Source organism: Veillonella sp. KGMB01456 (genome assembly GCF_023051165.1).
In the GTDB taxonomy this organism is placed as follows: Bacteria; Bacillota; Negativicutes; order Veillonellales; family Veillonellaceae; genus Veillonella_A.
In genome coordinates, this window is the sequence record NZ_JALKIG010000006.1 from 1 (window position 1) to 57,671 (window position 57,671).

A 57,671-nucleotide genomic window follows, 5' to 3' on the forward strand; every position below is an offset into this window, starting at 1 on the left:
AGAGTATGTCCAGAAAAGGAAATTGCTATGACAATTCGCCTATGGAAAACTTCTTTTCAATTTTGAAGCAAGAAATGTATTATGGAAAAACATTTCATAGCTACAAGGAATTAGAAACAGCACTTACTCAATATATACTCTATTACAATGAAAAACGAATAAAAGAGAAGTTGAATTGGCTAAGTCCGGTAAAGTATCGCTTAAAGAATACAGTAGCATAAAAAATTCCGAGAAACCTATTCAGGCTTCTCGGAAATAAAAGTCTAACTTTTTGGGGTCACTACAGCTGGGAGGCTCTTTTTGTTCGAGTTAACTTAATATCCTCCACACAAAATAGGATAAATTCATCCTATTTTTGTGTTATAATATAGCTATAAGATAAAAACCAACTATTTCAGAACGAGGTGAATTACAATGATTACGGATACAAATAATTTAATTTCTATTACAGAGGCCAATCAAAACTTCTCTAAAGTAACTAAACATGTTGATGAAAACGGACCTGTAATAATTTTAAAAAATAATAAACCAAAATATGCAATCATTCCAATTCAAATGTTACTTAAGGAATCATCAGCCGACTACAATGTTAATCCTCATCGTGATATACTCGAAGCTTCTAAAAAACTATTACAAAAAAATAAGGAAGCTTATAAGGTATTAGCTAATGAAGAAAATTAATTTAGATGAAATTTTATTAATCCATGAACAAATGATTGATACATTTGGAGGCACAAATGGGATTAGAGATAAAAGATTACTTGAATCTGCAATTCAAAGCCCATATCACACTTACAGTGGAATCGATATCTTTAATTCTATAGAAGAAAAGGCTGCTCGTTTAGGTTTTGGAATTATTTAAAATCATCCTTTTATAGATGGTAATAAACGAACTGGAATACACTGTATGCTATTGTTACTATTAATCAATGATATCAACTTAGATTATAGTCAAAAGGAGTTATGGGAAATAGCTTTAAAAATAGCAAATAATGGAACATATGATGATTTGTTAAAATGGATTAAAAATCATAAAATTATATAATTATAATTTTCTTCTACTATTAAATATCGTGCTAATCGGATTATCCACAAATTTATTGGCTTCATTGATATAACGACGTACCATATTAACACTGTGGTGACGTGTTTGCCTCATAATATTACGTTCTTCAACGCCAAAGGACGCTGCCGTTGTTGCAAAACCGTGGCGTAAACTATGAGCACCATACATAGACGGGTCTAATCCGATAAGCTCGACATATTTTTTTACAATCTCCGCAATACTTTTATCACTCAAAGCCGTCTTGCGAATGTCCATTTTCTTCGTAAAACCTCTGAAAATTGGACCGGTTTTAATACCAGTATACCGGAGCCATGCCTTAACGGCCCTTACAGCGCAAAATTCGGCGTTTTCGATATAAGGGATAGCTACAACAGCACCTTGACCTTCTTGGTCGGCCTTAGAGGAGCGCACAAAGATTTCGAGCCCTTGTGGTGAAAACGTTAAGTCTTCAACCATTAAAGCGCTGATTTCACTGCGACGAAAAGCACCCATAAAACCGATTAAGAGGATTGCTTTATCACGAAGCAGCTGAATTTCCGGTAAATTAAGCGATTCCATTTCCTTAAAGATATCTTCCAAATCTTCTAAAAGGATAGGGGTTTTACCTTGCTGATACGTTCCTTTAAGTCGACGAATACCACGCAAGGCGGAACTCACCAAAGAAGACTTACAAGGATTGTCGGCTAAACCGGCAGCATTAAAATTTTCAGAAATAGCACTGATACGTCTGGATATAGTATTAGCCTTAGCATGATCGGCTAAGTCGTTAATATAGTTAACGACAGTTTCCGGAGAAGCCGGAAAATAATCGACATGACGGGATTCACACCAATAGACGAAATCGTCCCAGTCGGATTCATAAGCATCAACAGTATTATCTGATTTAGAAGACAAAATGCTTAATTTAGCTTTATCAGAGAGTTTGCTGCTGGCCATGAGTATTTCATTGTCACGCAGATAAAAATGTTTGTTAGACGGCATATAGAAGACTCCTTTAAGTGCCTAAAACTGGCTAAAACACTGATTAGGGCTGAATTAGGCCTATTTTTATATAAAAAATTACTTCCGATAATATATCGTTATCGGAAGTAATTATATCATATCACTCTATTTAGTTCAATAGCCGTCTATTTTCAGAAATCTGTATATAAAACTATTATATCTAGATAACTGTAAAAACAGGTATATCTTTACCATTTACATTAAGGGATATAATTTTAGTTTTAATTCCAAAATATTCTTCCATAGATTCTTCTGTAATAATTTCAGGCGTTTTGCCAAAAGAATACTTTAAATGACCAAGCAATAATGTTTTGTCAGAAATTCGCAAAGCATGATCAGGATAATGTGTGTTAATTAAACAAGTTAATTTGTATTTAATGACTAAATCATTGATTAACTTTAATATCTTCGACTGATTTTTAAAGTCTAAATATGATTCCGGTTCATCCAATACGAGTATCTTAGGCTCACCGGCTAAAGCTCTAGCTATAAACACTAATTGTAATTGACCACCACTAAGCTGTGTCGATAATGCATCTTTCAAATGGTAAATACCCACTTGATCCATCGCATTTTTAACAATCGCCTTATCAATGTTTCGCGGTGTTCCAAAAATACCAATATGTTTAGCACGGCCCATCATGACTACTTCTTCAACTGTATAAGGAAAAGATAAACTTTTAGCCTGTGGTACATATGTTATCAATTTACTTTCTTCTGAGTCACCGGTTACTTCATTGTTTAGAATAAAACTACTACCACTTGTCCATTTCATGATACCTGTTATACATTTTAACAATGTAGTTTTACCGATACCATTTTGCCCTAGTATTGTCAGTATTTCTCCTTTTTGTAATGAAAAGCTAATATCCTTTAAGACAAGTTGACTATTTAAGTAACTAAAGCAGCCCTGTTTTACTTCAAGTATTGGAATTTCTCTGTTCTTTATTTCTATATCATTTTCTATAGAAAGCTCTTTTCTATTATCTTGGTTCGTCATTTTATAAGCCCCCTTTCAAATGTTTAAAAAGGAAGGCAAAAAAAGGTGCACCTACTAAAGCCGTTAAAATACCAATAGGAATTTCTGCAGCACTTACCGTACGAGCTAAAAAATCTACCAAGATCATAAACGTAGCTCCTATTAAACAACTTAAAGACAGTAGCTTCGAATGGTTAACACCTATAATCATACGACATATATGAGGAATTACGAGCCCCACCCAACCGATTACACCGGTTGCCGTAACACAGGCCGCAGTTATAAAAGTCGCTAATACAATTACTACCTTTCTGGTTTTTTTAGGATTTACACCTAATGCCAATATTTCATCTTCACTAAGTGATAAAATATTAATGCGCCACCGCATAAGTAATAAGATTACGCAACCAATAATAATGGGCATCCCTATAATCAATAAGTTCTGATAAGAAGCACTGCTAAAACTTCCCATGAGCCAATATGTAATGGCCGGTAATTTATCATATGGATCTGCTACATATTTAATAAGAGATATTAAAGCGCTCCCTACTGCCGATATAATCATACCTGCCAACACTAAGGTTAATGTTGTCGATTCGCCTCTTAATTTAGACAAATTATAAGTTAGCCAAACGCTCAAAATACCACAACTTAGTGCTATAATCGATGTCATATACTCATTATAAGACATTAAAATCCCCAAACAGGCGCCTAATGCAGCACCTGTACTAACACCAAGTACATCAGGACTTACTAGCGGATTTCTAAAAATACCCTGGAATACGGCACCGGATAACGCAAGCCCCATGCCTACCAGACAATTTAGCAAAACACGAGGCAAACGCAAATTCCAAATAACAGAATAATCTACATTATTAGGCAATTCACCGGTTAAACCGGCCCATAAAATATATATAACTTTATGAGGTTCTAGTACATAACGACCACCAAATAATGATAATGTAAATACCATAAAAAAGACAATAAAACAAATTACTGTAATATACAAATTACGGTTCACTATATTCATTAGACAACCTCTTACAGTGTCGGAATCACCGGATTTACATTACTTTTCAAAATATCGTTAACTTCTTCTTCGGATAAATCATACTTCAAATAATTATGATAGAAAGATTTTAATTCTTGTGACATGGAGTAATCATTAAAAACCTCCGGTTGTAAAACCTTACCTAACCAGCGCATCATAAGAGGTGTTTCTACTGCAGGAGCATCCCAGCGGTAAATCCCCATCGGAGCTTTATATACTTGTTTAGTTTGTAATGCTTTCACCTGACTCCAATCTTGGCCGGTTATCTTGTTATTATATAAATCTTCCGGCATAAGTTTAGAGAAGTTACTAATAACAATAACATCAGGATTCCAAGCCAAAATTTGTTCCATCGTAGTTGGTTTCCATTGACCTGAAATATCTTTGGCAACATTAATACCACCGGCACTTTCTATCATAAGTGTATTGACAGAGTCTTTGGCCGCTACATTTAACTTTTCATCTCTTAAATATAAAACCTTTTTTTTAGGTTGTGCTTTTAATGCTTCTTGTTTACCTTTAAAGTAATCAGCACTTTGAATATGGTAATTTACTAATGCCTCTGCTTCTTTAGGCTTATTAATAATATTACCAACCAATATCATCCCTTTTTGAATGTCTTCCAAAGTACCGTATTTAATTTGTACCGATGGAATCCCTAATTCTTTTAACTTCTTGGCTACTTCCGGCTGATAATCCCAAATAACTACAACATCTGGTTTTAATTTGGCTAACTCTTCATAATTTACATTAAAATTATTATCTACAAAAGTAGCGTTAGCATTTTCCATATTAGGTGCCATCGTTTTTAAGATACTGTCTTCATATGCTTTTTTTGCCGATGGATGCATAGCCGCAATTTTATCACCGGAACCGTCAACTGCATAAACTATAGTCGCCCAAGGAATAGGCACAATTGCAATCTTATTCACATCTTTTGGCATTATAACTTCATTACCTACTAAATCGGTAACTACCTTTGTCGTCTGCACTTTTTCTTCTTTTGATTCCGAATTGCCACACCCCACGACAAATAGAGTAATAAAAGCTATACATAAGCCAATAATTACCAATTGAATTTTATTTCTTAGAACTATCCCCACACCAACAACCTCCTTAAAAACCTACAATAAATAAAAATAAATACCTTAGTTTTTATTGTACCGTTTTGTTTGATACTTTAATAATAACTATTGTTCATATGTTGAATTATAAACAACAAAAAGCAACAATATAAAGAAGTAATATCTTTATATTGTTGCTTTCGTTTAATTTACTAGTCTTACTAAATTCTATTAATTAACTAAAAAACAAATAGTATATTATTTTCTTGTAGAACAACGATCCAACAAGTATGCAATACTTACAAATGGAATACCGCCGCTTTCGCCGAGACCGATTTCACAAGTAGAACTGGAACTTACGCCTAAAGTTACACCTAAGTTTTTAACTTCTTCGGCTAAATCTTTAGTAGATGATTTATTAAGTTCCGGTGTGAAGAAACCTTTTTGACCGGCAAAACCGCAACATGCGAAAGATTTAATATTAAATACTTTGTCGGTACATGCACGCGCTAAGTTTTCAATATAATCGCCTTTATTCAAGGTCTTAATCTTACACTGTTTATGAACGATAACAGATTCATTACATTTTGTTACATTCAAGTTTGGTAAAATTGTGTACAAGAATTCGGAAATATCAAGAATCTTCAAACCTTTAATATGTTTGAATGCATGATTGAAGCAAGCGGAATGGTCGATAACAATCGGATAAACCCCACCTTCACTGGCTTTAGTAAGCGCTTCAGTCAAATCAGCCAAAGCTTGTTTATCGATTTCTTCATAATTTTCAAAACTTAAGCCACAGCATAAGTTTTCAATATGCGGCGGATAAATTACATTGTACCCTGCCTTATCGCACAAGCTTTCAAATACTTGTTGTAAGCTGCGAGTATCATCATAACCTTGGTTTTGACGGAATGCACGATTAGCACAAGTACTGAAGTATACTACATTTTTCTGATAAGCCGGATTGCGTTTATTTGTCAATTTGTACGTATTAGCTTTCGGCATTGTTTCCGGTACATATGGTGTTAAACCGGTAATCTGATGTGCATCTTCGGAAATTTTTGCCAATAAAGACTTAGTAGCTACTTTACCGGCTACACCACCCAAAGTAGCCCCTACTTTAGCGGCTTTTAAGGTATTGCTAAAGTTGTTATAAATAGCATGGGCAATGCCACGGCCCTTCGGATTGATTTTACGCATGGAAATAGCAATTTGCGCTGTATCGATGCCTAAAGGACAAAGCATGGAACACATGGAACAAGCAGCACAGGTATCAACACCATAGTAATCATAGCCTTTTTTAAGTTCTTCAGCCATAGCTGTATTACCTTCTTTAAGTAAGCGCTGTTCTTCACGAAGTAAGGAAATACGTTGACGAGGTGTTAAGGTTAAGTTACGGCTTGGACAATTACGTTCACAGAAACCGCATTCCATACACATGTTATATAATGGATCGATATCGCTCATAGCTTTTAAATTCTTTTTGTAGACATCAGGATTATCAGTAATCATAACATCCGGATTTAATAAGCGTTGAGGGTCAAAAATTTCTTTAATACGACGGTTAACGGCATAGGCTTTTTTACCCCATTCCAATTCAACAAATGGAGCAACCATGCGGCCTGTACCATGTTCGGCTTTGATGGAACCTTCTACACCGGCTACGCGTTCCGCCATTTCTTTTACAAGGCCGGCAAAATTATCCATTTCACGCTGTTCATTGAAGTTTGGTGTAATGATAAAGTGAACATTACCGCTCAAGGCATGACCGAAGATAATGCCGCTGTCTTCGAAATCATACTTTTTGAACAATTCCGTAATCATTTCGATACCATCGGTGAAGTCTTCAATTTTGAAGCAAACGTCTTCGGTGATAACCGTAGTGCCCGGACGGCGAAGACCGGCAGCAATCGGTAATAAACCTTTACGAATTACCCACCATGCATCATATTCCTTAGCATCTTTGGAATATAAGCTTGGAATAACTGTCGGAATGTCTTTCAACTGATCTTTAATGTATTCTAAGTTAGCATCCAAAGTAGCTTCATCATTGCTTTCCGATTGGAATAAAATACAGCTGGTCCCTTCCGGTACATTATGTACGAAGGATGGAACTTCCGGTAACTGCTGTACGCTCTTAAGACTTAAGTAGTCCATCATTTCAGCGGCTACTACTTTATCGCGCGACATATTGGCTAAGGCTACTACGGCACGAGATGCATCGTTGAGTTTAGCAAAGAACAAGAGGCCGCAACCTTTGTATTTAGCGTCATCTACACAATTATAAACAACTTCGCTTACAAAACCGAGGGTCCCTTCACTGCCGATGAAAATATGGTTTAAAATATCTACAATGTCTTCAAAATCAACTAGGGAGTTAATACCATAACCGGTTGTATTCTTAATTTTGTATTTACGACGAATTAAGTCTACTAATTCACTGTCAGCCATGATTTCACTGCGCAAATTAAGTACATCATCAATCAATTTGCTGTGCGTTGCCATGAACTCTTTAACACTTTGCGGATTACCGGTATCTAGAATTGTGCCGTCTGCCAATACAGCACGCATAGAGCGAACCGTTTTATAAGAGTTTTCAACTGTGCCGCAACACATACCGCTGGAGTTATTGTTAAAAATACCACCTACCAATGCTGTTGTAATGGTAGCGGGATCCGGACCGATTTTCTTGCCGTACGGTTTTAACGCTTCGTTCGCATCAGCCCCGATTACACCGCAAGCCAAACGAATGGCATTGCCGTTTTCAAGAACTTGTACAAATTTAAAACCATCATTGGCAACAATTAATACATCTTCAGAAGATGCCTGACCGGATAAGGAACTGCCTGCAGCACGGAATGTAACCGGCGTACCGCAACGATTGGCCAATAATACTAATTGCACTACTTCTGCTTCCGTATTAGCTTTTACAACTACTTTCGGCAAATAGCTGTAGCAAGATGCGTCAATACCATAGGCATAACGCAATAGAAAATCAGTGAATACCCTGTCCGGTGAAATTTTCTTTGCTTCTAATACAAAAGTGTCATAATCTCTCTTCAACTGTAAGCTCATATTAGGACCTCCCACATCGTATTGTGCCACTCAGCACTACTGTACGACTTCATATAGATTTAGGATAGCATACCGAACTTATCATGTAAATCAACCATATAGGTATAACCAATACTCATATGTGAATAGACCTTGTAAAAACCTACAAATTACAGAAAAGTCAAAATTCGCAATGTAACTCAGATTCCACGAAATGAATAATTTTTTAATTTTACAGGTTAATAATTCATAAAACTCATTTTAAAGTTAATTAATAGTAATTCTCATAATATGACGTGTTTTATCCCTCTTTTTATTATTTTGTACACAATGTACTTGATTTATCGTTTACCATTTTACAATTAGCCCTGTTTCAAGGTATAATAAAACGATATAAGAATACATAAAAGTCATAAAATAATTGTACTTACGCTCATACTAAATAGGATATTACGATCCCGGGCGTTAAGTTCCACATCTGTATAACAAGAGATTAAATAATAAAAGAAAAGGAAATTAAATTTATCTAATATACGACGATACTCAATAAGGAAGGTGTAAGTATGTCTAACGCAATAGGAACTCATTTATTAATAGATTTATATACTTGTTTGGAAGACGTAGTCAATTCCCCGCTAATCATTCAGGAAAGCGTGACCAATGCTTTGGAAGCAGCACAACAGCCGATTGATGAAATCAGCTGCCAAGTTCTTGATGACGAAGTGGTGTTATTTGCTGTCTCACCGCATTGCCACATTGCCGTTCATGCCTATCCGGACATGGGCTATGTAGCCGTAGATATTTATACCTTTGACTTGCCGCTCCAAGCAACCTTAATCATGCGCGTTTTAAAACAATCTTTTGGTGCCGAACGCGTTAAAGCAACCAGCATCAACCGAGGCGACTTCGGCTCTATTCGCGATATGAAACCGCGTAAGAAAACATCCCTATCTGCTATGGCTCGCGTTACCCGCACTCGTATGAGCCTAAAACAAACCGGTTCTAAGTTAAAAAACACCGGTAAAAAGGTATTTAACGTTATTGCCAAAAAACGCGATCCCCAACCTCGTGACTAACTGCTAACCGGCTTACTAAGATAAAACCTAATAAGCTATGAAAGCCGATAAAATTAAGATATCAGCAACAAAAAAGCTATTCTCTATATTATAAATATCACATTATAATAGGAGAATAGCTTTTATTCGTTATGTAATTATATATTACAGTAAGGTATCTACCGCAATATTTAAGATAACATCAGACGGTGTATCACATAGATAGTCGGCACCGGAGTTTTCCAACTCTTCGCGCGAACCATAGCCATAAGTCACCGCTACCGCACGACAGCCTAATTTTTTAGCGGCTTCCATGTCATACTTACGGTCACCTACCATATACCAACCGGTAATATCTTTTTTGGTACGATTGGAAGAAATTTCTTGCATGGCTGCTAACGCTTCTTTCAAAACATCATCTTTATGAGTGATACCACGGGCTGCATCAGCGCCTTTGATAATTTCAAAGTATTTGGTAAGGCCGAAGTGTTCGATTACTTCATTGGCCAAATGCTGTGGTTTAGCCGTTGCTACCGCCACATAGGTATTCGTTTGACGCAACGTAACCAACATGCGTTCTACATCTTCGTATACACGATTTTCAAACTTACCGATAGTTTCATAACGTTCTTTAAAATAGCCGTACGTTTCCGCTGCTTCCGCATCGTTCATGCCGCAATGCTCGCGCAAAGAATCAACGATAGGCGGTCCGATAAAGAGTGTTAAGATATCATCACCGGGTACCGGTACCCCTTTCTTTTCCAATGCATAGACAACGGATTTTTTAATGCCTTCCGCAGAGTCTGTAAGCGTGCCATCTAAATCGAATAAAACGCAAATCATAGGTTCTTCCTTTCTTTATTAACTCCTTCATTCTTATTAACATAGAATTTGCAATCTATGATACAATAAGGTTACAGATAGATTTAACTAATGAGTTTTGAATCAGATTTTATGTATAAGTATATGTACAGAAAGCTATACTGAGTAGTATAGGAGGTAAAGTTATGGATTTTGAAGAACAAAAAGTTCCCGACAGTATTTTGGACAAGTATACCAAAGTTTGTACCTGTCGCAGTATTTCCCGCAAAACGATAAAAGAAGCTATCAACGACGGTTGTGATACCATTCCTAAAATCAGAGAACGTACGGGGGCCGGTACCGGTTCCTGCGGTGGCAAACACTGTGGTGTCCGCATCGTTAAGCTGTTGCAGGATATGGGCAAATTACCAAAACCGGGCGCAAAAAAAGATGAGTAATTCATTATCGAAAACCCAGACACATAATTCAATATGAGTCCTTTTCGGGGACTGTTAAAAAGGAGTTAACGCATAGCGACAAGGTTGTTATAGGTTAACTCCTTTTCTGTATCTCAGCAATCACACATTGCTTAATTTGCTTCTTTTTTTAATGCTTCTTTAAGCGTATGCCATGCCAATACGGCACATTTTACACGAGCCGGCATATTGGAAATATTTTGAAGTGCCATGGCATCTTCCAACTCTTCCAATTCAGCTTCATCCGTTACTTCCTTTTTAATCATGCCAAGGAAAAGATCGACTAAGCGAAATGCTTCTTCAACGCTCTTCCCTTTGATGATATCAATCATCATGGAAGCGGATGCTTGGCTGATGGCACAACCGGAACCGGTATAAGCTGCATCTTTTACGATACCATCTTCTACATCGACCTGCAACGTCAAGTCATCACCACAACTTGGATTATGACCATGTTCAGATACGGTAAACGTATCCAATAAGCGCTTATTACGTCTATCCTGATTATGTTCTAAAATTAACTCAGTATATAACTGATCCATCTCCATACTAAGGAACTCCTTCTATGTTTACTGTAACCTGTGTTTAATCTTCAAAGCCCATGGTAGGTCTTACTTTTTTAACAGCGTCCAAGAAGATATCAAGATCTTCTTTACGAGTGTAGACGTACATGCTCATACGGTTCGAGGCCGGTACTTTGTAGTACGCGCCAAGCGGTTGTGCACAATGATGGCCGGAACGAATGCAAACGCCGTAGCTGTCCAAAATTGTAGCCACATCATGAGGATGTACATCATCAATAGTGAAAGCAATAACGCCATGCTTTTCTTTAGGATCTTCGGAACCCAATACACGAACATGCGGAATGGCCACAAGTTTAGGCAATACATAGGCTACCAACTCTTTTTCATAGGCATTGATATTGTCCATACCAAACTGTTCCAAGTATTCGATGGCTGCCTTCAATGTTACGGCACCATGTGCATTCGGCGTACCGGCTTCAAATTTATACGGCACTTCATTGTAGGTAGTGCTCTGTTCTTGCACATACTCAATCATGTCACCACCCAATAAGAACGGTGGCATTGCTTCTAATAAATGACGTTTACCGTACATGACACCGATACCTTGGGACGCACACATTTTATGGCCGGAAAAAACGAAGAAATCGCAATCCAAGGCCTGTACATCAATCTTTTTATGAGGTGCCGATTGAGCCCCGTCAAGAATAACTACGGCGCCTACATCATGAGCACGTTTAGTCAATTCGGCTACCGGAAACTCCATACCGAGTACGTTGCTTACATGAGCAAAGGCTACAATCTTAGTATGGCTGTCAATTTTATCCATTTCACCATCTTTAAGATGACCACTTTCATCAAGATACATATATTCCAAAGTAGCGCCCGTAGTTTCGGCTACACGCTGCCAGGTTACCAAGTTGGCATGGTGTTCGGCAACGGTAATTACGATTTTGTCGCCTTTCTTTACATTATGCATACCATAGCTGAAAGCAATTAAATTGAGACTTTCCGTAGTATTACGTGTCAATACGATTTCTTCACGGTATTTGGCATTGATAAATTGCTGCACCGTGTCACGAGCCGTTTCATACGCTTCTGATGCTTCCACAGCCAAGATGTGAGCTCCGCGATGCGGATTACCGTTATGATTCTTTAAATGAGTTTCCAATGCATTAATTACATATTCCGGAACCTGAGTCGTAGCGCCACTGTCTAAATACACCAAGCGATGACCCTTATGTTCCCTTTGCAATATAGGAAAATCTTTATAAGCTTCTGCAATCGACTTCATAATACACCCTCTTATTCTTCAATTAAATTTTGGCCCGTACGGCTTGCAATACAATCTCTTCTAATTCTTCATCATTAAGTCGATCAATAACAGGTCGCAACATGGATTCTACAATAATATGTTTAGCTTCATCTTCGCTGAAACCACGACTCATCAAGTAGAATAATTTAGTTTTATCGAGCTGACCGGCGCTGGCCGCATGGTTACCTACTACATTGTCTTCTTTACAGAGCAATAACGGTAAGGATACGGATTTAACAGTCGGATCAAGTAATACACAAGTATCTTCTTCCGCACCTTCGGAAGCAATACTGCCGCGAATGAAATCCAAGGTACCGCGGAATGATTTTTTTGCATTATCGCCCAACGCACCGAGCACATGAATATCGCTGACGGATTTAGGTGCTACATGGGACATAAGCATGGAAATATCGAATTTCTGGTTATTGTCGCCCAAGTAAGCTAAATCATGAACAATGTGAGCTTCTTCACCTACAAGATCTTGCGTATAGTGCAAGAAGCTTTCGCCGCTGCCCAATTCTACGTTCAAGTATTCTACTTTGCTGTTCGCCGCTAATTGACTGTAACGATGTTCAATCTGCTGTACCCCTTCACTGAGAAGCTGTACTTTTTTGAAAACTACGTTAGCATTTTCAGCTGCTTTTACTTCGGTTAAAAGGTTTAAACCACCGGTTTCGGCTTCCCCTTTAACTACATATAATACTTCTAAAGAAGCATCTTTAGCCACGTCGATAGCCAAACGAGTTCTGTCGCCTACGCTTTTACCTTCGGCATCAATCGTAATAATTACTTTTTCTTTACCGCCGGCCGGCACTGTAATAGCCATGCCTTTAGTAAAATCATCGGTAACCGCTTTTAAAGAAGTGGCTTCCGCTCCTTCAAAATCAGCTTTTAACAAGGCTTTAGCAGTAAGCTCGGTTACAACCCCTTCATTGGCGCTGACCGTAACTGCTGCAGCTGTATCGCCACCGGCAACCGTACCTTCAGTATGATTTACTTGTAACCACCGGAAAGTAGGTCTTGGGAGCTCATTAAATAATACGTTACTCATCTGTACCTCCTAACCGATAGAGCCTTCAAGCTCTAAGGAAATCAAATTATTCATTTCTACGGCATATTCCAACGGTAATTCTTTGGAAATCGGTTCAACGAAACCACGTACCAACATGGCGCGTGCTTCTTCTTCACTGATACCGCGAGTCATCAAGTAGAAAATAGCTTCGTCGGAAATACGACCGATTTTAGCTTCATGACCCAAGTCCACATTGTCGTTTTCGATAGAAATGGAAGGAATTGTATCAGACTGAGAAATTTCATCCAACATCAAAGATTCACAAGAAACGGTTGCTTTCGCGTGTTCTGCTTTTTTACCGATGTTCAATACACCGCGGTAAATAGCAGCGCCGCCGCTCTTGGAGATAGATTTGGAGTTAATATTGGAGGTAGTATGAGGTGCTACATGCACAACTTTAGCACCGGTATCCAAGTACTGACCTTCACCGGCAAAAGTTACACCGGTAAATTCACAATGAGCGCCTTCACCGGCCAAAATACTCATTGGATATAAGCAGGATACCTTGGAACCGAAGGATCCGGATACCCATTCAATGGTGCCGTTTTTGCCAACGGTACAACGTTTTGTATTCAAGTTGTACATGTTTTTAGACCAGTTTTCAATGGTGGAATAACGAAGTGTCGCATTATCTTTAACAAATAATTCAACACAACCGGCATGTAAGTTGGCTACATTGTATTTAGGTGCGGAGCAACCTTCAATAAAGTGTGCTTTAGCCCCTTCTTCAATGATAATCAAAGTGTGTTCGAACTGACCGGCGCCCGGTGCGTTCAAACGGAAATAGGACTGAAGCGGAATATCTACTTGTACACCCTTCGGTACATATACGAAGGAACCGCCGGACCATACAGCGCCGTGCAAGGCGGCAAATTTATGGTCGGTTGGTGGCACCAAGGTCATAAAGTATTGTTTAACAATGTCTTCGTATTCATGAAGCGCTGTTTCAATATCAGTATAAATTACGCCTTGTTTTACAAGATCTTCCTGAATGCTGTGATATACAACTTCGGAGTCATACTGAGCACCTACACCGGCGAGGGACGTTTTTTCCGCTTCCGGAATCCCCAAACGGTCAAATGTGCTCTTAATATCTTCCGGAACTTCGTTCCAGTCACCTTTCATGTCAACTTTCGGTTTAACATAGGTAACAATATTAGCCATATCAAGACCGCTAATATCCGGAATCCAGTTTGGAATATCCAATTCATTATAAATGCGCAAAGATTTCAAACGGAAATCAAGCATCCATTCAGGTTCGTTTTTATTTTCCCATATTTCGCGGATAATATCTTCCGTTAAGCCGGCATCAGATTTATAAGAATATTCGAATTCATTCTTTATATCGTAGACGCCACGGTCCATATCCTCCACATATGTTTTCTTTCTAGTTTCCATGAGTGCCTCCTAAACTAACGCTTTGTAAGCATCATAGCCTTTGCTTTCGATTTCAGCCACTAACGATGCGTCGCCTGTTTTTACAATACGGCCATCAATTAATACGTGTACGAAATCAGGTTTTAATTTCTGTAAAATGGAGTTGTGGTGAGTAATGATAAGTACAGCATTATCTTTCGTATGGAAACGATCTACACCGTCGGATACGATACGAACGGCGTCAACGTCAAGACCGGAGTCAGTTTCATCGAGCATAGCCAATTTAGGGTTCAATACGGACATTTGTAAAATTTCGTTCTTCTTGCGTTCGCCGCCACTGAAACCTTCGTTTACATAACGCTGTGCATAGGATGCGTCAAAAGATAATTCATCCATTTTAGTTTTCAATTCTTTTTTGAAAGCCAAAGCACGTACGTTTTCACCGGTTACAGTTGCTTTTGCGGTACGAATGAAATTTTCTACCGTAATCCCCGGAATGGCAATCGGGTTCTGGAAGGACATAAAAATACCGGCTTTAGCACGATCGTTAACGGCTTCGTCGGTAATGTCTTCACCGTCAAAGGTAATAGTCCCTTCGGTTACTTCATATACAGGGTTACCCATGATAGCATTGGCCAATGTGGATTTACCGGCACCGTTAGTACCCATTACTACATGAATTTCACCTTTATTAATTGTTAAGTCGATACCTTTTAGGATTTCTTTGCCCTCTATGGACACGTGTAGATTTTCTACGCGAAGTAATTCTGACACTGTACAGTCACTCCTTTTATAAATTAATTATATAGTTAAGTCATAAATAGCTTAATTGCTAAATGTTATAAAAAAAGCGGTATCCCACCAAAGTGAAACACCGCCTTATCAGCAAAATTATTCTACCACTTCGGTAAACAGCAATTCTTACAACATCTATTCCTAATAAACATTATACAATCTAACTGTTTACTGCGCAAGTTAATTTCTACTAAAATACTATGAATTTGTTTATAATTATTGAATATTTTAAATATTATGAAAAAATATGACTCTTATTAGATTTTTTAACATTTGAAAAATCAGACTCACACTGTTTCAATACTAATTAATTATATCACAGTTTACAGTAAAAAGATAGAAATTTTACTATAAATCACTGAAATCCAATGTTGCAAATAAATCATCTAAGGTTTCGGCTCGACGGATTTGGGTTACGCTGCCGTCTTCATTAAGGAGTAATTCCGCGGAACGCAATTTACCGTTGTAGTTAAAGCCCATGGAATGACCGTGTGCACCGGCATCATGAATAACAATGCGGTCACCCATATCAATCTTCGGCAATTTACGGTCAATGGCAAATTTGTCATTATTTTCACAAAGCGAACCGGTTACATCATATACATGATCAAGTGGCGCATTCTCCTTACCCACTACCGTAATATGGTGATAAGAACCATATAAAGCAGGACGCATCAAATTGGCCATACAAGCATCGAGACCGATGTAGTGCTTGTAAATATCTTTGCGATGAATCGCGGTGGCTACCAAGTAACCGTAAGGGCCGGTTACCATACGACCACATTCAAAGGCCAATGAAATCGGGCTGTGGCCGTTATCGATAATCATAGTTTCATAGGCTTCTTTGATACCGGCACTTAAGGCATCATAATCCACCGGCGTTTCTTCCGGACGATAGGCCACGCCGATACCGCCACCAAAATCGATGAAGTCAACTTCGATGCCCGTTTCTTTTTTCACACGAAGGGCTAAATCAAACATCAATTCAGCCGTGCCGATGAGTCCTGTAATATCAAGCTCATTGGACACAACCATGGTATGCAAGCCGAAACGGTTAACACCGCGAGTTTTACAGTAATTAATAGCTTCAATAATCTGATCGCCGGTCATACCGTATTTCGCTTCTTCCGGCAAGCCGATAATCGTATTACCGCCGTGTTTTAACGGCCCCGGGTTATAACGGAAGGCCAAACGGCTCGGCAATTCGCCGTGTTTTTCCAAATAGGCCACATGAGTAATGTCATCAAGATTGATAATGGCGCCCATTTCCATGGCTTTGGCATATTCTTCATATGGTGTGTCGTTGGATGAAAAAATGATATCGTCCCCCGTGATACCGACTTTTTCACACAAAATAAGTTCAGCCAAAGAGGAACAGTCTGCACCTACCCCTTCTTTTTGCAATAAGCGCATGATATAAGGATTCGGTGTTGCTTTTACGGCAAAGTATTCTTTAAAATCTTTCGCCCAGCTGAAAGCTTTAATAAAACGGCGAATATTGTCTACAATCCCTTTTGCATCGTAGATATGAAACGGCGTGGGATACTCCGCTATAATCTCTTCTAAACGCGCTTCCGACACGGGCAATGTTTTTTCATTCATCTATCTCTCTCCTCAATATTAATACATTTTGAATAACTTCTATGTAAGATTATACTTAATTTTATAGGTTGTAGTCAATTCTATAGAAAAAAGGGTGTAAAAAAATGGCAACTAAGCCAAAACTCAGTTGCCATCCTTTAATATTATATTAACATCAGCTATAGCTTATGATTTATTACATCATGCCGCCCATGCCGCCCATTGGAGGCATAGCAGGTGCTACCGGAGCATTTTCTTCTACTTTATCAGCTACGATGCTTTCAGTAGTCAATACCAAGGAAGCGATGGAAGCTGCATTCTGAAGAGCGGAACGAGTTACTTTAGCTGGGTCAACGATACCGGCTTTAACCATATCAACATATTCTTCAGTCAAAGCGTTGAAACCAACACCGGCGTCAGTATTTTTAACGCGTTCAACAACTACGGAACCTTCTAAACCTGCGTTGTAAGCAATCTGACGAAGAGGTTCTTCAACAGCACGTTTTACAAGGTTAATACCGGTCTGAACATCGCCTTCTTCTTTCAACGTTTCAAGAGCAGGTAAGATATCGATAAGGGTAGTACCGCCACCGGCTACGATGCCTTCTTCAACAGCTGCACGAGTAGCGTTCAAAGCATCTTCGATGCGGAGTTTTTTGTCTTTCAATTCAACTTCGGTAGCAGCACCAACTTCGATAACAGCTACGCCGCCGGACAATTTAGCCAAACGTTCTTGAAGTTTTTCTTTATCGAATTCGGAAGTAGTTTCTTCCACTTGGTTTTTAATCTGAGCAACACGCTGTTTAATAGCTTCGTTGTCGCCGGCACCGTCGATAATAACAGTTTCGTCTTTGCTTACGCGTACTTGACGAGCTGTACCGAGGTCTTCCAATTCAACGCTGTCTAATTTGCGGCCCATATCTTCAGTAATTACGGTACCACCGGTTAAGATAGCGATATCTTCGAGCATTGCTTTACGACGGTCACCAAAACCAGGCGCTTTAACAGCAACGGCTTTGAAAGTACCACGCAATTTATTAACTACCAAAGTAGCCAATGCTTCACCATCAAGATCTTCAGCGATGATGAGTAATTCTTTACCTTGTTTTACCACTTTTTCAAGGGTTGGCAACATATCGGCAATAGCGCTGATTTTGCGGTCAGTGATCAAAATGTAAGGGTCGTTCATAACGGCTTCCATTTTGTCAGGGTCGGTTACCATGTAAGGAGAAATGTAACCGCGGTCAAATTGCATACCTTCTACTACGGAAAGGTCTGTCTGTAAGCCTTTGGACTCTTCAACAGTGATAACGCCGTCGTTACCAACTTTTTCCATAGCTTCAGCAATAAGACCACCGATTTCAGTGTCACCGGCAGATACGGAAGCTACTTGAGCAATATCTTCTTTACCGTTAACCTTAATAGATTTCTTTTTGATTTCTTCTACTAAAGTTTTAACAGCTAATTCAATGCCTTTTTTCAAAATCATTGGGTTAGCACCGGCTGCTACGTTACGCATACCTTCTTGAATCATAGCCTGAGCCAATACAGTAGCTGTTGTAGTACCGTCACCGGCTACGTCGTTAGTTTTGGTTGCTACTTCTTTAACGAGCTGAGCACCCATGTTTTCGAATGGATCGGATAATTCGATATCACGAGCAATGGTTACACCATCGTTAGTGATTGTAGGAGCACCGAATTTTTTATCTAATACTACGTTACGGCCTTTAGGTCCCAACGTAACTTTTACTGCATTTGCCAATGCGTCAACACCACGGCCTAAAGCGCGGCGAGCATCTTCATTAAAAAGAATTTCTTTTGCCATGTCTATTACCTCCTGATACTGCCTTGCGGCAGATCTCATTGAATATATAAATTAGAGAATCGTTGTTATTATAGATATATTATTTTTCTAAAATAGCTAAAATATCGCGTTCGCTAATTACGAGATGGTCAACACCATCAATTTTTACTTCTGTACCTGCATATTTGGAGAACATTACTTTATCACCAACTGCTACTTCAGGAGCAACACGCTGTCCGTTGTCATATACTTTGCCGGCACCTACAGCAATTACTTCACCTTCGGAAGGTTTTTCTTTAGCTGTATCCGGTAAAAAGATACCACTTTTTGTTTTTTCTTCTTTTTCAAGGACACGAATTATAACACGGTCGCCTAAAGGTTTCATCATTGTTAATCTCTCCTTTGTACTAATAGATTTAAATTAGTAGTTTTGATTATTTATTTTATTAGCACTCACTAACATCGAGTGCTAACTACAAGTATTATTATAGCCGAATTGAAAATAATTGCAAGTATTATTTTTGATTTTTTGACTTTTTACTAAAATTTTATCTTTTGTCGCATATATTATTTGACTTTTTAATAGAAAAAACGCCGTGCTATACACGACGTTTCTTGGCAGCTGCAATAATCTTTTCACAAGTTGCACTGATTGTTATTCGTTTATCCATGCTATAAGCTCGTAAACGCTCATAAGCGGCTTCCTCCGTTATTTTGTATAAATCTTGTAAGATGCCGGTGGCGCGAGCTATTAATTTACGTTCTTCTAAGCTTTGTTCAAGTCCCTCAATATCCGACTTTAACTGCATGTCTTCCTGAAAACGGTGAAATGCCATTTCTAAAGTAGGTCCCAGTTGATCTTCCCGAACCGGTTTGATTAAATAGCCATAAACACCGGATTCCCCCGCTTTTTTTACAAGATCCTGTTGGCTGTAGGCCGTTAAAAGAACTACGGGACCCCAATTATGATGGCGAATTTGCCGGGCTGCTTCAATGCCATCCAGTTCCGGCATTTTCACATCCATTAAAATTACATCGGGTTGCAATGTTTTAGCCTTTGCTAAGGCCTCCACACCGTTTTTACCTTCCCCCACTACTTCGTAACCGGCCGCTTCCAACTGGTCACGTAAATCCATGCGAATTAAAGATTCATCATCTACAATTAAAACCTTCATACGCGTTGCCTCTCTCTTAATCTCAAACTCTTTTTTCTATATAGGTAACTATTGTAAGCATCGATATCTGTTATAAACAGCTGATGCTATTGTAAGCGTAATGACTCATTCCGGAAATGTTATGGTCACAATCGTTCCTTGATGCGGTGCACTCTTTCGAGCCGCATCAGCTTGCATCTCATCCCGGTGCGCTCGATCTTCAATGGTCATGGTACCACCCAATTCGTTGGTCACTAAATTTTGAATAATTTGTAAGCCTAATCGTCTAGAAGCCTTTACATCAAAATCATCCGGCAAACCACAGCCATTATCCGTCACAGTAAGTGTAATAAGGCCCTTAGTCAGGTATCCCGCCACAACCATAGATCCGGAACTAATGGTTTCTTCTGTTTTTAAACAACCGAAACCGTGTTCAAAGCTATTGGATATTAACTCATTTAGAATTAAGGATACATAACCGGCACGCTGTGATGATAGTAATATGCTGTCACCTATATATTCGCATTGTACATTGTCTTCACTGCGAAAAAATGATCGTTTCAACAAGCGAATTAATTCCTCCGCAATCGTACGAAGTTCAATATAATCCTCTTCATAATGAGATATAACTTCATGGACAAGGGCCATACTTTCAATACGGCTGACGCCTTCTTGAAGTGCTTTTTTAACTTGGTCCGAGTCGGAACGACGAGCTTCCATGCGCAGTAAACCGGCTACGGTTTGCAGATTATTTTTGACGCGATGGTGAATCTCTTTAATAACGGAGTTTTTAACCATTAACTCCTGTTCCTTGCGACGCAAGGCTGTTTTATCTTTTAAAAACAAAAAGCTCCGTTTTGCTCGGGTGCCGGCATTAATCGGTAAGATAGTCTGCTCCACGATAATATCGCCGTAAATTTCTTCGGCCACAGCACCTCGATGATCACGGATTGCCTGTTTAACCCAACTCATCTTCAAGGAACCGCCATAAATTGATGTACCTACCAACCGCCTGTCGAAGCCCAATAAGTCTACCAAATGTGACGCCGCTTCATTGGCATAAAGAATGATGCCTGCTTCGTCAAAAATAATAATGCCGTCCTGATAGGACAATGGCGTATACAGTTCAGCTTGATTTTGCTGTGGCACAATCATTGCCATGTAGGTCGTCTCTGCCAATACATCGGAAGCCGCCATAAGCGGCTCTTCCGTATGAGGCTCTAAGCCGTTATGAAGCATAGCAATACCACCGATGCATTTACCGCCGTTATCCACAATGGGAAAGGCCAATAAGCGTGCCAATTGCCCGTGTTTTCGTTCCATAAAGCCTTTAACCGAACGGCCCGTATGCAATAAATCTTGCCAAAGACCGACTTCATAAGGTTTCAATAAACGGATATCCGGCATAATCTCAGCCTGTGGCCAATCTTTGATATGGCCAAAAACAAGAATCTGCTCGTCCTTAGCCATAGTAAATACACAAACGTCCTGTTGCGGTAGTGAGGCGGCAAATGGCAGTAAGCGAACTACATTACGCATTAAACGCTGCTGCGGTTCGGATAAATCCGTATGCAGTTTTAATGTATCCCGCACTTCACTGTCCTGTAATTTCATAACCATAAGTACCGCTCCTTAATTTAATTATATCGGCATAGATTTCAAAGGTGGTGTTTGGCCCAATGGAATCGATGGTTTTGCATTCAAATGTAAGTCGGCAAATTTGCCGGCTAACGACATATAGTAAGCGCGACAGCCAATCATAGCCGCATTGTCGGTAGCCAAAATGGAGCTTGGTCGATAGAAGGTTAACCCTTCTTTTTCACAAGCCGCGGCTAAAGCATCTTGTAAATGACGGTTAGCAGAAACACCACCGGCCAATGTTACTTTAGTTTGCCCCGTAGCATGAGCCGCTTCGATTGTCTTTTCAACCAATACATCAATGATAGCTTGCTGAAAAGAAGCGGCCACATCTGCTTCATTAATGGCTTCGCCTTTCTGTTTAGCACTGTTAAGGTAATTTAGAACAGCCGATTTCAAACCACTGAAACTGAATTCAAAATTACCTTTTTCCTGCAAGGCTTTGGGAAACTCAATAGCTGTCGGATTCCCATCGGCCCCTTCCCGTTCAATCTGAGGGCCTCCCGGATAGGGATAACCCATGACACGAGCAATTTTATCGAATGCTTCACCCGCTGCATCATCACGAGTTTGACCGAGTACTTCAAATGTTTCATAGTCTTTAACTACCACAAGCATGGTATGACCACCGGATACAACAAGACTTAAAAATGGCGGTTCTAAATCGGGATGAGCCAAGAAATTAGCAAAAATATGGCCTTCCATATGGTGCACACCGATTAAAGGAATATCTGTAGCAAAGGACAAGCCTTTAGCCGCGGCCACACCAACTAATAAAGATCCTACCAAACCGGGGCCATAGGTAACACCGATATGATTAATATCTGTTAATGTTACGCCCGCATCAGCCAAAGCCTGATCAACTACGGGAATTACCTGCTCTATATGATGGCGGGATGCAATTTCAGGTACCACGCCGCCAAATTTTTGATGAATCGGCACCTGACTGGATATAACATTGGATAATACTTGGCGGCCGTTTACCAGCACAGCCGCTGATGTTTCATCACAACTGCTTTCGATGGCTAGGGTATATACTTTCATACCGAGGCCTCCTCTTCTTTTATTAATGACATAATGTACGCATCTTCCACGGGGTCTGTGTAATAACCCTTGCGTAGGCCTTTTACGGTAAAACCTAAACGGCGATACATAGTAAGGGCCGCCACATTGGATATACGCACTTCTAAAAATATTTCGTTCATACCTTTTTTGAACAATTCTCTGATTAATTTACGAGTCATCATGGCGCCGTAACCGTCACGACGGTATTCGGGTGCAATAGCGATATTCGTAATCTGCCCTTCGTCGAGTACCAACCAAGCGCCGGCATAACCGATAACTTTATCGTCTACTTCGATAACCATGTACATACGCTGGTCCGTTTCTGCCAGTTCCGTTTCAATAGCTTCCATAGACCAAGGGACTGAAAAACAGGCTTTCTCAATTTCAAAAATAGCTTCCGCATCATGAGCCTCGGCTCTACGCAAATTAATCATGATTTTTAACCTCATCGGCTAACGCCGTAGCCGCTTCGGTAACAACAACCGTTGGATTCGGTACCTTGCCGGCAGCAACCAACTCAGGATGTTTCGCATCCCAAACAACTTCGGCTTCGGAGCGACGAATATAATACGGCACCACATGAGCCGCTTCATCCGGCGCCTCAGCTAAGAAACGGGGCATGGCAGCGAGCAACACACCTGACGCCTTAGGAATCCGTAACGCCGGCGAAGCCAGTTGCAAATTAGGTCCGTAATCAGCCAGGGTATGTCCGAATTTAATGATACCGTCACCGGCTAAGATAACCGGCTCATCAAGCGCCGCTAAGGCTTTAAGTGCTTCATCGCGAGTTTTCACCGTAGGCTCTTGTTCGCATACTAACTTTCCGTTTACCCAACGATAACGACCTTCGTAAACATTCTTCTTTTGCGCATCGACCATAATGGCCAAGACACCGCTAAATTGCCAAAAATTATGAGCAATCCCATCCATGGTCATAACGCCCAGTAACGGAATATTAAGAGCATAGGCTAACGCCTTGGCCGTCCCCATACCGATACGAAGGCCCGTAAAGGAACCGGGACCGATGCTTACAGCGATACCGGTGAGCGCTGTTTTTGCTACGCCGCTTTGTTTAAGTAATAATTCTATATGAGGTACCAACTGTTCCGAGTGCGTGAGACCCGCTTGGACCGTCAATTCACCGATTAGGCGCTGGTCATCCATGACAGCTACGCTCGATACGGCGCTACTCGTTTCAATTCCTAAATACATAGGTTCCTCCAATCTCTAAAAGTTCATCCTCTGAAAGTTCGGCCGTCCGCCATAAACTTAAACGGCTACCGTCGGTTTCAGCGGTTAAACTGATTTCTAATACTTCTAACGGTAAGGCATCAGGAAACTTATCGGCCCATTCAACGATACTCAAGGTATCCTCCGTAAATTCCCCAAAGCCGATATTTTCAAGCTCCGATTCATCATCGAGGCGATACACATCAAAATGATATAACGTACCGTTCATCGTCTCATATGTATTCATTAAAGCAAAAGTTGGGCTCGTTACTTCCTCCGTAACGCCAAAACCTTCTGCAACACCTTGTGAAAAATGAGTTTTCCCCGTTCCCAAATCGCCGATTAACGCCACACATAACGGTCTACCCTGCTGTGCCATCGTGGCCATAAAACGGCCTAATTGACGCCCTAAGGCTATCGTATCATCTACGGTAAGAGTTTTACATGCCATTACCGCTATTTTATTCTGAGAAGCAATAGTTGTCATTGCCGTCACTCCTTTTTAAAATGGTCATACCCTTTGGCTTCTACTAATTCCTCTTTTCCGTCAGCAGTAGTAAGCCATACTTCACCGATGCCCGCCACTACACGGCCAATACAGTGAATCTGAGGGTGTTTTTTTATGTCTTCAGCTAAACTACTCGGCACTGTGCCTACGAGCTGAAAATCTTCACCCCCATATAAAGCCCAAGCTAAGGGATGAGTTCCTAATGCCTTAGCCGCCTCAATTAATTCATTGTGAAGCGGTATGCCCGTTTCATCAATCAACAGATTAACCTTCGATGCTTTCGCAATTTCATTCAGTTCGCTGCCAAGGCCGTCACTAATATCGTTAAGCGAGGTAGCTCTATGTTCACGGAGCCAATTACCTAAAGTAACCTGTGGTTCCGGGCGTTGATGAACTTTTTTTATACTATTAAAGCCCTCAAGGTCCGCTAATAAAGCGGCCAATCCGGCTGCCGAACTACCGATTGTATTCGTAACAACGACTAAATTACCCGCTTTAGCGCCACTGCGAAGAACAGCTTCACCGGCCGGTACTTCGCCGACTACGGTCACATTAAGTACCAAAGGACCTTTAGTGGTCACCGTATCACCGCCTACAATATTTACGTCGTAGGTATGGCAGATTGTTTTAAAGCCTTCATACACCGCTTCCATATACGCAATCTCTGTATCAGGCGGCATAGCGGCAGCAATTACAGCCTGCCGAGGCGTACCGCCCATGGCCGCAATATCACTGATATTAGCCGCCCCTAAGCGATAGCCCACATCATAAGGGGCTGTCGTTTTATCGGAAAAATGTATACCTTTTACCATCATATCCGTCGTTATGAGTTGGTCATAATCGTGAGTCGTGCGATACACCGCACAATCGTCACCGATGCCGCACACAATGGTTTCAGGATTTATGATTGTATTTGATTTTATCGTATCAATAAAGCCAAATTCGCCACGTTCGGATACTTTCATCGTTCTCCCTCCGTAGGTAACTCATGTTCGAATCTTATTTATTATAGCATATTTTTATACGCAGTGCGTATCATCAGTACGGTTTATTAGTAACGATAAGCACCTTTTAGTAACAGTCAAATTGAACCCAATAAAAAAGCAACGGCTGTACCGAACTACGCGATACAGCTGTTGCTTACATTGAGTGATTTATGTCACTGCCTTTATTTTACAATTTGTTGTTCCATGCGCCCCATAGGTTCGCTCAGATCATAACCGCCGTACAGATTGACAGTCTTACCTTCGACCAATAGCTGTACTTTTTTAACATTGTCAAAGGAGGTAGCCGTATTGATGATGGATGCCAAACGAAGCTGGGCACTCAAACCATCTACCTGGCCGCCGTCAAGGAATTGTTTAGACAAATTAATCTTCGCCAAACCGTCTTTAATGTTTACATCTTTGACCTCAACATTTTTAGGAAATACGGGATAGCTTTGACGGCTGTCTTCATCAAAGAGGAATGAAATCGCGTATTTCAACGTTTTCTTATCACTGTCTACCGTAATTGTCTGAGGGCGTACGCCTCTACCGTCATCACGGGGTACATAAATAACCATTTGAGCCATTTTATCTGTATTAGCGTTGCTCTGAGATTTAGACGTGCTTGAACTTGCTACAGCCTGGTTATTACCAAGTTCGGAACCGCTCGCTGTAGGACTGCATCCGGTTACAACTAACACCATAACAGCTAAGAGGGTGGTAACAAATAATTTTGCATTACGTATCATATCACTTACCCCCTAAAATAACTTTCAATACCTGCTGCCACTTCGTCAGCAAATTGTTGTTGTACATTGTCTTTTTTCAAAAGTGCTTCTTCCTTAGGATTGGAAATAAAACCTAATTCCAAGAGAATAGCCGGCATGAGAGAACGACGCAATACATACAAGTTACCCGGTTGGATACCGCGGTCACCGGCAAAACCGGATTCATCGGCAATTTTTGCCTGAATGCGTGAAGCTAACCGTGTATCATACTGAGTTTTATCATAGTAGTATGTGGAAATACCACCTACATTCGGATTGCTGAAGGAGTTGATATGAACACTTATGAAGATATCGGATTTATTAGCCGTCCCCACATCAACACGCGCCTGTAGTTCATCAGGACCGGAGGCATTCGGACCATACACATCCACGTCAGTAGTACGAGTCATATTAACCTTAGCCCCTTTAGCTTCCAAGGCCGCTTTCAACTTCTTGGAAATAGCTAAGGTAATGTCTTTTTCCATCGTCCCGTTAGGTCCGATAGCGCCGGGATCACTACCGCCATGACCCGGGTCAATGGTAATCACTTTACCGGCAATACCGCCACTGGTGCGATAGTCGATTGTCACTGCCTTAGGTTGACTGGCCGTTGCGATGACGGTCGGCTTTTTAGGTGTTGTAGTGGCCTTTGCTTTAGTATTGCTTGTTTTAGTGGATGTATTCTTAGTCGTTGTTTTTTTGTCTGTTTTTACCGTAGCACTGTTGGTCGCCGTATTTTTAACATTCTTATCGGAACCGTAATATACGCTGCGCGGTGCTACCCCTTTTTGCTGAATATCAATGACCATACGATCGGGACGATTGTTGGCTTTATCTTTTTTTAACGAAAACACATTTACATCGCCTACATCAATTGATTTAGGTGTGTTTAACACAACATTAACATTCTTGCCGTCTTGCGATAATTTCGCATTAGTTACGATATTCTTATCCATCGTAATCGACGTATCATCGGTTTTAAGTTTTACATTTTTAAGTTGTACGGTTGTGGTAGTACCGGCTTTATTAATAGAAGCCGATGCTTCAACCGGTGCTGTCAAACTAAGAACGACACGTACAAACGGAATTGGTGCATCAGAACGCGTTACCCATGTCACATCTGTCACATCCGCCGCTCTGACGCTCATAGCCCATAAAGGCAAAATCATTACTGCCATTACTAAGGCAAACCATATTTTACGCAACAATCTCACTCCTATCAATGGCCACACACTACAATGGCCGGTCAAACTATCTCTAAATATCTTTGTGTTCGTTTTTATATACCCATAAGCAGTACAAAAAGCCTACCTATCAGCTTAAAGCCTTGGGCATGTTTACTTAATTATACCACAAGATTTCAGAGAACCCTTGATTTTGCTGCATTTTCACACATCATTCACAAAACAAACATACGCTCCCCCTACTCTCAAAGCCTATATAGAAGGGTTTCGAAGAGTAACGAGGAGCGTATGTTCTTATTATGAAATTTTAAATTTTTACTTGACAAGATTTCTTAATACGGAAAATTTATTACTTAAAAGTCAATAACAGCGCATGTAATTTGATTTTTGTAACCATAGCTAATATTAACGTTCCGTTGTTACCTGCCAAGTGTTGCCATCCGTGTGAATACGAATTGTACCTTGTCGAGCTGTTGTATAAACCATAACGTTTTCAGCCGCTAAACGATCTAAAGCTTCCCTCGTAGGATGACCATAATCATTGTGTAAGCCTACGGAAATAACAGCTGTTTCGGGACGAACAGAGCGTATAAAGTCCTTTTGAGATGAGCTTGCACTGCCATGATGACCTACTTTTAATATGCGACTGAATAATTTAGTATTTTCTTCCTTAATCAGTTTATTTTCTTCAGCTCTTGATGCATCACCGGTAAATAACATAGAAAATTTACCAAATACAAGCTTACCTACAATACTATTATCATTAGGATCCGGTTGGCCTTTTTTATCCATAATATACTGACCTTCTTCCGGTGCGTACACAACAAACTGAGCATCTTTACCTAAATCAACAGTCATTCCCTTATATAAACCAATTCGTTTTAAATTTTTCTTATCCGTATCTTTTGCATATGTATTATACACAGAAGTTTTATATTTCATACCATTATCATACACATGTTCAATAGGAATCCCTGCATCAATAAGTGCATGAAAGCCACCTAAATGATCTGAGTGCGGATGCGTAATTATTACGTTTTTTAATGACTTCACATTGTACTTCTTTAATTGAGCCACAAGGCTGTCACGATGATCTACATCACCTGTGTCAATCAAAGTATATTCATCGCCCACTTTAATAAGATGTGCATCCCCTTGACCGATGTCCAAGGTATACACGTCAAGGGTACCGGAAACCGCCGAACTGCTACCACCGGAATTAGAGGAACTATTACCAATGATATTAGAGCCTGTTTCAAGAATTTTATTAAAACTATCCCCGATTGTCGTACCGGAAGCAGCACTGCATCCGGTAAGCGCGAAGAAACTTACTAAAAAGGCAAAAACTATGGCTAAATATTTTGCCCAAAATTTATTATTCAATTGCATACTTCACCTAACAAATTAAAACACCAAAAGAACAATGTTACCATAACTATGAGTAGCTAAAGATCAGTCGTTATTTAGCGGCAGCTATTCTCTATGAACTACCGCTAAATAACGGATTATTGTTTATTCCACATCAAAATCTAATAATTCAGTTATGGTATATGGCAACTGACGGCTTACTTCAGACGGCGTGTAACCGAAGTTTCTATCCTCGTAAAGAGCATCTGCGGCCGCGCCATGGAGATATACCCCGGCCATAGCCGCTTCCAATTCTTCGAGGCCCTGGCCTAAGAGCCCGGCAATAATACCGGTTAAGGTATCACCCATGCCACCGGTGCCCATACCTTCATTGCCGCTATAATTTACCGCCACAAGCCCTTCCGGTGAAGCGACTACGGTCGGCGCCCCTTTAAGAACTAAAACAACTTTGTATTTTAAAGCAAATTGACGAGCAATTTCTACACGATTTGCTTCAATTTCTTCCACGCTAAGCCCCGTTAAACGAGCAAATTCACCGGGATGCGGTGTTAAAATGGCCGGGAAATCGCGCTTAGCAAATTCGTCGCCTATAGTATCCATATTGCCGATTGCCCAAAGTGCATCAGCATCGATAACAAGTGGCGCATCCGTAGTTGTTATAAAGGTTTTAGCAAGCGTCATACTTTCTTCACTGCGACCAAAGCCCGGTCCGATAGCAACCGCTTCTTTTTCAGAAGCATGCATGCGTAAATGCAATAAACTGCCGAACGATCCGGTTAACACTTCCGGCATGATTTTAGATTGTAGCATTTTTAAGCAATCCGATGGCACTACAGCTGTTATTTTACCGGCACCGGCGTGTACCGCTGCTTCCGCTGCCAAAAGAGGTGCCCCAATCATACCGTCAGAACCGCCGATAATCAATGTATGTCCATTGGTACCTTTATGAGCGGTTTCTTCCCGTTCCGGTAATAAAGCGGCCACTAAATCCGGTGTAATCAATTCGGTTGGGTAATTTTTGTTTTCATCATCCAGTAAAGCCATTTCCCAGGAAAAGCCAAGACCTTTAACCGCAATATTACCACAATAGGAACGGGCCGGATATAGTAACATACCAATCTTAGGCGCTCCAAAAGTAACAGTTATATCCATGGCCATCGTACCATTGGCAACAGCCCCGGTATTGCTGTTCATGCCGGACGGAACGTCAATGGCTACCAACAAAGTATCGGGATAGGTTTCTACATGAGCTTCTATGCGATCCAAGATTTCCTGAATAGAATCGCGTAATTCGCCGGTTAAACCGGTACCTACCAAACCGTCCACAATCACATCGGCCGCTTCGAAAACATCGCCGTCTTCAATTGTTAAAACCGGAATTTCCAAAGCATCAATAGCCGCCATCTGTTGGTCAAAAAGTTCTGAAGCATGACTATCATCATTGGGGATAACAATACGAACTTCATGACCCCATTCTTCCAACTGTCGAGCCGCCACCAAACCATCTGCCCCATTATTGCCTTTACCGGCAACAATAACAATCTCTAGGGGTGATTCAATCTCTTCAAATGCTTCCACAATGGCTTCCGCCACACCACGACCGGCATTTTCCATTAATACCGCTAATGGCAGACCGCCTTTTTCAACAGCCCATTGATCGATGAATTTAGCCTCTTCCTTCGCTAAGATACGCATAGTAGCTCCTTTCTACATAAAATAAATATCGTCGATGACTTTATATCTTCTTCTAAGTCATGACATCTATAACACCGCTTTTATATAAGCAGCGGGTTAACACTGCCAAATACTAACTTTTTAGAGTGCTACTACCGTGGCCACTGCATAGTCTCGGCAATGGCTGATAGATAGTTGCAGGGACGTAAACCCTTTTTGATCGAATATATCTTTAAAAACCCCGTTTAACCGTATAAAGGGTGCTCCATATTCATCGCGTCGAATCTCTATGTCCTGAAAAGTCCCCTGCCTGAAGCCAATGCCTAAGGCTTTTACAAACGCTTCTTTAGCCGCATACATACCTGCTAAGGAAGCCGTCTTTTGTTTGCCGCGACTTTCGGCATAATCAAGTTCATGAGCGGTGTAGACTCTTTTGGCAAAAGAGTCTTTAGCCACGGCTTGTTCGATGCGAGCGATTTCAATAATATCTGTTCCCAGTTTCATATTTCATCAACCTTCGTAACACATTGTTTAGCTAGAATTCCATTAAATTCGTTGTAATTGCAAGGGTTCGTTGCAACAGCGACAGTTTACTGAAGCTGCAATCGTCCAACTTAGACTGCGGTTTAACTTCAAAGAAAAAGCTCCTGACAAGCAGGAGCTTCACTATTAACCTCGCAAAGAACGAATCATTTCACTACGATCCTTTGCACCGAATACAGCCGAACCGGCCACTAAAATATCAGCGCCCGCTTCACGCACGAGTGGTGCCGTTTCTAAATTAACGCCGCCGTCAACTTCAACAACAGCTTTGGTATTTTCATAATAAGCAAGTAATTTTTTTGCCTTCTGGATCTTACGAACCGCATGAGGAATAAAAGACTGCCCACCAAAACCTGGGTTAACGCTCATAATTAATATCATGTCCAAATCGGACGCTATATCTTCCAGCATTGATACCGGTGTAGAAGGATTCAAAGAAATCCCGGCTTTCATGCCATGAGCTTTAATTTCCTGTACTAAGCGATGCATATGCGGTGTCGCTTCCGCATGGAATGTAAAATACTCCGTACCGATATCGGCAAATGTTTTCACATAATCGGCAGGATTGGTCACCATCAAATGAACATCAAACGGTAACTTTGTATGGGCACGCAATGCCTTAATTACCGGTGCACCAAAGGTAAGATTCGGCACAAAATGACCATCCATAATATCGATATGCAATAAATCAGCGCCACTGGTTTCAACGCTTTTAATTTCTTCCTGTAAGCGCGCAAAATCTGCGGATAACATAGAAGGGGCAATCTTTACCATAATTTCACCATTTCCTTTGACTGCGAATTTCATCGCGAATGACTAAGTACGATTCATAACGCCCCGTCCCTATCCGACCGTCTGCAACAGCGTCTTTGACGCCGCATACAGGCTCATGCTCATGATAGCAGGGACTGAACTTACAACCTGATTCAGCAGCTAAAAATTCAGGATAGAGCGACGGCAAGCGTTCCTCTGAAATCTCACTGAAATCGATAGCACTAAATCCCGGTGTATCCATAATAAAGGAGTCTTCATCCAAACTGTACAGCGATGCATGACGAGTTGTATGACGCCCTCTCTTTATTTTATCACTTACTTCACCGGTTTGAAAAGCAAACGACGGTTCAATAGCATTTAAGAGACTGCTTTTGCCTACACCGGATGGTCCGGCAAAAGCACTTACTTTGTGATGAAGTTGTTCTCGCAAAGTATCAAGGCCTTCACCGGTTCGGGTAGAAGTTTCAATCACCGTATACCCGATGCGGCGATATAACTCGGCCAGTGTTGCGGTGTTTTCATCACGAAGGTCACATTTATTAATACAAAGTACTAAAGGAATATCGGCATGTTCAATCATAATGATTAATTTATTAAGCAATAATTCGTTAATATCCGGCTCATGAGCCGCTACTACCAAAATAACCTGATCAAGATTGGCTACATGAGGCCGTTTCAGTTGATTGTGGCGCGGTACAATGGCTTCAATTGTACCGGCCGGGTCAAAACTGACACGATCGCCTACCAAGAGCGAGTAACGCCCCTGTTTCAGACGGCCGCGCACCTTACATTCGTGAACCTCACCATGCTCATCTTGCACGTAAAAATAACCATTCATATTTTTTATTACAATGCCTGTATTCATAGTCCTCCTATAATGTTTGATCTTGTACTAAAGCACCGTTTAAATATACTTGAATCTGTACACGGCCCGTGCCGGATACATCTTTAACAATGCGTTCGCCCGGTTGTGCATTGCCGTCAAATACGGTGCGGGAACCGCTGTCATCACTAACCACAATGCGAACGGCCTGATTAGCCTTACCGGATGGTACCGTAATATCTACCGTACCTTTCGTTACATTACTGTTTGAAGTATTGGCAGCCGGTGCCGCTTTTTTAGCTTCCGCCGTCAATGCAACGGATGTATTGGCATCCAGCGAGCTCCCCGCTTCCGGACTTTGCTGCGTAATTACCGCCGTGTCATCACCGGCACCGCTAATTGCTGCATTAAGGCCTAAGGAAGCTAATGCGTCTTTGGCATCTTTAACTGTCATACCTACTAAATTAGGTAATTCTACTTTCTTACTCTTCACACGGTTTACCGTTACGTCTACGGTAGCACCTTTAGTTACTTTGGAATCTCCCGGAGGCGATTGCATCAAAATAACACCATCTTCTTTACTGTCATCAGTACCTGCGGAAATCTTACCAATCACGAGGCCTAAGTTCTTGAGTCGCGAACGAGCCTGGTCGAGGGTCATACCCGTAATGTCAGGCATCGTAATATCGCCGACGCCCTTACTTACAACGAGATGAACCGTACGTTGTTCCTTGACCTGTTCATTCGCTTCCGGACTCTGTGAAATAACCTGACCTGCCGGTACATCCGGATTAGATACTTCACTTACGGAAACACGCAAATGATTATCTTCCAGAATATGTTTAGCTACCGTAACTTGTTTGCCTACCACATTCGGCACATCTACAGTGGCATTACTCCAGAAGTTACCGAAGCTTAAGAAGGCCCACACGAAGGCTAATAAGAAGACGATAAACGCACCTAACAAAATATACTTTTGCGGTAAGCGGCTAAGTTTAGCCATCCAACCTTCTTGCGTCGGTTCACCGCCATAATATACTTCATCGTCATCATCGGTGTCGCCATAGGATGTTTCCGGTACCGGTGTCAACACCTGGGTGCCAAAATCATGGGGCGCCCGACGGCCGCTGTTACTGTTTACAAAACCTTGCGACATGCGTAACGCAGCTATCATTTCCGTAATATTGCTAAACCGGTCTTCCGGTCGTTTGGCTAAGGCCTTAATGACCGCTGCTTCCAACAAAGTCGGAATACTCGGATTATAACGTGTCGGCGGGATTAAACGCTCCCGTACATGCTTCAAAGCCACGCTGATTGGTGTTTCCCCTTCATAAGGAACGCGGCCGGTTAACATTTCATAAAGCACAGCCCCTAAAGAATAAATATCGGTACTGCCGTTAACCGGCTTACCGCTGGCTTGTTCCGGCGATAAATAATGAGCAGACCCCATAATGGAGTTCGTATACATCATGGTAGTACCGGCATTCATGGCGCGAGCAATGCCGAAGTCGGTTACCTTAATGCGACCCTGCTTAGTAATCAGCACATTATGAGGTTTTATATCACAATGCACAATCCCCATGGCATGAGCGTGTTCGAGTCCTTCGGCAATAGCAATGGTAAACTTTACCGCATTATCAATGGATATGCGTTCATGACGATTAATATATTCTTTTAAGGTTTCCCCTTCAATGTATTCCATCACTATATAGTGATAGCCTTGGTCAAAACCAACATCATACATGCTTACGATATTGGGATGACTTAATTTACCGGCTGCTTGTGCTTCGCGCTTAAAACGGGCTACGAAATCATCATCGCCGGCAAAGTTTGAATGTAATATTTTTACAGCCACCGGACGACCTAATAGGGTGTCTTCGCCTTTGAAAACATCAGCCATGCCGCCAACGCCGATTTTAGATATTATTTTATAGCGATTATCAAGGATTAACCCTTGTAATTTAGTTGCCTTCTCTTTCATGTTCTCACCTCGTTCTTAGCCTATAGTACCAATAACTATGGTTACATTATCGCGAGCCCCTTGATCATATACCAAGTCCATTAAATCTTCAATCAAGCGTTCATCTTTCGGTTCATTCCGAAAGGCCGCTTCAATTACGGCTTGTTCAATATAACCGGTGAGACCGTCAGAGCATAAAAGTATTCTATCGCCGGGCGCTACTTTTTGTACGCCTGCGTCAATTTCTACAACAGGCGACACACCAACAGCCCGTGTCAGCACATTGCGTTGCGGATGTTGCAACATATCATCCGCCTTTAATTCACCTGCTTCATAGAGCGCCTGAACCATGGAGTGATCTGTACTGATTTGAATAAGTCGGTCCTCATGAAATACATATAGACGGCTATCCCCTACATTGGCCCAATATAAATCGCTATCCTTAACATACGCAACAACCGCAGTTGTGCCCATGCCCTCCAAGGACGGTGTTGCTTTAACTCTTTCATATACAGCAGTATTGGCTTTAGCTACGGACTGACGCAATGCCTCAACCGAAACTTCCTGCCAATTCTGTATATCGCAAGCCAGTGTGTCAACTACCATAGTGCTGGCAATTTCACCGCCTTTGTAGCCACCCATACCGTCAGTGACAATACAAAAGGATTCTCCAATGTAAAAACGGTCTTCGTTGCGTTGACGCACCAAACCGATTTTACTCATGCCTATACTCTTCATAGGGCCTCCTTTACCTGTGATACCGATTACTCGCTTTCTTTGTTGGCCTGTTGAATTTTCAACTGACCGCAAGCAGCTTGAATGGCATCGCCCATTTCTTTGCGAACCGTTACGGATACTCCGTAGGAAGCCACAATATTTCTAAAAGCTTCCGTTTGACGGCGCGAAGGTTTAAACAATTTAATATGTTCATTTCCGTTAACCGGAATTAAATTGACATTACAATTTGGGAAGGATTTTACCAAAGCTCCCAATTCGTGAGCATTCTCGATGGATGAGTTAATGCCGTCAATTAAAATATATTCAAAGGTTACACGGCGATCCGTTTTTTCATAATATGTCTTAACCGCCGCCAACACATCGGCTAAATTATAGTGTGCGCCAATCGGCATGATTTCACGACGAATCTTGTCATTCGGGGCGTGAAGGCTCAATGCCAATGTAATAGGAATACCTTCATCGGCTAAGAGATAAATATTTTCTACTACGCCGCAAGTAGATAATGTCATGCGACGATAGCCGATATCAAACGCTTCTTTTTCATGTAAAAGGCGAAGTGCATTAATTGTATTCGTATAATTTTGAAGCGGTTCACCGGCGCCCATCACAACAATGGAATGAATCCGTTCTTTTAAAAGGGCACCAAACAATAAGACTTGCGCCACAATTTCGTGGGTTTCCAAATTGCGATACAAACCGTCGGTAGTAGATGCACAGAAAACGCAACCCATGGCGCAACCCACTTGTGAAGATACACACACGGAATTACCGTACTGCTGTTTCATCAATACTGTTTCCACACGATTACCGTCTGCCAGTTCAAGCAATAACTTCTTAGTCTGACCGTCAGGTGTAGTTTTCTCCGTTACGATGTTTGGCACAGAGATAGCACAATTGGCACTAAGCCACGCTCGTAATTCGCCGGGCAATTGTTGCATGTCCGCAAAGTCGAATACGTAGCGTTTATATATGTAATCCATTATTTGCTTGGCCCTGAAACGAGGAAATTTTGCCTCTGTAATAACAGCCTGCAATTCGGTTAGGTTCTTACCCAATAGTTCTATCATAGTTATATCCTTATTCTATGAAAATCATAATCAAATTCTTTGAAAATCATATGTTAATAATTTACAGGATGGATAGAAGTCAATAGCGGTATTCAGATACAAATCAAAATACCCATATCTAATATATATTGGCTATTTAGCCACTAAACTCCTTTAAAAACTATAAATTTCACGTAAAATTTTTATAAAGCTTTACGAAGTCGTGCAATAAAGAATCCGTCCATTTCATCACGATGGGGCCATAAGGTAACCATCGGACCTTCAGCCTCAAAGGGTAAAAATGAAGACGCATCTTCTAACGTAAAATCAGCATGCGTTTTCAGGAAATTCTCCACGACTGCTTCGTTTTCCCCCTTGTTAATCGTACAAGTAGAATACACGAGGACACCGCCCGGTTTTACCGTTTTGGCGGCCTCGGCAATAATCTGCTTTTGCAATTTAGGAAGTTCCGTCAAGGACTCCGGTGTTTTGTGCCAACGCATGTCAAGTTTACGTTGTAAAATACCAAGTCCCGAGCAGGGTGCATCCACCAGTACCCTGTCAAACTGATTGTACCACGTTTCCGGCATTTGGGTAGCATCTTGCAAGTTAAAATCTGCAATTGTTACACCTAAACGTTTCGCATTAGCCGCCATAAGCCCTAATTTATGCTCATGAATATCATCCGCCGTAATATGACCTTGATTGGCCATACGCGCCGCTAAATGCATGGTTTTACCGCCCGGTGCCGCACAACAATCGAGAACTTTTTCACCCGGCTGCGGATCTACCACATAAGCTACCGCCATAGACGCTTCATCGGTAAACGTAATTAAGCCGTCTTTTACAAGGGACGCACTTTCCAGTGAACCTGTATGACGTGTAATATGGACCGCTTCCGACAATTTTCCGGTAGGTTCTGCCTGCCAACCGGCTTTTTCAAAAGCCGCCATACCGTCAGCCACAGAGCCTTTCAAAGTATTGATGCGGGCCGTCAACTTCGGTCGTTCGTTAAACCAAGTACAAAGCCCAATAGTTTCTTCTTCGCCATACGTCTTGAGCCAATGTTCCAATAACCAGGTTGGCTGATTGTAAATGAACGCCATGCGCTCTATATCATTTTTGGCAAGTTCGTCAATGCTGTAGCTATCGCGATTGCGAATGAAATTACGAAGCACGCCGTTCACAAAACCATCGAGGCCGCGAGCCATTTTTTTGGCCATTTTAACACTTTCATTGACGGCGGCACTGTCCGGTACTTTATCCATGTAAATAAGCTGATAGAGCCCTAAGCGCAAAATTTCCACTACAATCGAGGATAATTTGCGTAACGGACGTTTAGCGAGTGCCATAATAATGGCATCTAAATAATTGCGACGTCGTACGACGCCGTAGACGAGTTCCGTGAAAAAACGACGGTCTACATCACTTAATTTATTATCGCCCAGCATCTGCTGAAGTACGATATTAGCATAGGCGCCGTCGCGATTAATCTGCAATAAAGCTTGCACCGCCAAACGGCGTATATTAACTTGTGCTGTTCCTTTATCCATTGATTAATTTCTCCACCACTTCTTTAATTCGATCCGTATCAACCCGCGTATTACAGCAAGGTCCGCAAGGTCGTTCATTCAGAACGCCTACTACGGGAATCGGAAATACATCATTCATGCCACTTACCAAATCCCGTTCACAGGCGATGGCAACAATAGCTTTCGGCCGAATATTTTTAATCATCAAACGCGCCAAGGTACCACCGGTTACAACCACGAACTTACAACCGTAAGTATCGGCAATATCCAGTAAGGTGCCGACCTGACACCGACCGCAACGCTTACAGTTATGTACATCAGTCGTTACTTTATGAACACAGTCGCTTTTTTGCAAACAATGAGGTGTTAACAAAAGCAAGCGATCCGCCGGTACTTTGTACAAATTTAACTCAACCAAATGATTAATCAAATCAATCAAAGACTGGCTCACCTTATCCTTGGAGGCTCCCACCACTTTACCGGCCAGGAGGACCAAAGGGAAAAATGCATAGAGCCAGCGATTGCTGATGCGGAGCCATATAGGATGAATCCGCCAGTGATTCGTTGAAGCTAAAAGCATACTGCCCCACATTATCCAACATAATAGCGGGAATATGGCAAGGAGTGTTTCCACCCCATAGGCAATAGGTAAACCTAAGCGATGTAAGCCGGGCCACAGCAAATATGCCAAGGCCGCCCAAACAAGGGTAATGCCGGCAAACACGGCGAAGGTTAATTTAAAATATAAAGGATAACGCCCCAAAACGGGGTGATCCTGCTGTTCTTGATTACGCATTGAAAATGAGTCCTGCCTTTACTTGGTGACCACGACAAAAATCGCCAGCCGACATGCGTTTCTTATTATCCGGCTGAACTTCCAACACTCTCACTGCTCCCTCACCGGCAGCTACTACAAAATCTTGTTCGTTCACTGCCAAAATAGTACCGGCTTTTTGACCGGCCGATAAATTATGCTGTTTCATATCATCCATTGTCAGCGCTTCAGCTTGCCATACTTTTAAACGCTTGCCGTCTAAAAAGGTAAAACATCCCGGTGCCGGATTCAAGCCCCGCACCTGATTTGCCAAAGAAATAGCGCTCTTTTCCCAATCAATAGCACCCATCTCTTTGGTAATTTTCGTAGTATGAGTGGCTTTAGCGTCATCTTGTTTCACCGGCTGTAATTCACCGGCCTGTGCTTTCCTTAAGATATCATTAATGACTTCACCGCCCATAACGGCCAAACGATCAAATAATTCGCCCGTCGTTTCCCCGTCTTTAATGTCGGTTTTCACAACATCCAAAATATCGCCCGTATCGAGTCCGTCATCCATTTGCATAATGGTCACACCCGTTTCGGTATCACCGTTTAAAATGGCCCAATGAATCGGTGCCGCTCCGCGATATTTAGGTAACAAAGACGCATGCACATTGATACAACCGAATTTTGGCAAACGAATGAGCCATGGCGGTAAAATTTTACCATATGCCACTACGACGATAATATCAGGCGCCAATGACTCCAATAGGTTTTGTGCCGCTTCATCACGTAAAGTATTAGGCTGATAAACCGCTACGTCGGCTGCTAGCGCACACTCTTTAACAGGTGGCATTTGAACTTTTTTACCGCGTCCCTTTTGTTTATCCGGTTGGCAAAAAACGCCTACTACTTCATTAGGACCATCAATTAAAGCCTGCAAAGTAGGTACGGCAAAGTCCGGTGTCCCCATAAATACAACTCGTAATGAATTCATGAAAACCTCCTAAACCTCTACTGCTTCACCGGCGGATTTTTTTGCATCCGCTGCCGCTTCCTCCATAACCTCAGCCGCTTCATCTTTTACACGATATGCAGCTTCTACTTTTTCAATAAATAAAATACCGTCCAAATGGTCGATTTCATGCTGAATAATACGCGCTAAGAAACCTTCCGCTTTCAATTTTTTCTTCTTGTTATGACGGTCGATATAATGAACTTCAATGTCTTGATAGCGCTTTACGTCACCAAAATAACCGGGCACACTTAAGCAACCTTCAAGGCCAATCTGTTCCCCATCGCCTTTAACGATTACAGGATTGATGAATTCCTGCAAGCCCGTACCGTCATCAACTACGATAATACGTTTCGACACATTAACCTGTGGTGCCGCCAAACCGACACCGTCGGACACACGCATAGTTTCCGCCATATCGTCTAAAAGCTGGCGCATTTTTTTATTTACAAAATCTACAGGTTCTGCTACCTGTTTCAAGACAGGATGACCTGCTTTAATAATTTCTAATACCATATTGCCTCCTATTAAACGGGATCCACGTCAATTTGCAGTCCCTCTTGTGTAAAAATCCACGATGTATATATATATTCTTTTATTTTCTCTAAATGATTACCCCGCACCATAATCGCTACGCGATATAAATCGCGCACCTTTTTAATGCCTTCCTGATAGGGACCCATCACATCCAGTTCCCCCGGTACGGCAAACGGTTCCAATGCCGCTACTATACGCTCCGCTATGTCCATGGCTTTCGCTTCCTCTTTATGTTGAATACGAAAATGCATCATAGAACCTAATGGCGGATACCCCAGTAGTTCACGCGCTTTTATTTCTTCTTCGTAAAAACCCACATAATCATGAGCCTTACTCTTTATTATAGCATAATGTAAAGGATTATAGGTCTGAATTACAACTTGACCTTTACCGGTACTGCGCCCGGCTCGTCCCGCCACCTGCGTAAGTAAGTCAAACGTCCGTTCCGATGCGCTGTATAAAGGAATATTCAGTACCGAATCGGCCGTTAAAACACCTACTGCGGTTACCCCTTTAAAGTCATGCCCTTTGGCCACCATTTGCGTACCCAGCAAAATATCATAACGGCCTTCACCAAAGTCGTTTAGAATTTGTTCCCCATTGCCTTTTTTGGCTGTCACATCCTGATCGAGCCGCGCTATACGGGCATCGCGGAAATTGCGCTGCAATTCCTCTTCCACCTTCTGTGTGCCGGAGCCGAAGAATTTTATCTTATGACTGCCGCAATGAGGACAAACCGTAGGTACCGGTTCATGATGTTCACAGTAATGACAACGCAATTCTTCACCTTCACGATGGTACACCATGGCAATATCGCAGTGAGGACATTTGATGGGTTCACCACAATCGCGACACATGACAAAAGTACTAAAACCGCGACGATTTAAAAGAATAATCATTTGCTCTTTATTGGTCAAGGTCTGGCGAATTAAATGACTCATAGCACTGGAAAAAACAGAATAATTCCCGTAAACCATTTCTTCCTTCATGTCAATAATCTGTACTTTAGGCAAGGGCTGATGAAAAATTCGATGTTTCAATTCCAGTAAGGTATATTGTCCCTGTTTTGCCAAGTAGTACGATTCAATCGATGGCGTAGCGGACCCCAAAATGAGGGGACAACTATTAGCTTCGGCACGCCAACGGGCTACCATGCGTGCATGGTAACGTACCATGTCTTCCTGCTTGTACGACGTATCATGTTCTTCATCCACGATGATTAAACCGATATCATCAGTGGGAGCAAACACAGCGGACCTGGCACCGATAATAATATGGCTGTCCTTACGTCGTAAGCGCTCCCAGTTATTATACCGTTCACTGATAGTAAGCTTACTGTGAAAAACAACTACTTCGTCACCGAAAGTATCCACGAAACGCTTTACAATCTGATTGGTCAGCATAATTTCCGGCACTAACACGATGGCAATTTTATCTTTAGTCAAACAATCCTTAGCAGCCTTCATATAAATCTGCGTTTTACCGCTGCCCGTTACGCCATGAAGCAAGAATGTACCAGCTTCACTTGCTAGCACAGCTTTTTGAATGGGCTCATAGCATCGTAATTGTTCGTCCGTTAATGGCAAATCCTTGGCTTGACGGGCATCAAACTTCGTTTTTGTCTTACTGTATCGTTCTTCTACGGTAATGCCTTCATAGGTCATAACCTGTTTTATAACGGGTAAAGTAAATCCGTCTTTTTGCAGACTATGAACTGATGCGGTACCCAATTCCTGTAAATAAAAACCAAGTTCCCTTTGACGTTTTCGCTTCGGCGGAATATGTTCCGGCTTAAACCAAGGTTCAACCAGTAACCATTGTTCCTTTGGCCGTTCATAGCTTTTTAATTGCTTTTTATCGATTGTAAATAAACTGAGAGCTTCGGACAACGCACAAAGATAATACTCACTTAAGCGCTTTGCCGTAGCCAGCATTTCAGGCGTAAACCATGGTTCCTTATCCAATACTGCTTGGATAGGTTTAATTTGATACGACGGTACTTCTTCCAGCTCACGATAGCCAATAAGAATTCCTTCTTCACGAGTACGCCCCAAAGGGACAGCTACACGTGTGCCCGGCATAATCGTGCCTAAATGTTCCGGCACGGCATAACTGAACGGACTATTCATTTTTTTAGCCGGTCGATTGATAATAACCTCTGCTACACGCATGCTATCCCTCCTTTGCAGTATTTTTTATTATACCATTTTTTTCGATATTTTTAAACAATAGACATGGCGATTCGCATACAAATAATGCGTATTTTGAGTGTGGACTCTAAAAAATTCCCTCCCCGAACTTCGTTAACGAAAAAGTTGCTCGCGGAGGGAATTTACTTTGCCTTTTTCAGGCAATTATTTAATTATTCTTTCGTCAAATCCTTATATTCAGGAACCCATTTAACGGACTTTACTGCACTCGGCACTTCTTCTTTGGAAATTGTTGCCACGTTCTGAGCTACAGCCTCATTAGCTACAGCAATGGCAATCGTTTCAGAAAATTCTGTAAGTTTTGATACCGGTGGAATCGTAGCTGCCCCAGGTTTCGTCACATCAATGATACCGCCTAAGGAATGAGCTGCTTTGGAAATCATTTGGTCTGTCAAAAGTTTAGCTCCGGCCGCAATCGCCCCGAGACCAAGGCCCGGATAAATCAACGCATTATTGGCCTGACCGATGTCATACGTAACACCATTATACGAAACCGGTTTAGCCGGAATACCCGTTGCTACCAAGGCTTTACCATCAGTCCAAGTAATAAGCTGTTCCGCCGTTGCTTCCGCCAGTTCAGTAGGATTACTCAATGGGAAGATAATAGGACGTGCCGTATGAGCCGCCATTTCTTTTACAACAGCTTCCGTAAAGGCACCGCTTTTAGTGGAAGTGCCTACCAAAATTGTCGGATGAATGGCTTTCACACAGTCTTCAAGGGTCGTTAATTTCTTCGTATCGCCGCCTAAAGAAGCTTTAACATAGTCATTAGCTTCCAATTCACTGCGTTTACGGGCAAACGGTTTTTGTTCCGGTGTTAAATCATCCATATCGTCGAATAAAAGGCCCTGTTTATCTACCAAGTAGAATTTCTTGATAGCCTCTTTACGTGGTACGCCTTGGTCCACATATTCTTGTAAAACACGATTAGCAATACCGCAACCGGCCGTACCGGCACCGAAGCACATGTACACTTGATCTTTTAATTCTTCGCCGGAGATTTTTAAACCACCTAAAATACCGGCTAAAGAAATAATACCGGTTCCTTCAATATCATCGTTGAAAACAGGATATTTATCTTTATAGGCATTTAAAATATTAGCTGCATTGTCGCGACCGAAGTCTTCGAAATGGAGATATAAATTAGGAAATAATTTTTCAACAGTCTGAACGAATTGATCTACAAATTTATAGTACGGTTCACCGCTCACACGTTTATGTTTATTACCCAAATATAACGGATCATCCAATAGTTCTTGACGATTAGTCCCCACATCGAGCACAACCGGCAATACACGCTGCGGGTCCAAACCGGCGGCCGCCGTATACACCATCAGTTTACCGATAGAAATGGCAACACCGTTAAGGCCCCAGTCACCGATACCCAAAATAGCTTCCGCATCGGTTACGACGATTAAATTAATATCACGGCCATAAGCTGCATTTTTCAAAGCGTCTTCCATATTTTCCGGGTTATCAATCGATAAAAAGGCGGAATTCTGCGGAGTCGTATAATATTCGCTGTAATTGCGAATCGTATCGGCAATACATGGGTCATATACAATCGGCAAAAAATCTTCCACATGCTGGCTGAACAAATAGTAGAACAAGGTACGGTTATGGCTAAACACCTTCATCAAAAAATGGCGTTTATCCACATCGTTAGTCTTCATAGACATAGCTTGATATGCTTGAGCGGCCTGCTCTTCAATGGTCTGAATTTTGTCGGGAATCATACCATTTAACTTAAATAGTTCACGTTCTTCAGCACTGAATGCCGTTCCCTTATTCAAAAAAGGGTCATTAATAATATCATATGCATTTTTCATATAAATCCTCCTTCTGAATTACCGCTAATTCAAAAACAAAAAATTACATACGTTATCAGGGTATTATGAACGCCGATAATTGATAAACTAATTCAGTATCAAAACATGCTATATCGATATATTTAAACTTCTCTTCTTTAATTATACAATAAATATTACCACCATGGTCAAACACCTTTTTAATAAAGAAAACAATTTCACAAATTGCATAAAAAAGTATCCGGCAGAGTAAGTAATAATGTCTATCAAAAAAGCAGAGACCGTATCAATGATACAATCTCTGCTCTATAGATTTGAAATTAAACTCAGCTTGTTAAAATATAAGCCATTTAAAACTTACTCTGTTTAATTTCAGATTATTTAATTATAAACCCGCTTCTTTGCGAAGAACATCAGCTTTATCAGTGTGTTCCCAAGGCAAATCAACATCGGTACGACCAAAGTGACCGTAAGCTGCCGTCTGATGATAGATTGGACGGAGCAAATCAAGCATTTCAATAATGCCGGCCGGACGAAGGTCAAAATGTTTCTTAACGAGTTCGCCGATTTGCTGTTCGGAGATTTTACCGGTACCGAAAGTTTCTACCATGATGGATACAGGTTTAGCTACGCCGATAGCATAAGCAATCTGAATTTCACATTTATCGGCAAGACCGGCTGCTACGATGTTTTTAGCTACGTAACGAGCTGCATAGGCCGCACTGCGGTCAACTTTTGTAGGATCCTTGCCGGAGAATGCACCGCCGCCGTGACGAGCCATGCCGCCGTAAGTATCAACGATAATCTTACGACCTGTTAAGCCGGCGTCGCCTTGCGGACCGCCAATTACGAAACGACCGGTTGGGTTAATGAAGAATTTAGTGTTTTCATCAACAAAACCTTCCGGTAATACCGGTTTGATAACCAATTCTTTAAGGTCTGCTTCGATTTGTTCACGGGATACTTCAGGACCGTGCTGCGTGGAAATTACGATGGTTTCAATACGTTTAGGCACGCCGTCAACGTATTCAACAGTTACCTGAGTTTTACCGTCCGGACGAAGGTAAGGCAAAGTGCCGTCTTTACGAACTTTGGTCAATTGACGGGATAAGCGATGTGCAAGAGCAATCGGCATTGGCATGAATTCTTCGGTTTCGTTAGTTGCATAACCGAACATCATCCCTTGGTCGCCGGCACCGATTTTATCAAATTTATCTGCGCCGCCTTCACGAGTTTCCAACGCATCGTCTACACCCATAGCGATATCGGCAGATTGTTCGTCAATAGCTACATTAACGCCGCAAGTATCGCAGTCAAAACCGTATTTAGCACGAGTGTACCCGATTTCGCGAATCGTTTCACGAACAATATGATTAATATCTACATAACAGTTAGTGGAAATTTCACCCACTACATGAACTTGACCTGTTGTTACAAGTGTTTCACATGCTACATGTGCCGTTGGATCTTGCGCAATAATCGCATCAAGTACGGCGTCTGAAATTTGGTCAGCGATTTTATCTGGATGACCTTCCGTTACGGATTCAGATGTGAAAAATACATGTTTTTCAGCCATTTACCCTTTACCTCCATAAAAAAATTCCTCATCAGCCAAGCGATGAGGAATATAACCCCATCTTTCGGCATATACCGTCGGACTTAGCACCTTTTCACATGAATGGTTGCTGTAGCTTCACAGGGCCTTTCCCTCCACTACTCTTGATGAGACAAAAATTACTATTAATTTAATTGTGATAGTTTATATCACTGATTTATTATACTATGGAATTACAATTCTGCCAAGGCTGAAATAATTCGCTTAGCGACATCACTTTTTGTCATAAGTGGCAATTGCATAATTTGACCACCCGGATAAATAAAAGTAACTTCATTGGTATCAACGTTAAAGCCTGCATTTTGTTTGCTTACATCATTAGCTACGAGCATATCAAGATTTTTGTTAAGTACTTTTGATTTGCCGTACTCGATGACATTTTGTGTTTCCGCTGCAAAGCCGATAAGTTTTTGATGAGTTTTATTCGCACCTAGACCTTTCAAGATATCCGGATTCTTAACGAGTTTAAGCTCTAAGGTATCCATTTTCTTAATTTTGGTATCTGCCATGTTCTCCACGCGGAAATCGGCTACAGCTGCCGCCATAATAACGGCATCACAATCTTCATAACGACTGTTAACGGCTTCTTCCATATCGCGAGCCGAATCAACAGGCACAAATTCCACGCCATACGGCACCGGCAATGCGCTCGGTGCAGATATTAAAATCGTACGAGCCCCGGCCAAAGCTGCTTGTTCGGCCACAGCATAACCCATTTTGCCGCTGGAACGATTGCCGATATAGCGAACCGGGTCGATAGCTTCCTGCGTACCGCCGGCCGTTACAATTACGGTTTTACCTTCCAGCAAATCACTTTTCATCATATGGAAGGATAACCATTCCACAATCTTTGCCGGTTCCGGCAAACGACCTTTACCGACTATACCGCAAGCCAAGTGACCGCTGTCGGCTTCCAAAATATGCATGCCCAACTCGCGTAAGGTATTCATATTACGCTGTGTTATCGGGTTTTCATACATATTAGTATTCATGGCCGGACATAAGAAAATAGGCGCTTCGGTAGCCAATAGCTGCGTAGTCAACATATCATCAGCAATTCCGGCTGCCATTTTGCCAAGCACATTAGCCGTAGCCGGTGCCACTAAATAGGCATCGGCCCATCGGGCTAACGAAATATGCTCCACATTCCAATCATGTACATCTTCAAACATTTTAACAGCCACCGGATGGCCGCTGATTTCGCCGAAAGTCATAGGTGATACAAACTTGGTGGCGTTTTCTGTCATAACGACTTTAACTTCCGCGCCCAATTTACGTAAGCGACTAACCACCTCAACAGCTTTATAGGCAGCAATACCGCCCGATACGCCTACAATTATGTGTTTATTTTTCATCCTCTGCCCCTGTTGGAATTAAAATTTAATTATTTAATACCGTCTTTGGTACGTGTAAAACCGATTTTATCTTCCGCAATTTCATGTAATGCTACCGATACCGGTTTATCTGTGTCGAGACCGGATACTAAAGCATGGTCACCATCGGTAAGCTCACGAGCACGTTTCGCTGCCAAAGTAACCAAAGTGTATTTACTGTCTACATGTTTTTCCAAGTCCTTTAATAAAGGTTTTACCATCATAACGCATTACTCCTTTTTCCCACCATACTGTTTATAAATGTACTGGATTTTTTCTTTATTTCGTTTAATTTTGCAAGCTTCAGCTCGTAAAATAGACGCAACTTTTTCAACCGCATCGGGCAACACATCATTTACGACGATATAGTCATAGCGGTGAGCCAACGCAAGTTCCGAACTGGCTTTCGATAAGCGCTTATCAATGACATCGGCCGCATCCGTCCCGCGATCGCGCAAACGATTCGATAAAATATCTAAAGACGGCGGTACGATATAAATAAAAACGGCTTCGCTAAAGCGCTCTTTAACTTGCATAGCACCTTGAATATCAATTTCCAAAATAACGCTCTTACCTTCTGACAACAAGTCCATTACATGTTGTTTGGGAGTACCGTAAAAATTGTCGTACACCTGTGCATATTCAAGAAATGCATCTTCTTTAATTAAACGCTGAAACTCTTCTTTATCTCTAAAAAAGTAGCTAACCCCTTCTTCTTCACCGACACGAGGTGCACGAGTTGTCATCGATACGGAATACACAAGATTAGGCATTTGCTGGCGAAGGGCCGCACAAATTGTGCCTTTACCCGCACCCGAAGGGCCGGATAAGACAATTAAGATTCCTCTATCCGACATAATAACACCTACGCTTCCGTTGTTTCAGACGGTGTAGCCTGTACAATACGATGTGCTACGGTTTCCGGTTGGATAGCGGATAAAACGATTTGACCGCTGTCCATAACCAGAACGGCACGAGTCTTACGACCATATGTGGCGTCAACGAGTACGCTCTTTTCACGAGCATCTTGAATCATTCGCTTAATAGGAGCCGATTCAGGACTGATAATCGCAATGAGGCGATTTGCTGAAACCATATTACCAAACCCGATGTTTAAAAGTTTTGTATTCATACTTAGTGACTCCTTACTCTACTACCTACTCTATATTTTGAATTTGCTCTCTAATCTTCTCTAATTCACATTTCAATACTACAACGCGGTCAGTAATCTCTAAATCAGATCCTTTTGATCCCATCGTATTTACTTCACGATTCATTTCCTGTAACAAGAAATCTAATTTACGGCCAATCGGTTGATTCTCTTTGAGTGTGTCTTTTAATTGTACCACATGTGAGCCAAAACGTACAATTTCTTCTGTAATATCTGTTTTGTCACTCATAATGGCTACTTCCTGCAAAAATCTATCCATGTTGATATCTAAATCAGTTTTAGCCAAGGTTGCTTCAATGCGTTGCTGCAAACGTGTTTCATATTTCTTTACAGCTGCTGTTTTGTTGGCATCTACGGCTTTTAGCACATCTTCCAGTTTTGTTATACGACTTTCAATTTCGTTTGCTAAATGTTCCCCTTCGGCCGCCCGCATGGTTATTACGCCGGCGAGAGCATCACCTAATGCCTTCAAAGCCGTTTCTTGAAGTTTCGATTCTTCAAAAGGGACATCCTCCAAAAGAAGCCAATCCTGAGATACGGTCATCATATCTCGCAAGGCCACTTTTTTAATATCTTGAGCAAAACCGTTTTTTACCAAAAACTCGCGAATCTGCAATGCCAATGATTCATTCACGGTAAAAACTTTTTCCCGATCCCGTGTATTGCGTAGCGAAATATTGACTTCCACTTTACCGCGTTGCAATACACTTTTAATCTGACGGCGCAGCTCATTTTCAAAAAAATTCAACGTGGACGGCATATTAATATGCAAATCCAAAAACCTTGAATTAACCGTTTTTATTTCAACTGTAATCTGTAACGCCTCATCAGCGGCTATACCACGACCGAAGCCCGTCATGCTGTTCATAATAAAATAGGTCCTTTCCTTTAATTTTCGTCAATTTTCCTTATTTTTAGATTATTTTCTTATTGTTTACATTTTAACATGTTAGGCCTATAGGGTAAAGCGTTCAAATAGGTCATAAGTGTGATATACTTAAATAATAAGTATGTTTAGTAAAGGAGCAATTTATGAATTTAGATGGCTTAACCTTAGCCGTTTTGACCAGAGAACTTTCGGATCAATTAGTGACCGGTCAAATCCAGCGGCTATTACAAATAGATAAAACCACGATCGTCTTAAAAGTTAATACTCACCAAGGTAATAAAGACCTGGTTATTACAGCCGGTAATTTGCCGGCTTGTTATCTCAGTCACGGCATTACGGATTTACCTAAAGAACCGACTGCGCTTTGCATGTTTTTACGCAAACATTTGGAAGGCGCTCGTATTACAGCAATCAAGCAATTGAACGGTGACCGAATTCTGCGCATCAATGCGGATAAGTTGGCTCTTGACGGCTCCCTTATTTCGAATCGAATTTACATTGAGCTAATGGGCAAATATTCCAACTGCATTTTCGTTCAAGACGGCCAGATTCTGGAAGCGCTCATTCACGTTACACCGCTCATGAACCGCGAACGTTCCATCGCGCCTAAACTCACTTATGAGTTACCGCCGAACAGCGAACGAGGCAGCCTTTTTGAGTTCAATAACGAAGAAATCGGCGAATTACTTCACAACTTCGGTCAAGGAACCGTAGCCGAAACAATTCGTCGCATTTTTAACGGTTTCGGTCCGGCTCTGTTAAAAGAAGTATGTTATGACGCCGGTGTAACCGAAAAAACGGAGTTTACATCACTTACTGCGGAACAAATTACGTCTATTGCAACGTCTCTTATCAATTTAAAAGAGACTATTAATGATGCCAAGCAATTATATGAATACGAGAACGCAAACCATAAAAAGTTCTACAGCCCTGTGCCCCTTACCTATTTATTGGCGCAAGGCGGTCAGTTAACGGCTACCTACGATTCCATCTCACAACCGCTTGAAGTATCCGTTGTAAAACAAGGCGGCATCAATACGACCACGCGTGAATTGGAACGAACTTTAGAACAGGCTATCAAAAAAGAAGAACTCCGTCACAGTAAGATTGAAACGGAACTTAACGATAGCTCCAAAGCCGATGAATATAAGGCTTTTGGCGATTTATTGATGATTAACGCCTATCGCGATACACAATATGAACCAAATATCACCTTAGACAATATTTTAGTAAACCCTGTTGAACCGATTACCATTTCCCTCGTGCCGGAATTAACCGTTGTAGAGAATGCGCAAAATTATTACAAACTGTATACGAAGTTAAAAAATCGTAAACAAAGCGGTTTATATCAATTAGAGCAAAGTAGTCGTCGCATTGACTATCTTCAGTCCGTTTTATACAGTTTAACCATTGCCGATAGCAAGGAAACGGTTCAAGAAATCTACAATGAATGCGAACAGGCCGGGCTTTTGAAAAAATCTAAAAAGCCGGTTAGTTATAAGGCACCGAAACATAACTTCATGCATTTTCAAATTGACGGCGGTGGAATTTTCATCGGTCGCAACAATCAGCAGAATGAATATTTAACCCATCGTTTCGCCAAGCCTGATGATATGTGGTTCCATACTTTGCAGGTACAAGGCAGTCATGTTATCTTACGCACGCAAGGCGGTGAACCAACCGATGAAATGCTTACCTTAGCCGCCCGCTATGCCGCCTATTTCAGTCGGGCTCGCGAGTCCTCCAAAGTAGCCGTCGATTACACCCCGGTTAAATTTATAAAAAAACCACCCGCATCGCCATTAGGCTTTGTTATTTATACAAATCAGAAAACAGCCGTAATCGACCCGAAAGAACCGGTATTAAACAAAGAAACAAATTTCTACGAATAAGCAAAAAAGCTCTCAGGAAATCCCCTATACCAAGTATAGCAAGGATGCTTCCTGAGAGCTTCTTTATTTCAAGCTTACAATGACCGGCATTGTCAACCAAATCACCAAAAGTAACGCAATTAATCGCGATTGGATTGTTTTAAACTTTCACGGTTTTGACGCAAGCTTTCCAAAGTTTTTTCCAAATTGTTTTCAATATAACGCATTACATCTTGAGCATATTGAATCGAACTGTTTTTCAATTCTTCGGAAGACTGGTTAGCCAAAGTAATAATTTGGTTAGCCTGAGTCTGAGCCTGTTTAACAAGTTCGCTTTCTTCCGTCAATTTTGCAATATAATCTTTGGCCTGAGCAATCAAAGTATCGGCTTGGCGCTGTGCATCTGCCAAAATTTTATCTTTTTCAGCCATAATACGGCGGGATTCTTCAAGCTCCAACGGCAAAGATTCATTAATGGCATCTAAGACACGCATAATTTCTTCTTCTTCAATGACACGTTTGGTGGTCATAGGAATGCGACCACTGGTTTCAATTAAATTTTCCAAATCTTCTAAAAGTTTTTCTGTTTTCATTCTCGCCACTCCTATTAGTACTATTCACTACGATTCGCAAATTTTGCTTCTAACGCTTCTTTTACTGCATCCGGAACTAAGCCGTCAAGACGACCATTAAATCGCGCTAATTCGCGAATTCCCGTGGAACTGACAAATGAATACTTATTATTCGTCATGATAAAAACGGTTTCAATATCGTCATCCAAAAACTTTGAAAATAAAGCTCGTTGGAATTCATATTCAAAATCAGCAAGCGCTCGCAAGCCTCGAATAATCATAATACTGTTTTTTGATTTTGCATAATCAATCAACAGACCTGATGCACAATCCACTTCAACATTAGGTATATGGGCTACGGAGGCTTTAATCAATTCAACTCGCTCATCTTGAGTAAACAAATTATTTTTATTCGGATTAGTTAAAACCGCCACAATCAACTTATCTACAAGCTTACTCGCTCGTTCAAAAATATCGACATGCCCGTTTGTCACAGGGTCAAAACTCCCTGGGCAAATGCCTATACGCACTATATTAGCTCCTTTCAAGCTCATAGGGTACACAATACGTCACCTTCGTATAACCAAAGCGTTGTTCCCTCACAAGGCTCCAACCTTCCGGCAATACAAGCGGTTCGTTTTCATGATGCTCCACAATAAGCATTCCATTTTCTTTTATTAATTGCTGATTTACGACTACAGCCAACGTTGCGGCCACAAAACCTTGTTCATATGGCGGATCCGCAAAAATATAATCAAACTGACGACCGGCTAACTGTTTAGCCGCCGTTTCAATCGATGTTGGTATCACTTCAACCGCGTCTTCCATATGACAATGCTCAATGTTCGCTTTAATAATTCGAGCTGTCCGTTTATCAACGCATACGGCCAGTGAGGCACCGCGACTGACGGCTTCCAATCCGAAAGCGCCTGTACCGGAGAAAAAATCAAGTACGGTGGACTCAATCAAACCGTAACTAGTCAGTATATTAAAAATACTCTCCCGCACACGATCCTGTGTGGGTCTCGTACTCATCCCTTTCGGAGCTTTCAATATATGACCTTTGGCACGTCCTGCAATAATTCTCATACTTCCCTCTTTATGCCTACACTTGTCTTTTAATTATAGTATATAATGTTCCAAAATAAAAGTACATTCCTAGGGAAAAATTATTATAAGAACATTTCATCTTTCAAGTTGCGCCCCATCAGCTCCATAAGTGCTGTTTGAGGCGATTTTTGATGATATAAAACTTCGTATAAAGCTTCTGTTATAGGTAAATCCAATTCTTTTGCTTTAGCGATTTCATACACCGTTTTTACGGCAAAAAAGCCTTCTACCACCATATTGGAATGATTCATTATATAATCCATAGTTTCACCGGCTGCCAATTTCTGACCCGCTGCGCGGTTCCGACTATGGCGACTCATACAAGTGGTAATCAAATCGCCCATACCGGCGAGTCCGGCATAAGTTTCACGCCGCGCCCCCATAGCCACTCCAAATTTGGTCATCTCATGAAGACCACGTGTCAAAAGAGCGGACTTACAATTATCACCAAGCTTCATACCGTCTGCAATACCGGCCGCTAAAGCGATAATATTCTTTGTTGTCGCTGCCAGTTCTACACCCGTCATATCTTCATTCACATAGACTCGGAAATTAACAGTACTTAAAGCCTGTTGCACTTGCTCTGCCGTTGGTACCGTTCGTGCCGCCACAACCGTTGCAGCCGGTAAATCTCGGCCTATTTCCTCGGCATGATTAGGGCCGGATAAAATAGCTAATTGCTCCGTAATATGGCCTACCACCTCGTCAGCCACTTCGGATAAACGTTTACCCGTCTCTCGTTCAATCCCCTTAGAGCAAATAACTACCGTCGTTTTCGAAGAAATATATGGGGCAAACTGCTTCAGTGTATCACGCACATAAATAGACGGCGTCACAATCAAAAGGATATTACTGTTTTCGGCCACTACAGCCGGTACATGACTGATATTTAAATTTTCCGGCAAGGCAACACCGGCCAAATATTCTTTATTTTCACGATCCGCCTTTAAGCGCGTCGCCTGCTCTTCACGGCGACAGTAAAGCCAAGCCTCATTGCCGGCTTGAGCACTTTTACAAGCCAGCGCAGTGCCCCAGCTGCCGGATCCTATAATTCCTATTTTCATTTAGAATCATCACGCTCCGTCCGTTCAACTTTTAATTCCTGACCGCGCAAAAGACGCATAATATTTTCACGATGACGCAAAATTACGAATAAAGCGGCCACCGTACCGAATACGATATACCATAAAGGTTCACCGAAGACAATCATCAAAATCGGTACCAACGCGGCCCCTACGATAGAGCCTAAGGACACATATTTGGTAAAGTACACGATAACGGCCCATGTAGCAAAACAAATAGCCGAAATCAAAGGTACTAAAAATATCAACACCCCGAGCCCCGTCGCTACACCACGACCACCTTTGAAGCCCAAAAATACCGACCAATTATGGCCTACCATAGCTAAAATGCCACCTAAAAGCATCAAATTCGGTTCCGGCGAAAAAATAGCAACGCCTGCCATACCTTTACCGGCATCGCAGAGAAATACCGGTAAAGCTGCCTTCATGCCCAGTACGCGATACGTATTCGTAGCACCGATATTTTTACTGCCGTATAAACGGACATCTGTATTGAAAAATAATTTACCGATAATTAAACCGCTGGGAATGGAGCCTAAAAGATATGCCACGACTGCCAATCCGATAATAGTCATAGTATCCATTAGTCGTCATCATTTCCCTTCTTACCGCGTAATATCAAGCGAATCGGTGTACCTTCAAAACCGAAGGACTCACGAAGTCTGTTTTCCAGGAAACGCATATAGGAGAAGTGAATCAATTCCGGTTCATTTACAAACAGTATAAAGGTCGGTGGTTTTACCGAAGCCTGCGTCATATAATAAATCTTCGGCAAACGACCGCTTCTGGACGGTACCGGATTGACGTTCTGTGCATCCGATAATACTTGATTCAACACGCTTGTAGAAATACGCATGTGTTGCTGTTCCGATACGAATTTAATTAAATCGGCTAAACGATGGATACGCTGTTTCGTCAATGCGGAAGCAAAGAGAATCGGCGCATAACGCAAAAAGCCCATTTCATCGTAAATATCTTCCGTGTAACGGATGGTCGTTTTATCGTCTTTTTCTACTAAATCCCATTTGTTGACTACGATGATAATCCCTTTACCGGCTTCATGAGCATAACCGGCAATTTTCTTATCCTGCTCTGTAACACCGTCCACGCCGTCCAATACGAGAACAACGATGTCAGCTCTATCTACGGACCGTAAAGAACGAACGATACTGTAGCGTTCTACCGGTGCATCGATTTTTGCTTTACGACGCATACCGGCCGTATCGATAAGCACAAACTTCTGCCCCTCATGTGTCCAATGCGTATCAATGGAGTCACGAGTTGTACCGGCTACATCACTTACAATAACACGATCCTGTCCCAATAAAGCATTTGTTAACGATGATTTACCTACATTCGGACGACCGATTAAAGCTACATGGATAGTATCTTCTTCATCTTCAGCCGTTGCCGAATCAGGGAAATGTTTTACCACATCATCCAATAAATCGCCAAGATTCATTAGGTTTTTAGCGGAAATACCGATAGGATCGCCAATACCTAAATTGTAAAATTCATAAATGTTGGCTTCCTGATTTACGCTGTCAATTTTATTAACAACCAATAATACCGGTTTACCGCTGGCACGCAAAATATTCGCTACTTCTTCGTCAGCCGGTACGATACCTTGTTTGCCGTCAACGACAAATAAAATAACATCCGCTTCTTCGATAGCAAGTTGCGCCTGTAAACGCATCATTTTAGGAATTACATGACTGTCGGCGGTGATGAATTCAATCCCGCCCGTGTCAATCATGGTAAATTCTCGGTTAAGCCATTCGGCATCAAAATAAATTCTATCGCGCGTTACGCCCGGAATATCTTCAACAATGGAAATACGTTTATTTACAATGGCGTTAAACAATGTAGATTTTCCCACATTAGGACGCCCTACCACTGCTACTAATGGTTTTGCCATATTGTCACCTCAATTTTTACACAAATTATCACACTATATTGTAACATATATAAAGCAATCCATAAAGAAGGGATAATGCAAAAGGAGCCATAAAGGGCAAAGCCCTTTACAGCTCCTTATATAAGCGCTACGCGCTATTGGTTACAATTATTCAGCGTCGGATTCAGCTGTTGCAACAGGTTCCATTAACTCAGTCAAAGCAAGGCCAAGTTTCTTTTCATCTTTGTTAAGAGAAATAACTTTAACTTCTACTTCTTTACCACGAGTCAAGTAGTCTTCTACTTTAGCATTACGCTGTTTAGTGATCTGAGAAATGTGAAGTAAACCTTGGATGTCGTCGTTAACAGCTACGAATGCACCGTAAGCTACCAAACGAACTACTTTACCGGTAAGAACGTCGCCAACTTTGATAGTTTCTTCAGCTACGTCCCATGGGCTCTTAGTCAATGCTTTCAAGGATAAGGAAAGTTTGTTGCTTTCTGCATCAAAGGATTGCAATTTAACTTCGATTTCCTGGCCTACGGACAATACGTCTTCAACGCGTTTGATTTTGTGCCAAGAAATGTCGGAAATGTGAAGTAAACCTTCGATACCGCCGATATCAACGAAAGCACCATAAGGCATAATTTTACGAACAATACCTTTATAGTTATCGCCAACATGAATGTTTTTCAAGGCTTCTTCCAATTTAGCCTTGCGAGCTACTTCCAATACAGCACGACGGGAAAGAACCAAACGGTTTTTCTTTTCGTCGATTTCCAATACCTTAGCTTCGAATTCAGTACCTACTAAGCTATCGAGAGATTTAACGAAGTGTACATCCCCTTGGGAAAGTGGAATAAAACCACGAAGGGATTTAACAGTTACAACAAGACCTGCAGGGATAGCGTCCACACCTTTACAGATGATTGGTTCGTCTTTTTCCTGAGCTTCCTGTACATACTGCCAATCTTCGTCTTTAGCCAAACGAGTGATGGACAAGTAGATAGGATTGTCTTCCTTGATGTGATTCATAATAACGGCTTTAATCTGATCGCCTTCTTTGAGCACGTCTTTAGCAGAGGCAGGTGCCGGATATGCGATTTCAGTACGATTCAAGGTTGCTTCTGTTTTGTAACCGAAAGAAACATATGCTTTGTCGTCTTCTACGGATACAACAGTACCTTCTACTACAGTGCCTTTCTTAAAGTCTTCTGCCCAGTCAGCTTCGTTAGCTAACAATTGTTCAAATTCATTCATTGTGTCAATGACCTCCTTAATTATCCAGTCGGGTGTCGATGCACCGGCTGTAACCCCTACCGTTTGGACATGGTTGAACCAGTCCAATTGTAATTCAGCAGCGGTCTCTATATGGTAAGTAGTACATCCAACGTCACGACAGACCTCTGCTAATCTGTTTGTGTTGCCGCTGTTCTTACCGCCTACCACAATCATAAGGTCCACCGTTTTTGCGAGTTCTACCGCCGAATTTTGACGTTCTTGAGTAGCTGTGCAAATCGTTTTGAAAACCTTTAGATTTTGAGTTTTTTCCTCTAATATATCTATTATACTTTGAAATTTAAATTGTGAAAAGGTAGTTTGTACAACTACACCCCTATTTTCCACGAAAGGCAGAATTTTAGCTTCTTCTTCAGTTTCTATAACTATGCCTTTGTTTTGTGCCCATAAATTGATACTAATTACCTCAGGATGCTTTTTTTCGCCTAAAATAACAAGCGACATTCCCGAGTCAATGAC

General features: G+C 41.4%; 56 protein-coding genes and 1 riboswitch (1 of these 57 running past the window's edge). Of the genes, 6 read left to right on the top strand and 50 right to left on the bottom strand.

The window, feature by feature from the left end; all coding sequences use genetic code 11:
* From MXE28_RS02785 to MXE28_RS02795, 3 genes are all read left to right on the top strand, one after another.
* The coding region (locus MXE28_RS02785; RefSeq protein ID WP_226974218.1) for an IS3 family transposase at positions 1-221 on the top strand (221 nt) is incomplete at its 5' end.
* Positions 222-414: 193 nt separating this feature from the next.
* Positions 415-681 carry a type II toxin-antitoxin system Phd/YefM family antitoxin gene (locus tag MXE28_RS02790; protein ID WP_021841829.1) on the top strand — a complete coding sequence of 89 codons (267 nt, stop codon included), beginning with the start codon at positions 415-417 and terminating at the stop codon, positions 679-681.
* Complete coding sequence (locus MXE28_RS02795) at positions 668-862, top strand: Fic family protein (RefSeq protein WP_021841828.1); 195 nt, start codon at positions 668-670, stop codon at positions 860-862. The genes MXE28_RS02790 and MXE28_RS02795 overlap by 14 nt, the downstream gene beginning before the upstream one ends.
* A gap of 183 nt (positions 863-1,045) precedes the next feature.
* Here the strand turns inward: MXE28_RS02795 and MXE28_RS02800 are convergent, their stop codons facing one another.
* From MXE28_RS02800 to MXE28_RS02820, 5 genes are all read right to left on the bottom strand, one after another.
* On the bottom strand, positions 1,046-2,047 hold the full coding sequence (locus tag MXE28_RS02800) for a site-specific integrase (RefSeq protein WP_021841826.1): 1,002 nt from the start codon (positions 2,045-2,047) through the stop codon (positions 1,046-1,048).
* A gap of 181 nt (positions 2,048-2,228) precedes the next feature.
* The gene (locus tag MXE28_RS02805) at positions 2,229-3,068 is read right to left on the bottom strand and encodes an ABC transporter ATP-binding protein (RefSeq protein ID WP_156705024.1); all 840 of its coding nucleotides are present in this window, start codon (positions 3,066-3,068) and stop codon (positions 2,229-2,231) included.
* A 1-nt stretch (position 3,069) separates the two neighbouring features.
* The gene (locus tag MXE28_RS02810) at positions 3,070-4,077 is read right to left on the bottom strand and encodes an iron ABC transporter permease (protein WP_247239775.1); all 1,008 of its coding nucleotides are present in this window, start codon (positions 4,075-4,077) and stop codon (positions 3,070-3,072) included.
* Between the two features lie 11 nt (positions 4,078-4,088).
* Positions 4,089-5,201, bottom strand: a complete 1,113-nt coding sequence (locus MXE28_RS02815) for an ABC transporter substrate-binding protein (RefSeq protein WP_226974384.1) — start codon at positions 5,199-5,201, stop codon at positions 4,089-4,091.
* 219 nt (positions 5,202-5,420) lie between these two features.
* Entirely contained in the window at positions 5,421-8,240 is a 2,820-nt protein-coding gene (locus MXE28_RS02820) for an FAD-binding and (Fe-S)-binding domain-containing protein (protein ID WP_156705020.1), read from the bottom strand.
* 542 nt (positions 8,241-8,782) lie between these two features.
* On the opposite strand from MXE28_RS02820, the gene MXE28_RS02825 reads away from it, so the two are divergent.
* On the top strand, positions 8,783-9,295 hold the full coding sequence (locus tag MXE28_RS02825; RefSeq protein ID WP_021841824.1) for an S-adenosylmethionine decarboxylase: 513 nt from the start codon (positions 8,783-8,785) through the stop codon (positions 9,293-9,295).
* Between the two features lie 144 nt (positions 9,296-9,439).
* Here the strand turns inward: MXE28_RS02825 and MXE28_RS02830 are convergent, their stop codons facing one another.
* Complete coding sequence (locus MXE28_RS02830) at positions 9,440-10,117, bottom strand: HAD hydrolase-like protein (RefSeq protein WP_021841823.1); 678 nt, start codon at positions 10,115-10,117, stop codon at positions 9,440-9,442.
* 164 nt (positions 10,118-10,281) lie between these two features.
* Here MXE28_RS02830 and MXE28_RS02835 point away from each other — a divergent pair, with 164 nt between their 5' ends.
* Complete coding sequence (locus MXE28_RS02835; RefSeq protein WP_247239776.1) at positions 10,282-10,533, top strand: (2Fe-2S)-binding protein; 252 nt, start codon at positions 10,282-10,284, stop codon at positions 10,531-10,533.
* Between the two features lie 131 nt (positions 10,534-10,664).
* Here MXE28_RS02835 and sufU read toward each other — a convergent pair whose 3' ends face one another.
* The 37 genes from sufU to MXE28_RS03020 all read right to left on the bottom strand — a co-directional run bounded on the left by sufU (position 10,665) and on the right by MXE28_RS03020 (position 49,360).
* The gene (sufU, locus tag MXE28_RS02840; protein WP_156705017.1) at positions 10,665-11,099 is read right to left on the bottom strand and encodes a Fe-S cluster assembly sulfur transfer protein SufU; all 435 of its coding nucleotides are present in this window, start codon (positions 11,097-11,099) and stop codon (positions 10,665-10,667) included.
* 37 nt (positions 11,100-11,136) lie between these two features.
* Entirely contained in the window at positions 11,137-12,366 is a 1,230-nt protein-coding gene (locus tag MXE28_RS02845; RefSeq protein WP_247239777.1) for a SufS family cysteine desulfurase, read from the bottom strand.
* 22 nt (positions 12,367-12,388) lie between these two features.
* Positions 12,389-13,438, bottom strand: a complete 1,050-nt coding sequence (locus tag MXE28_RS02850) for a SufD family Fe-S cluster assembly protein (RefSeq protein WP_021841819.1) — start codon at positions 13,436-13,438, stop codon at positions 12,389-12,391.
* Between the two features lie 9 nt (positions 13,439-13,447).
* The gene (sufB, locus tag MXE28_RS02855; protein ID WP_021841818.1) at positions 13,448-14,857 is read right to left on the bottom strand and encodes a Fe-S cluster assembly protein SufB; all 1,410 of its coding nucleotides are present in this window, start codon (positions 14,855-14,857) and stop codon (positions 13,448-13,450) included.
* Between the two features lie 9 nt (positions 14,858-14,866).
* The gene (sufC, locus tag MXE28_RS02860; RefSeq protein WP_226974563.1) at positions 14,867-15,610 is read right to left on the bottom strand and encodes a Fe-S cluster assembly ATPase SufC; all 744 of its coding nucleotides are present in this window, start codon (positions 15,608-15,610) and stop codon (positions 14,867-14,869) included.
* Between the two features lie 369 nt (positions 15,611-15,979).
* Positions 15,980-17,233: a diaminopimelate decarboxylase gene (locus tag MXE28_RS02865; RefSeq protein ID WP_247239778.1), complete on the bottom strand. Its 1,254-nt coding sequence runs from the start codon at positions 17,231-17,233 to the stop codon at positions 15,980-15,982.
* Positions 17,234-17,408: 175 nt separating this feature from the next.
* Positions 17,409-19,037 carry a chaperonin GroEL gene (gene groL / locus MXE28_RS02870; RefSeq protein WP_021841816.1) on the bottom strand — a complete coding sequence of 543 codons (1,629 nt, stop codon included), beginning with the start codon at positions 19,035-19,037 and terminating at the stop codon, positions 17,409-17,411.
* Between the two features lie 79 nt (positions 19,038-19,116).
* Positions 19,117-19,404, bottom strand: a complete 288-nt coding sequence (gene groES, locus MXE28_RS02875) for a co-chaperone GroES (protein ID WP_127058128.1) — start codon at positions 19,402-19,404, stop codon at positions 19,117-19,119.
* A 211-nt stretch (positions 19,405-19,615) separates the two neighbouring features.
* Positions 19,616-20,191 carry a response regulator gene (locus tag MXE28_RS02880; protein ID WP_021841814.1) on the bottom strand — a complete coding sequence of 192 codons (576 nt, stop codon included), beginning with the start codon at positions 20,189-20,191 and terminating at the stop codon, positions 19,616-19,618.
* A 105-nt stretch (positions 20,192-20,296) separates the two neighbouring features.
* Positions 20,297-21,790 carry a histidine kinase dimerization/phosphoacceptor domain -containing protein gene (locus MXE28_RS02885; protein ID WP_021841813.1) on the bottom strand — a complete coding sequence of 498 codons (1,494 nt, stop codon included), beginning with the start codon at positions 21,788-21,790 and terminating at the stop codon, positions 20,297-20,299.
* A 21-nt stretch (positions 21,791-21,811) separates the two neighbouring features.
* On the bottom strand, positions 21,812-22,852 hold the full coding sequence (tsaD, locus tag MXE28_RS02890) for a tRNA (adenosine(37)-N6)-threonylcarbamoyltransferase complex transferase subunit TsaD (protein WP_247239779.1): 1,041 nt from the start codon (positions 22,850-22,852) through the stop codon (positions 21,812-21,814).
* Positions 22,849-23,307, bottom strand: a complete 459-nt coding sequence (rimI, locus tag MXE28_RS02895; protein ID WP_021841811.1) for a ribosomal protein S18-alanine N-acetyltransferase — start codon at positions 23,305-23,307, stop codon at positions 22,849-22,851. Before rimI ends, tsaD begins: the two co-directional genes overlap by 4 nt.
* Positions 23,300-24,085: a tRNA (adenosine(37)-N6)-threonylcarbamoyltransferase complex dimerization subunit type 1 TsaB gene (tsaB, locus tag MXE28_RS02900; RefSeq protein ID WP_021841810.1), complete on the bottom strand. Its 786-nt coding sequence runs from the start codon at positions 24,083-24,085 to the stop codon at positions 23,300-23,302. The genes rimI and tsaB overlap by 8 nt, the downstream gene beginning before the upstream one ends.
* Entirely contained in the window at positions 24,069-24,590 is a 522-nt protein-coding gene (gene tsaE, locus MXE28_RS02905) for a tRNA (adenosine(37)-N6)-threonylcarbamoyltransferase complex ATPase subunit type 1 TsaE (protein WP_226974562.1), read from the bottom strand. The genes tsaB and tsaE overlap by 17 nt, the downstream gene beginning before the upstream one ends.
* 5 nt (positions 24,591-24,595) lie before the next feature.
* On the bottom strand, positions 24,596-25,576 hold the full coding sequence (gene thiL, locus MXE28_RS02910; protein ID WP_156705008.1) for a thiamine-phosphate kinase: 981 nt from the start codon (positions 25,574-25,576) through the stop codon (positions 24,596-24,598).
* A gap of 203 nt (positions 25,577-25,779) precedes the next feature.
* A complete protein-coding gene (locus MXE28_RS02915; RefSeq protein WP_247239780.1) occupies positions 25,780-26,346 on the bottom strand; it encodes a GerMN domain-containing protein in 567 nt (188 codons plus the stop codon).
* Between the two features lie 5 nt (positions 26,347-26,351).
* The gene (locus MXE28_RS02920; protein WP_247239781.1) at positions 26,352-27,569 is read right to left on the bottom strand and encodes an N-acetylmuramoyl-L-alanine amidase; all 1,218 of its coding nucleotides are present in this window, start codon (positions 27,567-27,569) and stop codon (positions 26,352-26,354) included.
* A 384-nt stretch (positions 27,570-27,953) separates the two neighbouring features.
* Positions 27,954-28,937 carry a ComEC/Rec2 family competence protein gene (locus MXE28_RS02925; RefSeq protein ID WP_247239782.1) on the bottom strand — a complete coding sequence of 328 codons (984 nt, stop codon included), beginning with the start codon at positions 28,935-28,937 and terminating at the stop codon, positions 27,954-27,956.
* Positions 28,938-29,060: 123 nt separating this feature from the next.
* Positions 29,061-30,611: an NAD(P)H-hydrate dehydratase gene (locus MXE28_RS02930; protein WP_226974113.1), complete on the bottom strand. Its 1,551-nt coding sequence runs from the start codon at positions 30,609-30,611 to the stop codon at positions 29,061-29,063.
* A gap of 120 nt (positions 30,612-30,731) precedes the next feature.
* Positions 30,732-31,094, bottom strand: a complete 363-nt coding sequence (acpS, locus tag MXE28_RS02935; protein WP_247239783.1) for a holo-ACP synthase — start codon at positions 31,092-31,094, stop codon at positions 30,732-30,734.
* Positions 31,095-31,259: 165 nt separating this feature from the next.
* Entirely contained in the window at positions 31,260-31,907 is a 648-nt protein-coding gene (gene rpe / locus MXE28_RS02940) for a ribulose-phosphate 3-epimerase (RefSeq protein WP_247239784.1), read from the bottom strand.
* A 4-nt stretch (positions 31,908-31,911) separates the two neighbouring features.
* On the bottom strand, positions 31,912-32,772 hold the full coding sequence (rsgA, locus tag MXE28_RS02945; RefSeq protein WP_247239785.1) for a ribosome small subunit-dependent GTPase A: 861 nt from the start codon (positions 32,770-32,772) through the stop codon (positions 31,912-31,914).
* Positions 32,773-32,779: 7 nt separating this feature from the next.
* Positions 32,780-34,711, bottom strand: a complete 1,932-nt coding sequence (gene pknB / locus MXE28_RS02950; protein ID WP_247239786.1) for a Stk1 family PASTA domain-containing Ser/Thr kinase — start codon at positions 34,709-34,711, stop codon at positions 32,780-32,782.
* Positions 34,712-34,726: 15 nt separating this feature from the next.
* The gene (locus MXE28_RS02955; protein WP_247239787.1) at positions 34,727-35,428 is read right to left on the bottom strand and encodes a Stp1/IreP family PP2C-type Ser/Thr phosphatase; all 702 of its coding nucleotides are present in this window, start codon (positions 35,426-35,428) and stop codon (positions 34,727-34,729) included.
* A gap of 26 nt (positions 35,429-35,454) precedes the next feature.
* Complete coding sequence (rlmN, locus tag MXE28_RS02960; RefSeq protein WP_247239788.1) at positions 35,455-36,495, bottom strand: 23S rRNA (adenine(2503)-C(2))-methyltransferase RlmN; 1,041 nt, start codon at positions 36,493-36,495, stop codon at positions 35,455-35,457.
* 182 nt (positions 36,496-36,677) lie between these two features.
* Positions 36,678-38,027 carry a 16S rRNA (cytosine(967)-C(5))-methyltransferase RsmB gene (rsmB, locus tag MXE28_RS02965; RefSeq protein ID WP_247239790.1) on the bottom strand — a complete coding sequence of 450 codons (1,350 nt, stop codon included), beginning with the start codon at positions 38,025-38,027 and terminating at the stop codon, positions 36,678-36,680.
* Positions 38,020-38,802: a DUF116 domain-containing protein gene (locus tag MXE28_RS02970; RefSeq protein WP_021841796.1), complete on the bottom strand. Its 783-nt coding sequence runs from the start codon at positions 38,800-38,802 to the stop codon at positions 38,020-38,022. Before MXE28_RS02970 ends, rsmB begins: the two co-directional genes overlap by 8 nt.
* Positions 38,795-39,760 carry a methionyl-tRNA formyltransferase gene (fmt, locus tag MXE28_RS02975; RefSeq protein ID WP_021841795.1) on the bottom strand — a complete coding sequence of 322 codons (966 nt, stop codon included), beginning with the start codon at positions 39,758-39,760 and terminating at the stop codon, positions 38,795-38,797. The genes MXE28_RS02970 and fmt overlap by 8 nt, the downstream gene beginning before the upstream one ends.
* Before the next feature lie 9 nt (positions 39,761-39,769).
* Positions 39,770-40,294, bottom strand: coding sequence for a peptide deformylase (def, locus tag MXE28_RS02980; protein ID WP_021841794.1), 525 nt, complete (start codon positions 40,292-40,294; stop codon positions 39,770-39,772).
* Between the two features lie 11 nt (positions 40,295-40,305).
* Positions 40,306-42,486: a primosomal protein N' gene (priA, locus tag MXE28_RS02985; RefSeq protein ID WP_021841793.1), complete on the bottom strand. Its 2,181-nt coding sequence runs from the start codon at positions 42,484-42,486 to the stop codon at positions 40,306-40,308.
* Between the two features lie 191 nt (positions 42,487-42,677).
* Positions 42,678-44,354: a malolactic enzyme gene (locus MXE28_RS02990; RefSeq protein WP_226974107.1), complete on the bottom strand. Its 1,677-nt coding sequence runs from the start codon at positions 44,352-44,354 to the stop codon at positions 42,678-42,680.
* 364 nt (positions 44,355-44,718) lie between these two features.
* The gene (gene metK / locus MXE28_RS02995) at positions 44,719-45,909 is read right to left on the bottom strand and encodes a methionine adenosyltransferase (protein ID WP_021841791.1); all 1,191 of its coding nucleotides are present in this window, start codon (positions 45,907-45,909) and stop codon (positions 44,719-44,721) included.
* Between the two features lie 54 nt (positions 45,910-45,963).
* A riboswitch (SAM riboswitch) is annotated at positions 45,964-46,062 on the bottom strand.
* A gap of 59 nt (positions 46,063-46,121) precedes the next feature.
* On the bottom strand, positions 46,122-47,303 hold the full coding sequence (gene coaBC, locus MXE28_RS03000) for a bifunctional phosphopantothenoylcysteine decarboxylase/phosphopantothenate--cysteine ligase CoaBC (RefSeq protein ID WP_156704993.1): 1,182 nt from the start codon (positions 47,301-47,303) through the stop codon (positions 46,122-46,124).
* 29 nt (positions 47,304-47,332) lie between these two features.
* Complete coding sequence (gene rpoZ, locus MXE28_RS03005) at positions 47,333-47,545, bottom strand: DNA-directed RNA polymerase subunit omega (RefSeq protein ID WP_127058152.1); 213 nt, start codon at positions 47,543-47,545, stop codon at positions 47,333-47,335.
* A gap of 6 nt (positions 47,546-47,551) precedes the next feature.
* Entirely contained in the window at positions 47,552-48,178 is a 627-nt protein-coding gene (gmk, locus tag MXE28_RS03010) for a guanylate kinase (protein WP_021841788.1), read from the bottom strand.
* A gap of 8 nt (positions 48,179-48,186) precedes the next feature.
* The gene (locus MXE28_RS03015; RefSeq protein WP_006556813.1) at positions 48,187-48,453 is read right to left on the bottom strand and encodes a DUF370 domain-containing protein; all 267 of its coding nucleotides are present in this window, start codon (positions 48,451-48,453) and stop codon (positions 48,187-48,189) included.
* Between the two features lie 25 nt (positions 48,454-48,478).
* Positions 48,479-49,360 carry a YicC/YloC family endoribonuclease gene (locus MXE28_RS03020; protein WP_156704991.1) on the bottom strand — a complete coding sequence of 294 codons (882 nt, stop codon included), beginning with the start codon at positions 49,358-49,360 and terminating at the stop codon, positions 48,479-48,481.
* 164 nt (positions 49,361-49,524) lie between these two features.
* Here MXE28_RS03020 and MXE28_RS03025 point away from each other — a divergent pair, with 164 nt between their 5' ends.
* Positions 49,525-51,273: an NFACT family protein gene (locus tag MXE28_RS03025; protein WP_247239792.1), complete on the top strand. Its 1,749-nt coding sequence runs from the start codon at positions 49,525-49,527 to the stop codon at positions 51,271-51,273.
* Positions 51,274-51,392: 119 nt separating this feature from the next.
* On the opposite strand, the gene MXE28_RS03030 is transcribed toward MXE28_RS03025, so the two are convergent.
* From MXE28_RS03030 to MXE28_RS03060, 7 genes are all read right to left on the bottom strand, one after another.
* On the bottom strand, positions 51,393-51,845 hold the full coding sequence (locus MXE28_RS03030) for a hypothetical protein (RefSeq protein ID WP_021841785.1): 453 nt from the start codon (positions 51,843-51,845) through the stop codon (positions 51,393-51,395).
* A 20-nt stretch (positions 51,846-51,865) separates the two neighbouring features.
* The gene (gene coaD, locus MXE28_RS03035; RefSeq protein ID WP_021841784.1) at positions 51,866-52,354 is read right to left on the bottom strand and encodes a pantetheine-phosphate adenylyltransferase; all 489 of its coding nucleotides are present in this window, start codon (positions 52,352-52,354) and stop codon (positions 51,866-51,868) included.
* 4 nt (positions 52,355-52,358) lie between these two features.
* On the bottom strand, positions 52,359-52,913 hold the full coding sequence (gene rsmD, locus MXE28_RS03040) for a 16S rRNA (guanine(966)-N(2))-methyltransferase RsmD (RefSeq protein ID WP_156704987.1): 555 nt from the start codon (positions 52,911-52,913) through the stop codon (positions 52,359-52,361).
* 83 nt (positions 52,914-52,996) lie between these two features.
* Positions 52,997-53,998, bottom strand: coding sequence for an NAD(P)H-dependent glycerol-3-phosphate dehydrogenase (locus MXE28_RS03045; RefSeq protein WP_247239794.1), 1,002 nt, complete (start codon positions 53,996-53,998; stop codon positions 52,997-52,999).
* Positions 53,995-54,600, bottom strand: coding sequence for a glycerol-3-phosphate 1-O-acyltransferase PlsY (gene plsY, locus MXE28_RS03050; protein ID WP_226974103.1), 606 nt, complete (start codon positions 54,598-54,600; stop codon positions 53,995-53,997). The genes MXE28_RS03045 and plsY overlap by 4 nt, the downstream gene beginning before the upstream one ends.
* Complete coding sequence (gene der / locus MXE28_RS03055; RefSeq protein WP_021841780.1) at positions 54,600-55,934, bottom strand: ribosome biogenesis GTPase Der; 1,335 nt, start codon at positions 55,932-55,934, stop codon at positions 54,600-54,602. Before der ends, plsY begins: the two co-directional genes overlap by 1 nt.
* A 147-nt stretch (positions 55,935-56,081) precedes the next feature.
* Positions 56,082-57,671: the 3' portion of a bifunctional 4-hydroxy-3-methylbut-2-enyl diphosphate reductase/30S ribosomal protein S1 gene (locus MXE28_RS03060; protein ID WP_226974102.1), read on the bottom strand. 318 nt of this gene lie beyond the right edge of the window; 1,590 of the gene's 1,908 nt are visible here — the last part of the coding sequence; its start codon lies beyond the right edge, outside the window; its stop codon occupies positions 56,082-56,084.

Excerpts from the sequence above, each read along its gene's own strand:
- MXE28_RS02790 (WP_021841829.1), top strand. The coding sequence starts at position 415 with ATGATTACGGATACAAATAATTTAATTTCTATTACAGAGGCCAATCAA.
- MXE28_RS02795 (WP_021841828.1), top strand. The coding sequence starts at position 668 with ATGAAGAAAATTAATTTAGATGAAATTTTATTAATCCATGAACAAATG.
- MXE28_RS02800 (WP_021841826.1), bottom strand. The coding sequence starts at position 2,047 with ATGCCGTCTAACAAACATTTTTATCTGCGTGACAATGAAATACTCATG.
- MXE28_RS02805 (WP_156705024.1), bottom strand. The coding sequence starts at position 3,068 with ATGACGAACCAAGATAATAGAAAAGAGCTTTCTATAGAAAATGATATA.
- MXE28_RS02810 (WP_247239775.1), bottom strand. The coding sequence starts at position 4,077 with ATGAATATAGTGAACCGTAATTTGTATATTACAGTAATTTGTTTTATT.
- MXE28_RS02820 (WP_156705020.1), bottom strand. The coding sequence starts at position 8,240 with ATGAGCTTACAGTTGAAGAGAGATTATGACACTTTTGTATTAGAAGCA.
- MXE28_RS02825 (WP_021841824.1), top strand. The coding sequence starts at position 8,783 with ATGTCTAACGCAATAGGAACTCATTTATTAATAGATTTATATACTTGT.
- MXE28_RS02830 (WP_021841823.1), bottom strand. The coding sequence starts at position 10,117 with ATGATTTGCGTTTTATTCGATTTAGATGGCACGCTTACAGACTCTGCG.
- MXE28_RS02835 (WP_247239776.1), top strand. The coding sequence starts at position 10,282 with ATGGATTTTGAAGAACAAAAAGTTCCCGACAGTATTTTGGACAAGTAT.
- sufU (WP_156705017.1), bottom strand. The coding sequence starts at position 11,099 with ATGGAGATGGATCAGTTATATACTGAGTTAATTTTAGAACATAATCAG.
- MXE28_RS02845 (WP_247239777.1), bottom strand. The coding sequence starts at position 12,366 with ATGAAGTCGATTGCAGAAGCTTATAAAGATTTTCCTATATTGCAAAGG.
- MXE28_RS02850 (WP_021841819.1), bottom strand. The coding sequence starts at position 13,438 with ATGAGTAACGTATTATTTAATGAGCTCCCAAGACCTACTTTCCGGTGG.
- sufB (WP_021841818.1), bottom strand. The coding sequence starts at position 14,857 with ATGGAAACTAGAAAGAAAACATATGTGGAGGATATGGACCGTGGCGTC.
- MXE28_RS02865 (WP_247239778.1), bottom strand. The coding sequence starts at position 17,233 with ATGAATGAAAAAACATTGCCCGTGTCGGAAGCGCGTTTAGAAGAGATT.
- groL (WP_021841816.1), bottom strand. The coding sequence starts at position 19,037 with ATGGCAAAAGAAATTCTTTTTAATGAAGATGCTCGCCGCGCTTTAGGC.
- groES (WP_127058128.1), bottom strand. The coding sequence starts at position 19,404 with ATGATGAAACCTTTAGGCGACCGTGTTATAATTCGTGTCCTTGAAAAA.
- MXE28_RS02880 (WP_021841814.1), bottom strand. The coding sequence starts at position 20,191 with ATGAAGGTTTTAATTGTAGATGATGAATCTTTAATTCGCATGGATTTA.
- MXE28_RS02885 (WP_021841813.1), bottom strand. The coding sequence starts at position 21,790 with ATGGTTATGAAATTACAGGACAGTGAAGTGCGGGATACATTAAAACTG.
- tsaD (WP_247239779.1), bottom strand. The coding sequence starts at position 22,852 with ATGAAAGTATATACCCTAGCCATCGAAAGCAGTTGTGATGAAACATCA.
- rimI (WP_021841811.1), bottom strand. The coding sequence starts at position 23,307 with ATGATTAATTTGCGTAGAGCCGAGGCTCATGATGCGGAAGCTATTTTT.
- tsaB (WP_021841810.1), bottom strand. The coding sequence starts at position 24,085 with ATGTATTTAGGAATTGAAACGAGTAGCGCCGTATCGAGCGTAGCTGTC.
- tsaE (WP_226974562.1), bottom strand. The coding sequence starts at position 24,590 with ATGACAACTATTGCTTCTCAGAATAAAATAGCGGTAATGGCATGTAAA.
- thiL (WP_156705008.1), bottom strand. The coding sequence starts at position 25,576 with ATGAAAGTATCCGAACGTGGCGAATTTGGCTTTATTGATACGATAAAA.
- MXE28_RS02915 (WP_247239780.1), bottom strand. The coding sequence starts at position 26,346 with ATGATACGTAATGCAAAATTATTTGTTACCACCCTCTTAGCTGTTATG.
- MXE28_RS02925 (WP_247239782.1), bottom strand. The coding sequence starts at position 28,937 with ATGCAATTGAATAATAAATTTTGGGCAAAATATTTAGCCATAGTTTTT.
- MXE28_RS02930 (WP_226974113.1), bottom strand. The coding sequence starts at position 30,611 with ATGCGTATCTTAGCGAAGGAAGAGGCTAAATTCATCGATCAATGGGCT.
- acpS (WP_247239783.1), bottom strand. The coding sequence starts at position 31,094 with ATGAAACTGGGAACAGATATTATTGAAATCGCTCGCATCGAACAAGCC.
- rpe (WP_247239784.1), bottom strand. The coding sequence starts at position 31,907 with ATGGTAAAGATTGCCCCTTCTATGTTATCCGCAGATTTTGCGCGCTTA.
- rsgA (WP_247239785.1), bottom strand. The coding sequence starts at position 32,772 with ATGAATACAGGCATTGTAATAAAAAATATGAATGGTTATTTTTACGTG.
- pknB (WP_247239786.1), bottom strand. The coding sequence starts at position 34,711 with ATGAAAGAGAAGGCAACTAAATTACAAGGGTTAATCCTTGATAATCGC.
- MXE28_RS02955 (WP_247239787.1), bottom strand. The coding sequence starts at position 35,428 with ATGAAGAGTATAGGCATGAGTAAAATCGGTTTGGTGCGTCAACGCAAC.
- rlmN (WP_247239788.1), bottom strand. The coding sequence starts at position 36,495 with ATGATAGAACTATTGGGTAAGAACCTAACCGAATTGCAGGCTGTTATT.
- rsmB (WP_247239790.1), bottom strand. The coding sequence starts at position 38,027 with ATGGATAAAGGAACAGCACAAGTTAATATACGCCGTTTGGCGGTGCAA.
- MXE28_RS02970 (WP_021841796.1), bottom strand. The coding sequence starts at position 38,802 with ATGCGTAATCAAGAACAGCAGGATCACCCCGTTTTGGGGCGTTATCCT.
- fmt (WP_021841795.1), bottom strand. The coding sequence starts at position 39,760 with ATGAATTCATTACGAGTTGTATTTATGGGGACACCGGACTTTGCCGTA.
- def (WP_021841794.1), bottom strand. The coding sequence starts at position 40,294 with ATGGTATTAGAAATTATTAAAGCAGGTCATCCTGTCTTGAAACAGGTA.
- priA (WP_021841793.1), bottom strand. The coding sequence starts at position 42,486 with ATGCGTGTAGCAGAGGTTATTATCAATCGACCGGCTAAAAAAATGAAT.
- MXE28_RS02990 (WP_226974107.1), bottom strand. The coding sequence starts at position 44,354 with ATGAAAAATGCATATGATATTATTAATGACCCTTTTTTGAATAAGGGA.
- metK (WP_021841791.1), bottom strand. The coding sequence starts at position 45,909 with ATGGCTGAAAAACATGTATTTTTCACATCTGAATCCGTAACGGAAGGT.
- coaBC (WP_156704993.1), bottom strand. The coding sequence starts at position 47,303 with ATGAAAAATAAACACATAATTGTAGGCGTATCGGGCGGTATTGCTGCC.
- rpoZ (WP_127058152.1), bottom strand. The coding sequence starts at position 47,545 with ATGATGGTAAAACCTTTATTAAAGGACTTGGAAAAACATGTAGACAGT.
- gmk (WP_021841788.1), bottom strand. The coding sequence starts at position 48,178 with ATGTCGGATAGAGGAATCTTAATTGTCTTATCCGGCCCTTCGGGTGCG.
- MXE28_RS03015 (WP_006556813.1), bottom strand. The coding sequence starts at position 48,453 with ATGAATACAAAACTTTTAAACATCGGGTTTGGTAATATGGTTTCAGCA.
- MXE28_RS03020 (WP_156704991.1), bottom strand. The coding sequence starts at position 49,360 with ATGAACAGCATGACGGGCTTCGGTCGTGGTATAGCCGCTGATGAGGCG.
- MXE28_RS03025 (WP_247239792.1), top strand. The coding sequence starts at position 49,525 with ATGAATTTAGATGGCTTAACCTTAGCCGTTTTGACCAGAGAACTTTCG.
- MXE28_RS03030 (WP_021841785.1), bottom strand. The coding sequence starts at position 51,845 with ATGAAAACAGAAAAACTTTTAGAAGATTTGGAAAATTTAATTGAAACC.
- rsmD (WP_156704987.1), bottom strand. The coding sequence starts at position 52,913 with ATGAGAATTATTGCAGGACGTGCCAAAGGTCATATATTGAAAGCTCCG.
- MXE28_RS03045 (WP_247239794.1), bottom strand. The coding sequence starts at position 53,998 with ATGAAAATAGGAATTATAGGATCCGGCAGCTGGGGCACTGCGCTGGCT.
- plsY (WP_226974103.1), bottom strand. The coding sequence starts at position 54,600 with ATGGATACTATGACTATTATCGGATTGGCAGTCGTGGCATATCTTTTA.
- der (WP_021841780.1), bottom strand. The coding sequence starts at position 55,934 with ATGGCAAAACCATTAGTAGCAGTGGTAGGGCGTCCTAATGTGGGAAAA.